This window comes from Ruminococcus sp. RTP21484sp1_RTP21277st1_D2_RTP21277_210401, from assembly GCF_040924225.1.
Lineage (GTDB): Bacteria > Bacillota > Clostridia > Lachnospirales > Lachnospiraceae > Blautia_A > Blautia_A faecis.
On the sequence record NZ_JBCOMJ010000008.1, the window covers coordinates 1 to 54,992 of the forward strand.

The 54,992-nt window shown below is 44.3% G+C and carries 69 protein-coding genes, 3 tRNA genes, 1 other RNA gene and 1 pseudogene (1 of these 74 running past the window's edge); 61 read left to right on the forward strand and 13 right to left on the reverse strand.

The window, feature by feature from the left end; genetic code table 11:
• Nucleotides 1-215: 215 nt before the first annotated feature.
• The 5 genes from AB5706_RS07175 to AB5706_RS07195 form a co-directional block, all read right to left on the reverse strand.
• A complete protein-coding gene (locus tag AB5706_RS07175; protein ID WP_173772626.1) occupies nt 216-1,325 on the reverse strand; it encodes a site-specific integrase in 1,110 nt (369 codons plus the stop codon).
• A gap of 258 nt (nt 1,326-1,583) precedes the next feature.
• Nucleotides 1,584-2,765, reverse strand: coding sequence for an NINE protein (locus AB5706_RS07180; RefSeq protein WP_243881979.1), 1,182 nt, complete (start codon nt 2,763-2,765; stop codon nt 1,584-1,586).
• 11 nt (nt 2,766-2,776) lie between these two features.
• Nucleotides 2,777-3,271, reverse strand: coding sequence for an ImmA/IrrE family metallo-endopeptidase (locus tag AB5706_RS07185; RefSeq protein WP_173772630.1), 495 nt, complete (start codon nt 3,269-3,271; stop codon nt 2,777-2,779).
• Between the two features lie 201 nt (nt 3,272-3,472).
• Nucleotides 3,473-3,556, reverse strand: coding sequence for a putative holin-like toxin (locus AB5706_RS07190; RefSeq protein WP_226815750.1), 84 nt, complete (start codon nt 3,554-3,556; stop codon nt 3,473-3,475).
• Nucleotides 3,557-3,663: 107 nt separating this feature from the next.
• Nucleotides 3,664-3,987, reverse strand: coding sequence for an XRE family transcriptional regulator (locus tag AB5706_RS07195; protein ID WP_173772632.1), 324 nt, complete (start codon nt 3,985-3,987; stop codon nt 3,664-3,666).
• A gap of 191 nt (nt 3,988-4,178) precedes the next feature.
• Here AB5706_RS07195 and AB5706_RS07200 point away from each other — a divergent pair, with 191 nt between their 5' ends.
• On the forward strand, nt 4,179-4,394 hold the full coding sequence (locus AB5706_RS07200; protein ID WP_173772634.1) for a helix-turn-helix domain-containing protein: 216 nt from the start codon (nt 4,179-4,181) through the stop codon (nt 4,392-4,394).
• 189 nt (nt 4,395-4,583) lie between these two features.
• Here AB5706_RS07200 and AB5706_RS07205 read toward each other — a convergent pair whose 3' ends face one another.
• Nucleotides 4,584-5,387 carry a DUF4393 domain-containing protein gene (locus AB5706_RS07205; RefSeq protein ID WP_173772636.1) on the reverse strand — a complete coding sequence of 268 codons (804 nt, stop codon included), beginning with the start codon at nt 5,385-5,387 and terminating at the stop codon, nt 4,584-4,586.
• A 78-nt stretch (nt 5,388-5,465) separates the two neighbouring features.
• Between AB5706_RS07205 and AB5706_RS07210 the strand changes: the two genes are divergently transcribed.
• The 48 genes and pseudogenes from AB5706_RS07210 (at nt 5,466) to AB5706_RS07445 (ending at nt 39,116) form a co-directional block, all read left to right on the forward strand.
• On the forward strand, nt 5,466-5,594 hold the full coding sequence (locus AB5706_RS07210; protein WP_270414050.1) for a hypothetical protein: 129 nt from the start codon (nt 5,466-5,468) through the stop codon (nt 5,592-5,594).
• A gap of 17 nt (nt 5,595-5,611) precedes the next feature.
• Entirely contained in the window at nt 5,612-5,947 is a 336-nt protein-coding gene (locus tag AB5706_RS07215; RefSeq protein WP_148463810.1) for a hypothetical protein, read from the forward strand.
• Entirely contained in the window at nt 5,937-6,095 is a 159-nt protein-coding gene (locus AB5706_RS07220) for a hypothetical protein (RefSeq protein ID WP_173772639.1), read from the forward strand. Before AB5706_RS07215 ends, AB5706_RS07220 begins: the two co-directional genes overlap by 11 nt.
• Nucleotides 6,096-6,213: 118 nt before the next feature.
• Entirely contained in the window at nt 6,214-6,462 is a 249-nt protein-coding gene (locus AB5706_RS07225) for a hypothetical protein (RefSeq protein WP_173772640.1), read from the forward strand.
• An 88-nt stretch (nt 6,463-6,550) separates the two neighbouring features.
• Nucleotides 6,551-6,913 carry a DUF3846 domain-containing protein gene (locus AB5706_RS07230; RefSeq protein ID WP_173772642.1) on the forward strand — a complete coding sequence of 121 codons (363 nt, stop codon included), beginning with the start codon at nt 6,551-6,553 and terminating at the stop codon, nt 6,911-6,913.
• A 3-nt stretch (nt 6,914-6,916) separates the two neighbouring features.
• Nucleotides 6,917-8,209, forward strand: a complete 1,293-nt coding sequence (locus AB5706_RS07235) for an AAA family ATPase (protein WP_173772644.1) — start codon at nt 6,917-6,919, stop codon at nt 8,207-8,209.
• Entirely contained in the window at nt 8,210-9,361 is a 1,152-nt protein-coding gene (locus tag AB5706_RS07240; protein ID WP_173772646.1) for an ATP-binding protein, read from the forward strand.
• 16 nt (nt 9,362-9,377) lie between these two features.
• The gene (locus AB5706_RS07245; RefSeq protein ID WP_173772648.1) at nt 9,378-9,824 is read left to right on the forward strand and encodes a hypothetical protein; all 447 of its coding nucleotides are present in this window, start codon (nt 9,378-9,380) and stop codon (nt 9,822-9,824) included.
• Between the two features lie 2 nt (nt 9,825-9,826).
• Entirely contained in the window at nt 9,827-11,416 is a 1,590-nt protein-coding gene (locus tag AB5706_RS07250) for a DEAD/DEAH box helicase (RefSeq protein WP_173772650.1), read from the forward strand.
• A 2-nt stretch (nt 11,417-11,418) separates the two neighbouring features.
• Nucleotides 11,419-13,698, forward strand: coding sequence for an AAA family ATPase (locus AB5706_RS07255; RefSeq protein WP_173772652.1), 2,280 nt, complete (start codon nt 11,419-11,421; stop codon nt 13,696-13,698).
• 241 nt (nt 13,699-13,939) lie between these two features.
• Nucleotides 13,940-14,341: a RusA family crossover junction endodeoxyribonuclease gene (locus tag AB5706_RS07260; RefSeq protein ID WP_226837535.1), complete on the forward strand. Its 402-nt coding sequence runs from the start codon at nt 13,940-13,942 to the stop codon at nt 14,339-14,341.
• On the forward strand, nt 14,338-14,565 hold the full coding sequence (locus tag AB5706_RS07265; RefSeq protein ID WP_173772654.1) for a hypothetical protein: 228 nt from the start codon (nt 14,338-14,340) through the stop codon (nt 14,563-14,565). The genes AB5706_RS07260 and AB5706_RS07265 overlap by 4 nt, the downstream gene beginning before the upstream one ends.
• Nucleotides 14,566-14,754: 189 nt before the next feature.
• Nucleotides 14,755-15,951, forward strand: coding sequence for a phosphoadenosine phosphosulfate reductase domain-containing protein (locus AB5706_RS07270; protein WP_243881980.1), 1,197 nt, complete (start codon nt 14,755-14,757; stop codon nt 15,949-15,951).
• Nucleotides 15,952-15,993: 42 nt separating this feature from the next.
• Nucleotides 15,994-16,152 carry a hypothetical protein gene (locus tag AB5706_RS07275; RefSeq protein WP_173772658.1) on the forward strand — a complete coding sequence of 53 codons (159 nt, stop codon included), beginning with the start codon at nt 15,994-15,996 and terminating at the stop codon, nt 16,150-16,152.
• On the forward strand, nt 16,153-16,401 hold the full coding sequence (locus AB5706_RS07280) for a hypothetical protein (protein WP_173772660.1): 249 nt from the start codon (nt 16,153-16,155) through the stop codon (nt 16,399-16,401).
• Nucleotides 16,395-16,544 (forward strand): hypothetical protein, encoded by a 150-nt coding sequence (locus AB5706_RS07285; RefSeq protein WP_173772663.1) that lies wholly within the window; start codon nt 16,395-16,397, stop codon nt 16,542-16,544. The genes AB5706_RS07280 and AB5706_RS07285 overlap by 7 nt, the downstream gene beginning before the upstream one ends.
• Nucleotides 16,498-16,692, forward strand: coding sequence for a hypothetical protein (locus tag AB5706_RS07290; protein ID WP_173772665.1), 195 nt, complete (start codon nt 16,498-16,500; stop codon nt 16,690-16,692). The genes AB5706_RS07285 and AB5706_RS07290 overlap by 47 nt, the downstream gene beginning before the upstream one ends.
• Complete coding sequence (locus tag AB5706_RS07295; RefSeq protein ID WP_173772667.1) at nt 16,685-16,894, forward strand: hypothetical protein; 210 nt, start codon at nt 16,685-16,687, stop codon at nt 16,892-16,894. Before AB5706_RS07290 ends, AB5706_RS07295 begins: the two co-directional genes overlap by 8 nt.
• The gene (locus AB5706_RS07300) at nt 16,833-17,291 is read left to right on the forward strand and encodes a hypothetical protein (protein ID WP_330602727.1); all 459 of its coding nucleotides are present in this window, start codon (nt 16,833-16,835) and stop codon (nt 17,289-17,291) included. The genes AB5706_RS07295 and AB5706_RS07300 overlap by 62 nt, the downstream gene beginning before the upstream one ends.
• Nucleotides 17,292-17,877: 586 nt before the next feature.
• The gene (locus tag AB5706_RS07305; protein WP_173772669.1) at nt 17,878-18,831 is read left to right on the forward strand and encodes a hypothetical protein; all 954 of its coding nucleotides are present in this window, start codon (nt 17,878-17,880) and stop codon (nt 18,829-18,831) included.
• Nucleotides 18,832-18,841: 10 nt separating this feature from the next.
• Nucleotides 18,842-19,435, forward strand: a complete 594-nt coding sequence (locus tag AB5706_RS07310; RefSeq protein ID WP_173772671.1) for a hypothetical protein — start codon at nt 18,842-18,844, stop codon at nt 19,433-19,435.
• Between the two features lie 91 nt (nt 19,436-19,526).
• Nucleotides 19,527-20,306, forward strand: a complete 780-nt coding sequence (gene terS / locus AB5706_RS07315; protein WP_173772673.1) for a phage terminase small subunit — start codon at nt 19,527-19,529, stop codon at nt 20,304-20,306.
• Between the two features lie 34 nt (nt 20,307-20,340).
• Complete coding sequence (locus AB5706_RS07320) at nt 20,341-21,714, forward strand: PBSX family phage terminase large subunit (protein WP_368357072.1); 1,374 nt, start codon at nt 20,341-20,343, stop codon at nt 21,712-21,714.
• Nucleotides 21,715-21,719: 5 nt separating this feature from the next.
• Complete coding sequence (locus AB5706_RS07325; protein ID WP_173772675.1) at nt 21,720-23,147, forward strand: phage portal protein; 1,428 nt, start codon at nt 21,720-21,722, stop codon at nt 23,145-23,147.
• Nucleotides 23,144-23,308, forward strand: a complete 165-nt coding sequence (locus AB5706_RS07330) for a hypothetical protein (RefSeq protein ID WP_368365967.1) — start codon at nt 23,144-23,146, stop codon at nt 23,306-23,308. The genes AB5706_RS07325 and AB5706_RS07330 overlap by 4 nt, the downstream gene beginning before the upstream one ends.
• Nucleotides 23,309-23,319: 11 nt before the next feature.
• Nucleotides 23,320-23,487, forward strand: a pseudogene (locus AB5706_RS07335) (minor capsid protein); the annotation flags it as partial.
• Nucleotides 23,488-23,580: 93 nt separating this feature from the next.
• The gene (locus tag AB5706_RS07340) at nt 23,581-24,165 is read left to right on the forward strand and encodes a DUF6883 domain-containing protein (protein ID WP_368365977.1); all 585 of its coding nucleotides are present in this window, start codon (nt 23,581-23,583) and stop codon (nt 24,163-24,165) included.
• Nucleotides 24,166-24,342 carry a hypothetical protein gene (locus AB5706_RS07345; RefSeq protein WP_173772679.1) on the forward strand — a complete coding sequence of 59 codons (177 nt, stop codon included), beginning with the start codon at nt 24,166-24,168 and terminating at the stop codon, nt 24,340-24,342. It abuts the gene before it with no gap.
• Nucleotides 24,343-24,513: a hypothetical protein gene (locus AB5706_RS07350; RefSeq protein ID WP_173772681.1), complete on the forward strand. Its 171-nt coding sequence runs from the start codon at nt 24,343-24,345 to the stop codon at nt 24,511-24,513.
• A 104-nt stretch (nt 24,514-24,617) separates the two neighbouring features.
• A complete protein-coding gene (locus tag AB5706_RS07355; protein ID WP_173772683.1) occupies nt 24,618-24,782 on the forward strand; it encodes a hypothetical protein in 165 nt (54 codons plus the stop codon).
• A gap of 133 nt (nt 24,783-24,915) precedes the next feature.
• A complete protein-coding gene (locus AB5706_RS07360; protein WP_243881981.1) occupies nt 24,916-25,566 on the forward strand; it encodes a DUF4355 domain-containing protein in 651 nt (216 codons plus the stop codon).
• 17 nt (nt 25,567-25,583) lie between these two features.
• A complete protein-coding gene (locus AB5706_RS07365) occupies nt 25,584-26,516 on the forward strand; it encodes a hypothetical protein (RefSeq protein ID WP_173772685.1) in 933 nt (310 codons plus the stop codon).
• Nucleotides 26,513-26,758: a Rho termination factor N-terminal domain-containing protein gene (locus AB5706_RS07370; protein ID WP_173772687.1), complete on the forward strand. Its 246-nt coding sequence runs from the start codon at nt 26,513-26,515 to the stop codon at nt 26,756-26,758. The genes AB5706_RS07365 and AB5706_RS07370 overlap by 4 nt, the downstream gene beginning before the upstream one ends.
• Nucleotides 26,759-26,763: 5 nt before the next feature.
• Nucleotides 26,764-27,102: a phage head-tail connector protein gene (locus AB5706_RS07375; RefSeq protein ID WP_202030789.1), complete on the forward strand. Its 339-nt coding sequence runs from the start codon at nt 26,764-26,766 to the stop codon at nt 27,100-27,102.
• Complete coding sequence (locus tag AB5706_RS07380; RefSeq protein ID WP_173772689.1) at nt 27,077-27,451, forward strand: hypothetical protein; 375 nt, start codon at nt 27,077-27,079, stop codon at nt 27,449-27,451. Before AB5706_RS07375 ends, AB5706_RS07380 begins: the two co-directional genes overlap by 26 nt.
• Nucleotides 27,448-27,963: an HK97-gp10 family putative phage morphogenesis protein gene (locus tag AB5706_RS07385; protein WP_368361403.1), complete on the forward strand. Its 516-nt coding sequence runs from the start codon at nt 27,448-27,450 to the stop codon at nt 27,961-27,963. Before AB5706_RS07380 ends, AB5706_RS07385 begins: the two co-directional genes overlap by 4 nt.
• Entirely contained in the window at nt 27,960-28,334 is a 375-nt protein-coding gene (locus AB5706_RS07390) for a hypothetical protein (RefSeq protein WP_173771862.1), read from the forward strand. The genes AB5706_RS07385 and AB5706_RS07390 overlap by 4 nt, the downstream gene beginning before the upstream one ends.
• A 16-nt stretch (nt 28,335-28,350) precedes the next feature.
• Nucleotides 28,351-28,767 carry a phage tail protein gene (locus AB5706_RS07395; protein ID WP_173771861.1) on the forward strand — a complete coding sequence of 139 codons (417 nt, stop codon included), beginning with the start codon at nt 28,351-28,353 and terminating at the stop codon, nt 28,765-28,767.
• Between the two features lie 11 nt (nt 28,768-28,778).
• Nucleotides 28,779-29,213, forward strand: a complete 435-nt coding sequence (locus AB5706_RS07400) for a hypothetical protein (RefSeq protein ID WP_173771860.1) — start codon at nt 28,779-28,781, stop codon at nt 29,211-29,213.
• 26 nt (nt 29,214-29,239) lie between these two features.
• Nucleotides 29,240-29,590, forward strand: a complete 351-nt coding sequence (locus tag AB5706_RS07405) for a hypothetical protein (protein ID WP_173771859.1) — start codon at nt 29,240-29,242, stop codon at nt 29,588-29,590.
• A gap of 39 nt (nt 29,591-29,629) precedes the next feature.
• Nucleotides 29,630-32,518 (forward strand): phage tail protein, encoded by a 2,889-nt coding sequence (locus tag AB5706_RS07410; protein WP_173771858.1) that lies wholly within the window; start codon nt 29,630-29,632, stop codon nt 32,516-32,518.
• An 11-nt stretch (nt 32,519-32,529) separates the two neighbouring features.
• Nucleotides 32,530-32,934, forward strand: coding sequence for a DUF6711 family protein (locus tag AB5706_RS07415; protein ID WP_173771857.1), 405 nt, complete (start codon nt 32,530-32,532; stop codon nt 32,932-32,934).
• Between the two features lie 12 nt (nt 32,935-32,946).
• Nucleotides 32,947-33,195, forward strand: coding sequence for a hypothetical protein (locus AB5706_RS07420; protein WP_173771856.1), 249 nt, complete (start codon nt 32,947-32,949; stop codon nt 33,193-33,195).
• Entirely contained in the window at nt 33,179-33,565 is a 387-nt protein-coding gene (locus AB5706_RS07425) for a hypothetical protein (protein ID WP_173771855.1), read from the forward strand. Before AB5706_RS07420 ends, AB5706_RS07425 begins: the two co-directional genes overlap by 17 nt.
• Before the next feature lie 11 nt (nt 33,566-33,576).
• Nucleotides 33,577-36,648: a hypothetical protein gene (locus tag AB5706_RS07430; RefSeq protein ID WP_173771854.1), complete on the forward strand. Its 3,072-nt coding sequence runs from the start codon at nt 33,577-33,579 to the stop codon at nt 36,646-36,648.
• A gap of 17 nt (nt 36,649-36,665) precedes the next feature.
• Complete coding sequence (locus AB5706_RS07435) at nt 36,666-37,187, forward strand: hypothetical protein (RefSeq protein WP_368361401.1); 522 nt, start codon at nt 36,666-36,668, stop codon at nt 37,185-37,187.
• A gap of 488 nt (nt 37,188-37,675) precedes the next feature.
• The gene (locus AB5706_RS07440; RefSeq protein WP_173771852.1) at nt 37,676-38,668 is read left to right on the forward strand and encodes a tyrosine-type recombinase/integrase; all 993 of its coding nucleotides are present in this window, start codon (nt 37,676-37,678) and stop codon (nt 38,666-38,668) included.
• 145 nt (nt 38,669-38,813) lie between these two features.
• Nucleotides 38,814-39,116 carry a hypothetical protein gene (locus AB5706_RS07445; RefSeq protein ID WP_368361400.1) on the forward strand — a complete coding sequence of 101 codons (303 nt, stop codon included), beginning with the start codon at nt 38,814-38,816 and terminating at the stop codon, nt 39,114-39,116.
• 5 nt (nt 39,117-39,121) lie between these two features.
• On the opposite strand, the gene AB5706_RS07450 is transcribed toward AB5706_RS07445, so the two are convergent.
• A complete protein-coding gene (locus AB5706_RS07450; RefSeq protein ID WP_368361399.1) occupies nt 39,122-39,430 on the reverse strand; it encodes a hypothetical protein in 309 nt (102 codons plus the stop codon).
• Between the two features lie 65 nt (nt 39,431-39,495).
• Between AB5706_RS07450 and AB5706_RS07455 the strand changes: the two genes are divergently transcribed.
• The 3 genes from AB5706_RS07455 (at nt 39,496) to AB5706_RS07465 (ending at nt 42,658) form a co-directional block, all read left to right on the forward strand.
• A complete protein-coding gene (locus AB5706_RS07455; RefSeq protein WP_368365968.1) occupies nt 39,496-41,286 on the forward strand; it encodes a tail fiber domain-containing protein in 1,791 nt (596 codons plus the stop codon).
• A 90-nt stretch (nt 41,287-41,376) separates the two neighbouring features.
• Complete coding sequence (locus tag AB5706_RS07460) at nt 41,377-41,835, forward strand: phage holin family protein (protein ID WP_204454769.1); 459 nt, start codon at nt 41,377-41,379, stop codon at nt 41,833-41,835.
• Between the two features lie 31 nt (nt 41,836-41,866).
• On the forward strand, nt 41,867-42,658 hold the full coding sequence (locus AB5706_RS07465; RefSeq protein WP_368357528.1) for an N-acetylmuramoyl-L-alanine amidase: 792 nt from the start codon (nt 41,867-41,869) through the stop codon (nt 42,656-42,658).
• 358 nt (nt 42,659-43,016) lie between these two features.
• On the opposite strand, the gene AB5706_RS07470 is transcribed toward AB5706_RS07465, so the two are convergent.
• From AB5706_RS07470 to AB5706_RS07480, 3 genes are all read right to left on the reverse strand, one after another.
• Nucleotides 43,017-43,101: transfer RNA gene (locus AB5706_RS07470), tRNA-Leu, on the reverse strand.
• Between the two features lie 70 nt (nt 43,102-43,171).
• Nucleotides 43,172-43,256: transfer RNA gene (locus tag AB5706_RS07475), tRNA-Leu, on the reverse strand.
• Between the two features lie 66 nt (nt 43,257-43,322).
• Nucleotides 43,323-43,407 (reverse strand) — tRNA-Leu (locus tag AB5706_RS07480).
• Between the two features lie 211 nt (nt 43,408-43,618).
• Between AB5706_RS07480 and AB5706_RS07485 the strand changes: the two genes are divergently transcribed.
• The 8 genes from AB5706_RS07485 to rnpB all read left to right on the forward strand — a co-directional run bounded on the left by AB5706_RS07485 (nt 43,619) and on the right by rnpB (nt 52,496).
• Complete coding sequence (locus AB5706_RS07485; RefSeq protein ID WP_148462392.1) at nt 43,619-44,629, forward strand: deoxyguanosinetriphosphate triphosphohydrolase; 1,011 nt, start codon at nt 43,619-43,621, stop codon at nt 44,627-44,629.
• A gap of 100 nt (nt 44,630-44,729) precedes the next feature.
• Nucleotides 44,730-46,523, forward strand: a complete 1,794-nt coding sequence (dnaG, locus tag AB5706_RS07490; protein WP_148462390.1) for a DNA primase — start codon at nt 44,730-44,732, stop codon at nt 46,521-46,523.
• A 38-nt stretch (nt 46,524-46,561) separates the two neighbouring features.
• Nucleotides 46,562-47,689 (forward strand): RNA polymerase sigma factor RpoD, encoded by a 1,128-nt coding sequence (rpoD, locus tag AB5706_RS07495; protein WP_118578714.1) that lies wholly within the window; start codon nt 46,562-46,564, stop codon nt 47,687-47,689.
• A 10-nt stretch (nt 47,690-47,699) separates the two neighbouring features.
• Entirely contained in the window at nt 47,700-48,509 is an 810-nt protein-coding gene (locus tag AB5706_RS07500; RefSeq protein WP_148462388.1) for a tRNA (adenine(22)-N(1))-methyltransferase, read from the forward strand.
• On the forward strand, nt 48,499-49,281 hold the full coding sequence (locus tag AB5706_RS07505; RefSeq protein WP_368365969.1) for a Nif3-like dinuclear metal center hexameric protein: 783 nt from the start codon (nt 48,499-48,501) through the stop codon (nt 49,279-49,281). Before AB5706_RS07500 ends, AB5706_RS07505 begins: the two co-directional genes overlap by 11 nt.
• 137 nt (nt 49,282-49,418) lie before the next feature.
• Nucleotides 49,419-51,083, forward strand: coding sequence for a nucleoside kinase (locus AB5706_RS07510; RefSeq protein WP_148462385.1), 1,665 nt, complete (start codon nt 49,419-49,421; stop codon nt 51,081-51,083).
• 38 nt (nt 51,084-51,121) lie between these two features.
• A complete protein-coding gene (locus AB5706_RS07515; protein WP_148462383.1) occupies nt 51,122-52,027 on the forward strand; it encodes a type IV pilin protein in 906 nt (301 codons plus the stop codon).
• Between the two features lie 117 nt (nt 52,028-52,144).
• Nucleotides 52,145-52,496: RNase P RNA component class A (gene rnpB / locus AB5706_RS07520), an RNA gene on the forward strand.
• Between the two features lie 260 nt (nt 52,497-52,756).
• On the opposite strand, the gene AB5706_RS07525 is transcribed toward rnpB, so the two are convergent.
• From AB5706_RS07525 to AB5706_RS07535, 3 genes are all read right to left on the reverse strand, one after another.
• Nucleotides 52,757-53,194, reverse strand: coding sequence for an aspartate carbamoyltransferase regulatory subunit (locus tag AB5706_RS07525; protein WP_118578704.1), 438 nt, complete (start codon nt 53,192-53,194; stop codon nt 52,757-52,759).
• Nucleotides 53,188-54,111: an aspartate carbamoyltransferase gene (gene pyrB / locus AB5706_RS07530; protein ID WP_148462381.1), complete on the reverse strand. Its 924-nt coding sequence runs from the start codon at nt 54,109-54,111 to the stop codon at nt 53,188-53,190. The genes AB5706_RS07525 and pyrB overlap by 7 nt, the downstream gene beginning before the upstream one ends.
• A 133-nt stretch (nt 54,112-54,244) precedes the next feature.
• Nucleotides 54,245-54,634: a putative ABC transporter permease gene (locus AB5706_RS07535; protein ID WP_148462379.1), complete on the reverse strand. Its 390-nt coding sequence runs from the start codon at nt 54,632-54,634 to the stop codon at nt 54,245-54,247.
• Nucleotides 54,635-54,748: 114 nt separating this feature from the next.
• Between AB5706_RS07535 and AB5706_RS07540 the strand changes: the two genes are divergently transcribed.
• A protein-coding gene (locus AB5706_RS07540; RefSeq protein WP_148462378.1) for a bifunctional folylpolyglutamate synthase/dihydrofolate synthase crosses the window boundary here: on the forward strand, nt 54,749-54,992 show its start. The gene runs 1,049 nt beyond the window's last position; 244 of the gene's 1,293 nt are visible here — the first part of the coding sequence; the start codon lies at nt 54,749-54,751; its stop codon lies off the right edge, out of view.

A 54,992-nucleotide genomic window follows, 5' to 3' on the forward strand; every position in this document is an offset into this window, starting at 1 on the left:
AAAAGTTGAAAAAAAGAAACCCCTATCCCCTCAAGATTGAGGGGCAGGGGAGTTGAAGTGTCGAAGACACTTTTTTACTTTTAAGCAATAAAAAATGCGGAAGATGGGACTTGAATTAATTCCATCTTGACAGCGGAAAAATATTGATTTTATGCGGTGTTTTCAATGTGGCACTAAATACCTGTTTCAATAAAAGGGGCAGAAAAGGGGCAACTTTAAAAAATAGATACTTTTGCAATCTGTTCGTTGTCTTTCTCCGTGAGCTTTTTTGTGACATGTAAGTATATTTCTTTGGTAACCTTGCTGTTTTCGTGTCCGAGTCTCCTAGAGATGGTATCAATGCTGATACCTTGCTCCAAGAGAAGAGAGGCATGGGTATGACGCAGGGCATGTGGGGTGATAGCACGCCCTAAGACACGCTTGGAGTTTTCCCTTAAATATTTATTGTAGGAATAATAGTGTATATAAGTTCCATTCCTGGAAAAGAGAAACAGGGCTGGCTTTCCAATATTAAACATTAAGCGTCGGCGGAGCATCAGCGCATTTAATTGTTTGCATACATTTTCCAGTTCCTCCTGCATATACACATCCCTGATCGAACAAAAGCTCTTTGGAGATGTGACGATCTGGTTTATATAATCATAGTTTTTTGTTACATGGATCACCTTGTTTTTAAAATCCACATCTATACGGTCCAAGGCAATCAGCTCACCAACTCTCAGACCAGACAGCGCCATGAATTCAGTACACAGTCTCCAAAGAGTGTGATCCATTCCATCCAATAAGGCTTTGAGCTGATCTGATTCCAGGTACTTATCCTGTATTTTTTGTTTATGAGGAAGATCCTTGAAAGGTTCTATTTTCTCCAGAAAAGTAATGTCACTGATCATATCGTTACTATATCCCCAGCGGATCAGAGCGCGGAAACGAGTAAGGTGTTCATTTAAAGTGCTGTTTTCCTTTCCAGAATCACGAAACCTGCTGCGGACATACTTGGCAGTCATGTGCTCCACAATTGTACTTTCACCAAGCATTTTCATAATGGCATTGCAGGCAAAATAATTTCGGGAGTATGTAGATTGTTTAACGGTCTTTTTCTGATCTTTTCTATATTCCTCAACCAATTCTTTTAAGGTGCACTGATGATCTGGACAGGCTCCCATAGCCTGCTGGATTTTTAATTCCAAAGTCTTCTGTGCTGTTTTTCTGGACTGAGGGGTATTCTTGTCCATTGTGACAGATACACGTTTTGTTTTTCCAGTCAAATAGTCCTCATACCGCTCGCAGAATTTGAATTTGCCATTTTTCGATTCTTCAACCCACATGATATCATCCTCCTTATACGGACCATTCCGGCAGAATCACCGAGATGGTTTCTTTTTTGGTTGAGCCGGCGCAAGTGCCGGGAAAAATAAGTACAAAAATAACAGCCTGCGCGAACAAAGGTTCCGCTTGCATGGCTGCACCGAAGATGATACAATATCTTTGCTGAAAGTAGCGTACATCTTCGGATGTGCTCGCCGGTTCCTGTTGGCGCAGGAGCCGGTTTTTCTTTTATTTAGTTATTTTTAGGACTTTATTATTTACTGGCGAAGCGGTGCACCTGTATTATCGCGGAAATTTCCGAGTGCTATTTTAAAGATATCAACAATCCATCCGATGCCGAACAGTCCAAAAGTACAGGTATATAAAATACCCTTTCCAATCTTTCCGACATAATACTGATGTGCCCCAAACATCCCTAAAAAGACACATAATAGAAGAGCCGTCTTCTTTCTTTTATCACTTGTAATCGTAACATAGTTTGCCATGGAATATTCCTCCTTGTTTTGATTGGCATAAATTGCCTTTTCCTCGGTTGTTGGATTAGAAAAAGCATATTTTTGTAGTAATATTTTGCATTCTTCATTAGAAAAAGCTTTTTCAGCGGTTACTAAATCGCTAATAAGAGCTGAAAAATTTTCTTCCGAACAATATTGTTTATTGAACAGACATTGCGAATAGATAATACTTGGCAGAACTTCCGAATAGTGTTTGCGTAGGTAAAATAAGCGATTAGCAATCCATGCAATAAGAGTCGGTTGGTTTAATCGGGAATATCCATTTATGTCAAAACAAATAGTCATGCAAAAATAGCTGAATGCTTTGACATACATTTTATCGTCTTCTAAAAGTAGTGCCATATTTAAATAAGTTTCTCTTAAATCAGTATATTTAGATTGGAAAGAATACTCTAATATACGATCGTTAAAAATATTCCATATTACATCATTATCAGAATAACAGGGCGGAAAAAGTTGTCTGTGTTTATTATAAATGGACATAGGAATATTATATTTATTCAATTTGGATTTAAGCCGTTCTTCTGGCGCGAGTGTAGGACGATTTTCGCGCGAATCCCAGAAGCTATAAAGCAGTTCTTTTCCTTTATCTGTTAAAATGTAGTGTTTTTTTCCAAAAAAAGAAGAATCGAAGTTGTTAATACGGTTGATTAATTCTTGCTTATTTCCAGAGACTTTAAGGTGATGTTCATGCAAATAAGTTTTATAAACAGCTATTGTTAATAGTTTTTGATCTTCAGTGCTAGTGGATAAGCGTATTAGCCCCTCTGATATACAAAAATCGCAAAACGAGGGTCTATGAATTGTGAGATTTAGTTCTCCCTGAAAATCTTCATCTATTTTAGCATTTTTTAATCGGTTTAATGCTCGGTATTCAATATCACTAAAAGAATTTAAGCTAAAATTCGATTTTACTGTGTTCATTTAATATCCTTTTATAAACCAATAAAATGGTTTGGTTCAGCAACTGTTTTCATTACCGTAAATGTAGGCTCAAAGAAAATTATGTAATTGTCTAAAGTAGCATAAACCCCATGTATGGAATGATAACAATCCAGTGCTTCTTTTAAATATTCTTCTGTAGCATCCAGATATTCTGCCATTTCATATAAAGTACGGCATCCGGCTTCATAGGCATGCACAATCCCAATTAATCCAATTTTAAGGTTGTAACCAAAGAGACGGGCTCTGTATTCCTGTTTTCGGTTGCTGACCTCAGACTGATCAATAATGTCACCAACAGTAGTGTAGTGGTGGCCAAGCTCTTCGGCCAGTACACATGATTTTTCAGCCTGGGTTGAAATGGATTTATTGATTGCTACAGTGCTGTTACAATATAAGCCTTTTATGTTTGGACTATTAAATTCATAGTCCATTACGTCTATACCGTCCGCGCAGGCCTGGTCTTGTAATTCCTCATATGTGCTCATTGTAAACACCTCCCGCTCTAGTATATCTCAATACGTGTACAAAAATCTGTACAGCTGCTTCCCAAAAAGAAAATTGACAAATATTTTGGAGTGACATATAATATATTTAACAAGGGAGCTGGAAGGTGACTGCACTTCACCCAATCCAGCGAATATAGTTAGCTAAAAAATAGCCGTTGATCTCGCCAAAGATTAGGACGGCTATTTTTTATGTGCATATGTAAGTATGGCTACGATTAAATTAGCAAAAGTCAACATAATCATAAATGTCTCGTAATCGCTCATAAACTTCACCTCCTCCGTAAGGTGTCCGGATTAGGCAAAGAGCACGTCCCCCAGTTCCCTGGGCAAATATATTATATTGTCAATGTACATTCTGGCAGATCTGCCAATTATTTCCTTTTGTTTTTTACAAATTCTGCAAACTGGCGAATTTCATTCAATTCGTCTTCGGTGTATTCTTCGCCATCAAAATGAGCTGCAAGAGTGGTAGGTTCTTCAGACGTAAATAATAATTCTCCATCGACAAGCTTTTCCGCGTCAAGTCCTAATTCGCGTGTTATTTTAAGGACATTTGTGATGTTAGAATTTGCGATTCCTCTTTTTAAGATACTGTCTAAAGTAGTCCAAGGCATATTTATTTTCTCTGAGAATTTTTTTAAGCTTCCATATCTGGATATTATTAATTCTTTTATCTTAGATTCTAATTCTTGCATATATAATGCCTACCTTTCTTTGTATCTTTAACGCTATATTAACACTAAAATCTCGAAAAATCAATATAAATATATATAAATCAAAAATAAAATCTCAAAAATTCGAGAAAAACATATTGACAATCACGAAAAATCGTATATACTGTAAATGTAATCACGAAAAATCGTAACAAAGAGACGGAGGTGAGGAAATGTTTCCTAACTTGGAAGCTGAAATGGCAAGATCCAAGATAACCCAATTGCAGATGGCCGAAATGTTACAGGTAACACCAACGACACTTTCTTTTAAGCTAAACGGAAAGAGTTCTCTTTCATTAAAAGAATGCGTGCTCATAAAACAATTAATGTTTCCAGACAAGACACTTGACTATCTGTTTGCAACAGACGAGCAGAAGGAGGTGAGCTGAAAATAAAAAAGATAAAAGACTACAAGCAAATACAGGAAAGGAGATGAAGCAAGATGGAAATTATTGGAGCAAGTATTTTAGTGTCAGTGATCACTACTAAAATATTAGCCACCTACTATTTCAAAAAGGTAGATGGCTATGTTAAAGACATGTGCGAAATGACAACTAAGAATAATGAGAACACATTATCTATTTTACGCAAACTTCAAAGAAATTCTTGCCTAGAGGAGTGAATTGCCCTAGATATTTATGAAGATCAGCTCTCTTAGATGCGTAAAATTGTCGTGCTTTACGCGAAAATTCTAGGTAATAGTCAGTTTGCTCATAAGGCGCATAAACACTAGAGTCTGTAATTGTAGACTGAGTTTCAATTGTAACTATCCCCAGTCTGCTTAAGGAAGAAATTGAACTGCTTGCTTGTTGTATATTTACTCCAGAAAGATTGGGAATATAGACATTTGAAAGATTAATTTCAAACGTCTCTCTAAATTTATTCGCAGTAGAGCTACTCAGAACATAGTCAACAAGTGGAAAACTGTAACGTGGATTCATGCTTTTTAAAATACGTGCATCTAAAGGGCTCATTTGTTTAATTATTTCGGCGAATGAAGGGTGAACTTTTTCAACATAAGCACAGTTTACGGACTTACTGATTAAATTGACGAACATTTTGCGAAGTTCTTCTGATTCGATACAGTATTTAGAATTTTCAAGTGCTTGAGCAGTTGTTTGAATATCCGGCTCAATAAGGTTTTCGGGAGGGACATTAGCAATTGCCTGAGACAATTCGTAATTGTATATCTCCAAATCATGGGCATATTTCATGCGGCGTTTATTAGCTTGGTGAGAAATTCCTCCAAAAACTAAAAACCATGCATCAGATAGAGTTTGACCAATTGATTTTGTTGGGGCATCGGAGAGATTTTTTAAAGCATTATCAACTGAATCTGGAAGTTCAGGAATATCAAAAGGAAAAGAATTTTTTTCTGACATTATTAGTACCTTCTTTCTTATGTATTTGGCATGACAGTACCGATATTTACAGAATAGGAGTGTAAGGAAGAAAAGTCAATGAAATTTGGAGAAGTAACAGAAAAGGAGATGAGGAAGATAGAGAATACAGCATTACTGATAAATTTATTTGCAACGCTGTTGAATTCGATAGCAATAATTTGCCTTGCACTTAGCATGAGAAGATAACGGGAGGTAAATAAAAGATGGTTTACACAGAATCCATACGGGGATATCCGTACATGAGAAAAGAGCAGCTTACAAAAGAGTTCCAGATTAGTGCCGGAACTGTGCGGACAAGATTGTTTGAAATTGAAGATGAAATCAAAACAGGGCGTTATAACGATTATGCCATTATCCGGGATGGAAACATTGTCCTGATCAACGTTCTGGTGTTCATTGATTATCTTACTTATCGGCGCCAGCTTCTGGATCGCAATGCCAGAAAGTATGCTCCGGCATTTCATCCGGAAAAGCTGGTACAAATGATTGGCTGGAGCAACCGGGCTGTTGTGGAAGGAGAGACTGGGAATGAAGCGTAACATAATCATATCTGTCATCATAGGCACCCTTGCTACATACCTGCCGTTCTGGCAGTGGGACGGACTGCAGGTTGCAGGAGCACTGGCATTATCAATGCTTGCGTGGATGCTGATACAGGGCACAGAGCCAGAAGGGAAGAGAACATGAGCGTTGGTGAATTAGTTGCGCTAGGAATTTTAGTTGTAATTTGGATTCACTCATTACTGAAAAATTAATGAGCAGCAATGCAGCCCAAAAGAAGAGCCAAGCCGGAAGGGAGGAGGCCATGATTTTAGAAAAAATGATAGATGAGTTGTATGAGCTTTCGAAGAAAACTATAGCAAGCGGAATCCATATAAGTTTCGAAATAGGATTAGCTGGATATCCATGCCGGGTTTGGGTGGAGGAACCAACAGAAAGTAAAATGACTACTTATGATATTTATCGTGACGAAGCGCTGATGAAAGAATCCGTTAAAAACTACGAAGCAGCCAGGGAGCATCTTACACGGTTGTTAAAAGAAAATGGATCCTGAGAGTTGGGAGCTCATCAGGATCCGGTGTCCAAATGGACAAAAACAGTTTATCACCCTCTTATTGTAGAGGAGAAAGAGAGAAAAATCAATGAAAACATTAAAAATTTCAGCAGATAACGAAATCTCAATCATTGATGTGAATTTTGACGATTTCAAGAGTATTCAAAAAGCTTTAGGAGGCCATTTTGAAACTGTCCATACTGTCAAAATGAATAATTACTTTCAGGGACCAGTGATTATGTTGGTAGATGAGGAAGGGCATTTTAAGAATTTGCCATTAAATCGTTTTGGAAGCTGGATGTACGACATGCCAAGACATGGTTCTCCAATCTTAGGGGATGCGCTCCTGGCGGAAGCGCGTTATGAAGATATTATGGCAGTGCAGGAACCAGAAAAACTGATGGAGAAACTGCTAAATGATTTTGAGTTTTTGAAAAAGGAGAAAAGATAAGATATGAGCATGAAGATTAACCGTCTCGAAATCGAGAATGTAAAACGTATCAAAGCAGTAAAGTTGGAACCTGCACAGAACGGCTTAACCATCATTGGCGGAGATAACCAGCAGGGCAAAACCTCAGTTCTGGATTCCATCGCCTGGGCACTTGGCGGGGAACGTTACAAACCTTCCCAGAGTACAAGAGAAGGCTCCATGGTGCCGCCGAACTTACATATTGTGATGAACAATGGTTTGGTAGTGGAGCGTAAGGGAAAGAATAGTGCCCTCAAGGTTACGGACCCGAATGGTCAGAAGACCGGACAGCAGTTGCTTAATGAATTTGTGGAACAGCTTGCCCTGGATCTTCCAAGATTTATGGAAGCCTCCGGAACAGAGAAGGCAAAAGTGCTTTTGCAGATCATTGGCGTGGGACCTCAGCTTGCAGAACTGGAAAAGGAAGAAAAAGAGCTTTACCAGGAGCGTCTGTATGTAGGACGTACCGCTGATCAGAAAGAGAAATTTGCAAAAGAGCAGCCTTATTACCCGGAGGCTCCAAGAGATCTGGTGTCACCCTCTGAGCTGATCAGACAGCAACAGGAGATTTTGGCAAAGAATGGAGAAAACCAGAGAAAACGCGATCAGGCTGCACAGCTCAGGGAATCTGTGAAGCGTGCCCATGAGGAAGTAATCAGATTGTCTGAGCTTCTGGAAGCAGCCAAGCAGAAACATCTGCAGCTGGTAAAAGATCTGGATATTGCAGAGACTTCTGCAAAGGATCTGACGGATCAGTCCACAGAAGAACTGGAAGCTAATATCTCCAATATCGAGGAAATCAACCGTAAAGTCAGAGCCAACCTGGATAAGGAAAAAGCGGAGGATGACGCCAAAGAGTACCGTACCAAGTACGACAATCTAACAAAGCAGCTGGAAGAGACAAGGGATAAGAAGAATGAGCTTCTGACTTCTGCAGAGCTTCCTCTTCCAGAGCTATCCGTAAAAGATGGAGAGCTGGTCTATAAAGGCCAGAAGTGGGACAACATGTCCGGTGCGGAACGTCTGAAGGTTTCTACCGCTATTGTCCGCAAACTGAACCCGCAGTGCGGTTTCGTTCTTCTGGACAAGCTGGAGCAGATGGACAGAAAGACACTGCAGGAGTTTGGAGAGTGGCTGGAAGCAGAAGGACTCCAGGCAATTGCTACCAGAGTTTCTACTGGTGATGAGTGCAGCATTATTATTGAAGACGGTTATGTGGTTGGACAGGAACATCCGGAAGAACCACAGCCAAAAGCATGGAAGGCAGGTGCATTTTAAATGGAAATTATCAGAGGCGTGATCCCCTGTGCAAAGAAGGTGGTCATTTACGGACCAGAGGGAATTGGCAAATCCACTTTTGCCAGCAAGTTCCCAGATCCGGTGTTTATTGACACGGAAGGAAGTACCAATTCAATGGATGTTGCGAGACTTCCCAAGGCGTCCAGCTGGCAGATGTTGCTGGACCAGGTGGATTATGTCCGCACACATCCGACTATGTGCAAGACACTGGTCATAGATACCATTGACTGGGCGGAATCTATGTGTATCCGGCATATCTGCGACAAGCACAGAAAGTCCGGTATTGAGGACTTTGGTTACGGAAATGGTTATGTTTATGTAAAAGAAGAATTGGGGAAATTCCTCAATCAGCTGACAGAAGTTGTAGAGGCTGATGTCAACGTGGTCCTTACTGCACATGCGCAGATCCGGAAGTTTGAACAGCCGGATGAACTGGGAGCTTATGACAGATGGGAGTTAAAGCTTGGAAAGAAAACAGCATCCCAGACCTCCCCACTGATCAAGGAATGGGCGGACATGCTACTGTTTGCCAATTATAAAACATTCTCTATTGCGGTGGATGATAAAGGGAAAAAGAGGAAAGCCCAGGGCGGTGAGCGTGTGATGTATACCACCCACAATGCCTGCTGGGATGCAAAGAACCGCTACGGTCTGCCAGATGAAGTCCCATTCAGTTATGATTCCATCCGGACAATCATTGAGGGAAATGCCGTGCCAGTAAAAGAAACACAGCCAAAATCCGTACCAGCGCAGCAGCCGGTACAGGCTCAGCCAACTGTACAGCCTCAGCCGACTACGGTACAGGAAGCTACAAAGACAGAACCTGCTGTTACTGTTGGGGAGCAGATGAACCTTCCGCTTAATGAACCACAAAAGACTCCGGAACCGACAGCAAGGAGCAGCACCATTGATCCCGGAATCCCTAAAGCTTTACGTGACCTGATGGAGAGTAACCAGGTAGATGAATGGGACATCCAGAACGTAGTGGCAGCAAGAGGGTATTATCCCTCTGATGTAAAGGTGAAAGATTATGACATGGACTTTATCAATGGCTGTCTGATCGGGGCATGGCCACAGGTCTATGGAATGATCAAAGAAATGAAAGCGACACAACAGGTGCCGTTCAATTAAAGGAGGATAAAAATTTATGGCAGCAGAAGGAAGAGAGTTAGGCTGGGAGGATTCCATCAAACAGGATGCCCAGGATTATGAGCCAATTCCAGAAGGGGATTATAACGTAACAATTGAGAAATTTGACCGTAGCAGATCTAAAGGTGAGGGTAAGCTCCCTCCATGCAATATGGCAGTTGTTTATTTTACGGTGCATGTTCCAGAACGTGAGGTTACCATCCGTGAAAATTATGTACTGCATACCAGTTTGGAGTGGAAGCTGTCTGAGCTGTTCCGTGGCGTTGGCCTTAAGAAGGAGGGAGAAGAACTCCGTATGGACTGGAGTGCACTTCCTGGCAAGACTGCGCGCGCTAAGATCGGACTGAAGCCTGGAATTAAGGATCCAAACAAGAAGTTCAATTACATTGAAAAGCTGTATCCAAAGGATACCAGTAAACCTGCATTTACACCGGGAGGCTTTTAAAAATGGAACTAAGGCCGTATCAAAAAGAAGCGAAGGAAGCTATTTTTGAACAGTGGGACAGCGGGGTGTTAAAAACCCTGCTGGTCCTTCCTACAGGCTGTGGAAAGACTGTGGTATTTGCCAAGGTAACAGAGGAATGTGTCCGTAAAGGTGACCGCGTACTGATCCTGGCACACAGAGGGGAACTGCTCGATCAGGCAGCAGATAAGCTGATGAAGACAACCGGGCTTGGATGTGCCTTGGAAAAGGCAGAAAGCTCCTGCCAGGGCAGCTGGTTCCGGGTAGTGGTTGGCTCTGTACAGACATTGATGAGAGAAAAGAGGCTGGGAAGTTTCCCGGCTGATTATTTTAATACCATCATTATTGACGAAGCCCATCACTGTATATCTGACAGCTATCAGAGAGTGCTGCAGCATTTTCCGGAAGCACAGGTGTTAGGCGTAACGGCAACGCCAGACCGTGGGGATATGCGGAACCTTGGCGTATATTTTGAATCCCTGGCTTATGAGTACACCCTTCCTAAGGCAATCAAGGAAGGATACCTGTCCCCGATCAAGGCGCTGACAATTCCACTCAAGATCGATATGAGCAACGTTTCTGTACAGGCAGGGGACTTCAAGGCAAGTGAGATTGGTACTGCGCTGGATCCATACCTGGAAGGAATTGCCCAGGAGATGCAGAAATACTGCATGGATAAAAAAACTGTGGTATTTCTGCCGCTGGTAAAGACCAGCCAGAAGTTCCGAGATCTCCTAAATGCTTATGGTTTCCAGGCGGCAGAAGTAAACGGAGACAGCCAGGACAGGGCTGAGGTATTAAAAGATTTTGATGCTGGTAAATACAACGTGTTATGTAATTCCATGCTCCTGACAGAAGGCTGGGACTGCCCGTCAGTTGATTGCATTGTGGTATTAAGACCTACAAAGGTAAGAAGCCTTTACTGCCAGATGGTGGGACGTGGCACAAGACTTTCACCAGAAACAGGAAAAGATCATCTGTTGCTGTTGGATTTCCTTTGGCATACAGAGCGGCATGAACTGTGCCACCCCGCAAGTCTGATCTGTGAGAATGAAGAAGTAGCCCAGAAGATGACGGAGAACCTGGAACGAGAAGCCGGCATAGCTATTGATATTGAAGAGGCGGAAAAGACTGCCTCAGAAGATGTAGTCGCACAGCGTGAGGAATCCCTGGCTAAACAGCTGGCAGAGATGAAAAAACGGAAAAAGAAGCTTGTAGATCCACTGCAGTTCGAGATGTCTATTCAGGCAGAAGACCTGTCCAGTTATGTTCCGTCTTTTGGATGGGAGATGGGACCGCCATCTGACAAACAGAAGCAGACATTGGAAAAGCTGGGAATCATGCCGGATCAGATTGAGAATGCAGGGAAGGCAGCTAAGATTCTTGACCGTTTGGACAAGCGTAGAAATGAGGGACTTACTACCCCGAAGCAGATCCGCTTCCTGGAGGGCAGGGGATTTAAACATGTGGGGACCTGGCAGTTTAACACAGCCAAGAATTTAATTGACAGGATTGCCGGGAACGGATGGAAGATCCCGAACGACATTGTACCACAGGAATATAAAGGAGCATAAACATGGAGCAGAGGACAAGCCTTACAGAGATAATTGAATACATCGATCCCGGTTCCCTGAGCTATCAGGACTGGGTGAATGTCGGAATGGCACTGAAACTGGAAGGCTATCCGGTAAGCGTCTGGGATCAGTGGAGCCAGAAGGACTTTGGACGGTACCATGCCGGAGAATGTGAGAAGAAGTGGAGAAGTTTTTCTGGTTCCTCCTCTCCGGTAACTGGTGGGACTATTGTACAGATGGCAATGGAGCGCGGATGGGTGCCGGAAAAAGGCCATGAACTGGACTGGAACGATAGTATACAGGTAGACAGTGACCGTGTAGTAGTGGATAAGAACTGGCTGGAAGGCAGGGAGATCCAGGAACCAAAGAACTGGAACCCGGCAGAGCAGCTGATCACATATCTGGAAACCCTGTTTGAAGCTGGGGAAAACGTAGGGTACGTAACTGGAAGTTGGGAAAAGACAGACGAGAAAGGTACCAGATGGCTTCCACAAAAGGGAAGCTGGGACCGTACTGCAGGACAGCTGATCGAGCAGCTGAACACCTGCAAAGGTGACATAGGGGCAGTGCTTGGCGATTACAATCCGGAAGCTGGCGCGTGGATCCGTTTCAACCCACTGGATGGAAACGGCTGTAAAAACGAAAATGTAACAGAATACCGGTATGCTCTTGTAGAATCTGATCACATGGAAATCGACCAGCAGAACGCCATCCTGCGTGAGCTGGAGCTTCCCATTGCCTGCCTGGTGTATTCCGGAAAGAAAAGCCTTCACGCAATCGTGAGGGTGGATGCAGCGGATTATGGCGAGTACAGGAAGCGCGTTGATTATCTGTATGAAGTCTGCCAGAAGAACGGGATTGATGTAGATACCCAGAACCGGAACCCTTCCAGATTGTCCAGGATGCCCGGTGTAGAACGTGGGGAAAAGAAGCAGTTCATTGTAGATACCAACATAGGAAAATCCTCCTGGAATGAATGGTATGAGTGGATTGAAGGTGTGAATGATGATCTTCCGGAGCCGGAAGGTCTGGAAAGTGTCTGGGACAATCTTCCGGAGCTGTCACCCTGTCTCATTGATGGGGTGCTTCGTAAAGGGCATAAGATGCTGATCTCTGGACCATCCAAGGCTGGTAAGTCTTTCCTTCAGATTGAACTGTGTATCGCCATAGCAGAGGGCAAGAAGTGGCTGCAGTGGCATTGTGCGCAGGGACGTGTGATGTACGTGAACCTGGAACTTGACCGGGCGAGCTGTCTTCACCGTTTTAAAGATGTATATGAGTCCCTTGGCTATGTCTCAGACAACCTGCAGAACATTGATATCTGGAACCTTCGAGGAAAGTCTGTGCCTATGGATAAGCTTGCACCAAAGCTGATCAGAAGGGCAGCAAAGAAGAATTATGTAGCGATCATTATAGACCCGATTTATAAGGTCATTACTGGTGATGAGAACAGTGCCGATCAGATGGCGAACTTCTGTAACCAGTTCGATAAAGTGTGTACAGAGCTTGGCTGTGCCGTGATCTACTGTCATCATCACAGCAAAGGAAATCAGGGCGGTAAGAAGTCCATGGACCGCGCTTCTGGATCCGGTGTATTTGCCCGTGATCCGGATGCACTTCTGGATTTGATCGAGCTAGAGCCGACAGAGGCATTGATGAAACAGGAAGAAAATAAGGCTGTCTGTGGAACTTGTAAAGCATATCTGGATGCACATTATAAGTGGCAGGATGACCTCTCACAGGACGATCTGTTGAGCAGTGCACAGATGTTGGGTTACTGTGAGGCACACCTGGATAAATGGCAGAAAATAGCCCTGGATAAGCAGATAACGGCTGCGAAAGCGGAAGTACAGGCGCGTACTGCATGGAGAATTGAGGGAACCTTAAGAGAGTTCCCGAAGTTTGATCCGGTCAATATGTGGTTCGATTATCCGGTACACAGGATTGATCAGGTAGGAAGCCTGAAAGACCTGCAGCTGGAAGATGATAAGCCTGCGTGGGAAAAAGCGTCCCAGAGGCGAAAAGAAAATGCTCAAAAGAACCGTGAGCGTAAGTTAAATGAGTTTGAGATTGCATTCCAGAATATTGAATTTGATGGCCGTGAAATTTCTGCTTCAGAGCTGGCAGAAGCACTTGAAACAAGTGCAAAAGAGTTACTTTCCTGGCTGGGAGAAGGCAAGCGTCAGAAGAAAGAATTGCGGAATAAATTTGAAAAATATTTTGGTGAAGATGGAAAAACATACATCAGGAGAAAGGGTGCGCAGGAGTGCTCACAACCATGATACAGAGTAGTGCGCAGAACCATATTTTTTATAATGATGTTCACGGTGCGCAAAACCATTATTTTTATGGTTGTGAGCAGTGCGCAAAAATGGGGGGTGCGCAACCATATACTACGTATATGTGTATGTGCGCACCCCACCTAGCGGGGGTAGGTAGTCGTGCGATAAGCTCACGCACGACGACCACCCACCCCCGCACTCAGGTGGGCACCATACCTTGATCACCTGAAAAAAGGAGTTGATGATTTTGGAATTTGAGTTTTTCATGGCAATGGTTCCGCCGACTGTAACCCATCAGGAAAAACAGGTCAGGGTTGCCGGAGGAAAGCCAGTGTTCTATGAGCCACCGGAATTAAAAGCAGCCAGACAGAAACTGGTGGCATATCTTGGACAGCATGTACCAGATGAACCATATCACTGTGGAGTCAGGCTGATCACAAAATGGTGCTTCCCCAGGGGAAAACATTTGGATGGTACCTACAGACTTTCCAAACCGGATACGGACAATCTGCAGAAACTATTAAAGGACTGCATGACGAAAGTTGGTTTCTGGGATGATGATGCACTGGTGGCTTCGGAGATCGTGGAAAAGTTCTGGGCGGAAGTCCCTGGGATTTATGTCCGGATCGACAGGCTGCCATGATCTGGCTGACACCCCAGGAACGAAAAGCTCTCTGGGAAGAATATCCAGAAGTACAGGAGCTGTATGAAGAGTACAACGGTATTCTTCCGGAAGATGCTGGAGCCTGGGAGAGAGTTGCAGAACGTTGTCACCAGATTAGAGAACAATGCCAGACGATGCAAGTAGAAGTTGCACTGCTGGATGTAGTGTGGCAGCTGGAATGTCTGGCAAAGAAAAAAAGATAGTCAAGCAAGAAAGGAGCCAGCCTCCGGCCGGGGCAATGGTATACCGGGCTTCTTGGAAAGATGAATTATATCAAAGACATTGAGTGTACAAAGGATACTCCTGTGATATATGGACACGAAGATACGCCTATATACGGGCAAGGTAAACGGATAAAGCCGAAAGTATCAGGTCGCAAGGATTCCGAACACATGAAAAAAATATACCTGGAAGAACTTCTCCCCCTGGAAGAATACGACATGATCGCGGTACTACTGTCCGGAGGAAAAGACAGTATAGCCTGTTATTATAAACTCATTGAGCTGGGCGTGCCGAAAGGAAAAATTGAACTATGGCACCATGACATAGACGGCGGGCACCCGTCCCGTAGAATGGACTGGCGTTGCACACAAAATTATGTAAAAGCATTTGCAGAAGCCGAGCAGGTACCGCTGAGATTATCCTGGCGGGTAAATGGATTTTTTGGAGAACTTTACAGGATCGGCGCAAGTGAGCCGGTTGAGTGGATGGACCCGGACACCGGGGAAATATGCCAGTGCAAGCTGTCTAGGAAATACATACAATGCCAGGAGCTGAAAGAGATCGCCACAGAGGAAATGGAGGAGAAACTCAAAGAGTACGGTTACAGAATGAAATTCCCAGCAAAAACAGGAGATTTGAGCCGTCGCTGGTGCAGTGCATACCTGAAAATTATGGTTGCAGACTCCGTTATGAACAACCTGAGCCAGCTGGGGGAACTTGAAGAAATAGGTGGGAAGCGCCAGAAGTTCCCGGCCAAGGGCGGAACTCATCAAGGTCGTTGGTGCAGTGGAAACTTGAAAGCTGCCGTGCAGGACAGCGTTACAGCGAACCTGGACAAGACCAGCAAGAACGTAAAAATACTGGTTGTTTCCGGAGAGCGACGCGGGGAATCAACAGGGCGGTCAAAGTACAACGAAATGGAAATACACAGAACCAACGCCACAGCCAAGGCACACAGATTAGTACACCAGTGGCGTCCGGTTATTGACTACTCAGAAAAAGATGTGTGGGAAGTATTGAAACGCCACAAGGTAAATCCACACCCTTGTTATAGAGCTGGTTGGAACCGGTGTAGTTGTGCTATGTGCATATTTTCGACACCGTCACTGTTTGCTGGAATTCGGGAGATAATGCCAGAAGAGTACGAACTTTTAAAGAAAGACGAAGAAATCCTCGGCTTTACTCTGGACAATAAAAAGGATCTGGATAACTTTGTGGGAGATGCAGAGTCTTGTGTATATCATGGAGATGCCAAGGCGCTGCATAGCCTGGTAAGTGGAGAGTTTGAAACAGCAGACATTTTTGTAAATGGTTCATGGAGGTATCCAGCCGGAGCATTTCATGGAGCAGAGGGAGGACCATGCTGATTACCCTAAGTGTCTACCAGAAACGAAAGAGAGAAAACGATTATGGCGGAAAAATATAAAACCTGTAAACACAGTACCGGCAGAGTGGGTGAGCTGATCGTATACGTCCACCCGACCTGCCCGAGGCTGTCAATGATAAAAGGCACCTTGTGCAGCAGTAAGATCCGCTGCAGGGAGTGTAAAAGCTGGGAGGTAAAATAGATGATACCAAAATGCAGTGAATGTGATTTTTGCAAGATGACAACCAGGGCGAATGCCAAATTTAACAAATCTGGGATATACGGAAGAAGCGAATTCTTCTGTGAAAATCCAGAAACAGAGAAATTGCCTAGAAAAGCATTTGGCAATAAGATGGAAGGCTTTATAGGCTTTGGAACTCCAGAAAGAGAATCAAAATTAACTTTAAAGACAAGTCCAAGATGGTGTCCAAGGAGGGAAAGTAAATGGTAGATGTAATTGTTGCAATGGGTGTTGGCGTGCTGATCGGAGCCTTTGGCGTGATCGCCTGGGCATTAAGTGCCGTAAACAAGGATAGAGGTGAAAAAGATGACAGAGACCAAGCAGGGAAAGGCAACGGACCGGAAAGCCACTGAGGCGGTGAACACGATTAGAATTTACTGTAAAAACAATGACATTCACGACTGCGTATTTAACTGTGCGATACGGCAGGTATGCAGAGGATATTTTCGCAATTTGAACGTACCGATGCTGTGGCCAGAAGTGGAGGTGCCAGATGATTGATGAGAAGAGAGTGCTGCAGGTTGCCAAGGAATTGAGCATGAACCCGGATAAGGCCAGGAAGCTCCTGGAGGATGCCAGATCAGAACCGGCAATCCTGGCACAGGTACATAGATACGAACTGCTTGTGGGAGGTGATAGAGGTGGACAAGACGGTGCTGGAGCAGTATGTGGAGCTAAAGGAAGAAATCAAAGACCTACATAACCGCATAGACCGGGACAGGCGCAGGCTGGTCAAGATCGAGAATGAGGGTGTGGTTTCTGATACCGTGAAGGGAACCAGAAAGGATGGAACCTTCGGTCCGATCAAGATAACCGGCTATCCTTTTCCAGAAGTTGATCAGGTGAAGGGTATGATCAAAAAGCGGGTAACAAAGCTTCACATACTGGAAGATGAACTGCAGGACGCACTGAATGCAGTAGATGATTTTATCCGGGAAATCCCACAAAGCGATCTGAGAATGATGTTTCGTTTTTATTACCTGGATGACATGACATGGGTGGCGGTAGCAGCAAATATGAACAGCCGGTTTCCAAAACGGAAATATACAGAAGACAGCTGCAGAAAGCGTCATGACCGATATCTTGAAAAAATATTATAAAATTTTCAAAATGTCCGGTCATGTCCGCTTCGGCTATGGTAGTATGTATACTGGGATTGACGAAAAGATTTCATTAAGCTCCTTATTAAGTGATTGCCAGGTGTCACAGCCTGGCAGTTGATTCTGGCAGATATCAACCAGGGAATTGCTGAGGCCACAGCAGAGCCGAAATGATATTACAGTGCAGGCTGACACATTGGTACGCGGTTCGACTCCGTGTTGTATGAGTCCGGGGCAGTCATGTGTGAGGGAGCTCACTGCACTACCGGAACACCTCCCCGATCGGGAGGGAGCATGAGCCGTTAAGCCGAGCCGCAGGTTCGAGTCCTGGTGTTCCGATTGGCTTCGAGAGGAGCTATAAATACAATTCTTCCCCGAAAGAATATAATTTGCAGAGAGAACTTCGTAGAAATTACGAGGTTCTTTTTGTTTAGTTTTCCGATATAGACATTGACGAACAAATGTTCTATAATGCAGATATTCACTTTACAAATATAGTTGTCAAATATTCTCGCAATTCGTTGCAAAATGTTGAATTGTGGAGTATGATTTAGGCAAATTATATTTTATGGGGGGGGAACTGCATATGGCAAAGAAGGTTAAAGTATCTGTTTATGGTATGAATATATCTAGAAATGGTGTTGACAGAGTGAATTTGAATAATATTTTTCAAGGAAGAAGTCTTATTCAAATTGTCAACGAATATATAGAGCAAAATCTTAATAGATATGATAATGATCACCATAAAGAAAACTTGTTTGCTTTTTCACAGTGTCAATTAGATGTGATGCTAGATGCTGAAGGCAGGTTAGAAGGGAATGTTCTTTCGGGAGTTGTAAAAACAGGAGAATATGGAATTAGTTCAGAACTGATCGACGTAAATACAGGAGATGTTTATAACAGATCTATCGATCAAGCTGATATTATGCCATTTGGTTTTTGCATTATTGTTCCAGTAGGAAATGTGAATAGCTGTATTGTAGTGATGCAGAATTTGGGACAATATAGTATAAAATTGTCTTTGCAGAAAAAATTAGAATCAATTATACATATGGCAGATAATGATTTGTTTGTATCTTTAGGTCCAGTAATGCCTAGACAGTATATCCAGAAATATTTTCGAGAAGGTATTTTACAAAAAATATCCATGATTAGGTACGAAATTCCTCGAGATGAAACTGAAAGATTGGGTGTGAATTATGGTGTAAATGAAACATATGAGGAAAGAATAATTCATAAACCAACTGGCTTTTTGGAAAGAAAAGCAAATGTTATTGCAGAATGGATGAATGGTCAGAGAGCGGCATCAGATATTGTACAGATTGATGATTATGATTATGATAATCTTAAATTTGTTTTCAAATTAGGAAATACGGAAAAAACAATTAACTTGGATAATGTAGACAGAATAGTTATAACTGAAGATATATCCGATAGAGTTACAATGTTAGATGGATTGCCGACGTTTGATACATTAAAACCTGTTATGATTGAAATTGGCAGAGGGTATTTACAGGGAATTGGAATGGCATATTTATAGGGGTGAAAGCATGAAAGAACTTACAAGTTTTTTGCAAAAGCCAGATGTGATTGTGTGCAGTGTGGTTCTTGTTTTGCTATTAATAGGATATCGTTTTGGCGGGATGAGATATACTTCTGTCAAAGAGATTATTAAGAATTATTTATCCTGTTTTAGTGATGATAATGGAAGAATATTGTTCCTGCCAGTGGTGTATTATTTTGGAGTTCCGCTACTGGTAAGCATTGTGGCTGCTTTAAAACATGAAATGGACGGAAATATAATAAATACAGTCACTGTGGTAGTATCCATTTTGACTACATTGCTTTTTAATCTTTTGATGTTAGTGATTGATATGAAATCTAAAATTCAAAAAGATCCAGAATATTATAGTATGGATGCGCGTACATCAAAAAAAGCATTGATTGGAGCATATTATGCGATTATGTTTGCAATACTAGTCAGTGTTGGTATTTTAATTATTTGTCTTTTTAATGTTTTTGTAAAAACCTACGGTTTAATTCAAAGCATATGCCTTTATTATCTTCTCTTTTTATTACTTATAAATTTATTTATGATTTTGAAGAAGATATATAAAGTTATTGATACAGATATGAATAAGTAGTAGTGATATGTATAAGACATACACAGCACAAAGGCAGCTCCCCGGGGCTGCTTTTGTTGTACCCAAAAACGACGAATAGAGGTGATGAGACATGGCCAGAGCGCCGGATCCAAGAATTGAACAGGCGAAGGCTATGTGTCTGAAAGGCATGAAATTAGTTGAGATTGCAAGTCAGCTGAATCTGCCGGAAGGTACTGTTCGAAGTTGGAAAAATAGATATAAATGGGATTGCAACGTTGCAAAAGAAAAACGCAACGTTGCAAAAAGGAAAAAGGGCGGTCAGCCAGGCAATCAAAATGCAACCGGTCCGCCGGAGAATAAGAATGCAGTTAAGACAGGAGAGTTTGAGACTCTCTTTTTTGATTGCTTAGAACCAGATGAACAGAAGCTGATCCAGACAGTACAGCCAGATAAAGAGCAGCTGCTTCTGCAGGAGATTCAGCTGCTGACTGTCCGGGAACGGCGTATGTTAAAGCGGATTGAATCCCTGAAGTTCCTGGAGCAGACTTCGGATCCGGAAGATGACCAAGGGGAGGATGAGCTTGAAAAAGCACCTCCCGGAATGTCTGTTACAAAGTACAAATATGGAATGGAGAAAGGAAAGCCAACACTCCTGAGGGAATACGAAGGAATCCTTGGTCAGATCCAGTCCATTGAGGATGCGTTGACCAGAGTCCAGGCCAGACGCCAGAGGGCAATTGAAGCCCTGCATAAATTTGGTTATGATGATGCTCATCTGGAGCTTGAAACTATGAAGTTCGAGCTGGAGCTTCTGAAACAGGATGGACAGAACGAGGATGATACAGATGACGGCTTCCTGGAAGCCATGAATGCTTCTGCCGAAAATGTCTGGGGTGATGAGGATGTATGAGAAACTGAGCAGCCTTAAGAAGCGCCTGCAGCAGATGAAGCAGAACCGGACAACCAGACAGAACGGCCAGACATTTCACTTCTCTCCATTCTCAAAGAAGCAGAAACAGGTACTGACCTGGTGGTGCAAAGAATCCCCAGTCCATGACAAAGATGGAATCATAGCAGACGGAGCTATCCGATCAGGAAAGACTGTCAGCATGTCGCTGTCTTTTGTTATGTGGGCAATGAGCGGCTTTGCAGGTCAGAACTTTGCCATGTGCGGAAAGACAATCGGCTCCTTCCGGCGAAATGTTTTGTTCTGGCTGAAGCTCATGCTTCGATCAAGAGGTTACTCTATCACGGATCACAGAGCAGACAACCTGGTAGTTGTGCGGAAGAATAGTATTGAAAACTATTTCTACATCTTTGGCGGTAAAGATGAACGTTCTCAGGATCTTATTCAGGGTATTACACTGGCTGGTGTGTTCTTTGATGAGGTTGCACTGATGCCGGAATCCTTTGTCAACCAGGCAACAGGACGTTGCTCTGTGAAAGGCTCCAAGTTTTGGTTTAACTGTAACCCGGACGGGCCGTATCACTGGTTTAAGGTCAACTGGATTGACAAGTCTACCGGATATCTGGGAAAAGAACAGGTCGAGAAGATTCGCCAGAAGGCAAAAGCAGAAGGCAAGGATCCAGGACTGAAAGCGCTTCTGTATCTGCATTTTACCATGGATGACAACCTGTCCCTGGATGAAGAGGTAAAAACCAGATACCGCAGCATGTACATTGGCGTATTCTTCAAGCGTTACATCCTGGGATTATGGGCAGCAGCCGAGGGCGTTATTTATGATATGTTTGATGAAGCCAGGCATGTCCGCGATATCAAGGATTTCTTTCAGCTTCTGATCAACGGCAACCGCTATGTTTCCTGTGACTATGGTACTCAGAATGCAACCGTCTTCCTGCTCTGGAACAAAGGCAGGGATGGAGTCTGGTACTGTATCCGGGAATATTACTATTCAGGACGTGATAAAGGCAGACAGAAAACAGATTCTGAATATGCAGATGATTTAAAAAAATGGCTGGATGGTACGAAGATAAAAGCAATCATCGTGGATCCATCTGCAGCTTCCTTCATTGCAGAGCTCCGCAAGCGCGGGTACAAAGTGCTGAAAGCCAACAATGATGTGTTGGATGGAATCCGCCTAGTGGGAATGCTGCTGAATTTGGAACTGCTGAAATTCGCCAGTTCCTGTACAGAAACCATAAAAGAATTTGCTTCCTACATCTGGGATGAAAAAGCCCTGGAACGTGGGGAGGATAAGCCAGTTAAGCAGCACGATCACAGCTGTGACGCTGTACGTTACTTTGTGAGCACAGTGCTTGGCAGCAGGGTAGCGAGACTTCGAGAAATAAGTAGGTGAGAACAATGTATATATTTACAATTCCAAGAGAAAAATTTGACGAGCTGGCACCGGACAAAAGGATCATCCGTCAGCTAATCAGTAAGCACATCAGCCAGGTTGAAGATCTGAAAAAGAACATGGCTTATTACCAGGGCAAACATAAGATCCTGGAAGATGCCAAGCGGGAAAACAGGCTGGTATGCAACCATGCAAAGGACATTTCAGACACAGCCAGCAGTTATTTTATCGGAAATCCGGTTACTTATAAGTCAGATGCTGATATAAAGGATTTGACAGATTCGCTGGAGACAGCAGGGGCAGATGAGACTGACGGTGATAATGGTCTGGATCTTTCCATCTATGGCTTGGCTTATGAATATGTGTATGTGAAGGAAAATGAGAATAATCTACTGACCAAGAACCTGTCCCCGGAAAATACGTTCATGGTAAAAGATGACAGCATAGAGGAAAACGAGCTCTTTGCTGTCTATTATTATGTCCGGAAAGATGATTCGGAGACGGGACCGGAGCATTACATAGCAACCGTGCTGACGCCGAATTACAAGTATGAGCTGGACATCCAGAACAATGAAGTACCACAGCTGACAACAGAACTGCCAGTTCCCCATTACCTGGGAGAAATCCCGATTATTGAGTATTTGAACAATAAGCTTGCCATTGGGGACTTTGAGCTTCAGATTCCTCTGATCGACGCTTACAACGCACTGATGAGCGACCGTATTACAGACAAGGAGCAGTTTATTGATGCCATTCTTGCCATTTATGGCACGTTGCTCTCAGATGAGGATGAATCTGGTACGGAAGAGGAAGATCAGAATATCAAAAAGGCAAAAGAAAGGCTGAAAAAGTACAAGGTGCTTGAAATGCCTGATACAGCTAAGGCAGAGTACCTGACCAGGACGTTTGATGAATCCGGAGTGGAAATCCTAAAAAAAGCTATTGAACAGGATATTCATAAATTTTCCCATATTCCCTGTATGTCAGATGAATCCTTTGGTGGAAATGTGTCTGGCGTGGCTATGGAGTTTAAGCTTCTGGGAATGGAGAACATCACCAAGATAAAGACCAGATATTACAGAAAAGGTTTAAGAAAGCGCATTCGGATTTTTTGCAATTATCTGGAGCTCCATGGCAAGAGTGTGGATCCGGCCGGAATCACAATGACTTTTACCAGGGCACTGCCGAAGAATCTGTTGGAGATCTCCCAGATTGTGGCAAACCTGTGGGGAAAAGTAAGTAGAAAAACACTACTGTCCCAGGTACCATTTGTGGATGATGTGGACGAAGAACTGAAAGCTTTGGATGAAGAGACAGAAGAGAACCTGAAACGGCAGCAGGAGGTCTTTGGCATGCAGGAGAACACACCACCACAAGATGGTAATCCGGATCAGAAGGAACCAGATAAATCTGAAAAGGATGATGCTGAATGAGTAACTACTGGGAAAGACGCGCCGTGTGGGACTTATACAAGAACCTGGATAACGCAGAAGCCACAGCTGATCTGATCGCAAAAGTGTACAGAAGTGCTTCCATGAATCTGACTTACGCTGCGAAAGATATATTTGAAAAGTATATGACAAAGCATAAGTAGCCGGTGAGTTTACTGCCAGGGCTTATGAGAAATGCGGCGTAGAGAAGTATCGGTATCTTGCGACTTTGGATCTGCGAACAAGCAAGATCTGCCGGAGTCTGGATGGGAAGGTTTTCCTTTTGGCAGAAAGAATGGTTGGAAAGAATTATCCTCCTATGCACCCCTGGTGCCGTTCTACAACCATTAGCATTATTGATGAAGAAACTCTTGCCCGAATGCAAAAAAACGCCTATAACCCGGATACAGGATGTATCGAGTTGATACCAGCAAATATGACCTATGACCAGTGGTATGAGAAATATGTGAAAGGGAATGCCAAAGCTGAGGCACAGGAGAAAGCGATTAAAAACAGTTCTTCTGACCGGGAGCAGTATGAACGCTATCAGAAAGTTTTAGGCAAAACCGTCCCAAAATCTTTTGCAGACTTCCAGGATATGAAGTATAATAAACCTGAGATGTGGAGGTTCATGAAAATGGATTATCAGAGAAGAAATGAACTTCTGGAACATCCGGAGCTGAAGCTGCCGAATGCGGAAAATGCTATTCTGCCGGAGCCTAAGTTTACAAAATATCTTTTCGATGAAAATAGCGAGAAGGGATATCCTAAGGGCAGAGCCTTCACAGACCGCCTGGGCTATGGAAAGGATAATTGGCAGAAGCTGCAAAAAGCATTAAAAGATGGTGCGCCAAGGTATCCAGCTCAGTATGTTGACAATAACGGATACGGCGACAGATATGTTCAGAAGATGGTCCTTTATGGTGAAAAGGGAACACCGGCAAATGTAATTGTAGCATGGCTCAAAAATGCAGATGGCACAACAAAGTTGACCAGCGCGTACATTAAGGAGGCGAAGTAAATGCAGATAAAAGAATTTGATACAGTGCTTTTAAAAGATGGGCGCGAAGCAGCGATTGTCGAAATATTAGATGATACACATTTTCTTGTAGATGTAGGGGATTCGCCTGCTGATTGGGACACTATTGATGCAACTATTGATGATATAGTGAAAGTAATCCATAGGATGGAGGATTAGATGGAAATCAAAGAGTTTGATACAGTCCTCCTGAAGGACGGAAGAACTGGAAGCGTTATGGAAGTATTTCCAGATGGTTCTCTGATCGTAGATGTGGGAAGCTCATCTGAAGACTGGGAAACTTTATATGACAAGACTGTGGATGATGTTGAAAAGGTAATTTCAGATTAACAAATATCAATACAGTTATAAAAACAGTGATAGCACGCCATAAGACGTGTTATTTTTGTGCTTATTTTTAAAAAAATGCGCCGGCGCAAGAGGAGGTGAGGACCATGAAAATAAAAGCAATCAAGCGTTACAGCGACATCCGTCTGCACAAGGTAATCGAACCTGGTACCGTCCTGGAGGTGGACGAGGCAAGGGCAGATCACCTGGTGAAGGAAGGCATGGCTGAAATCGTGAAGGAACCAGCTAAGACCGCACAGAGAAAGGAATAGGTGATCCAATTATCTCCCTTTGGGACGCAGGGTGACGCGTCTTATTTTTATGCTCCGAAATGAGGGTAAACTAAAAAATCTGAAACGAATGGCCCGGGCCCTGTAGGGAATAGGCTGGGCGGAAAGGATAGACATGAGAAATAAAGTTATAAAAGCATTTTGTAAAGTACCAATGAACTTGCAGCTTTTTGCAGAAGGAGGAGACGGCGCTGGGGCTGATGGCGGCAATGGCGGTGGATCCGGTGATGGAGAAGGCGCAGGCGGTGAAGGTGGAGCTGGTTCAGACACACCTCCATCTTTTGATGACTTCCTGAAAACAGGCGGCAATCAGGCAGAGTTTGACAGACGTGTCCAGAAGGCGGTCAATACGGCAGTGACAAAAGCCCAGGAGAAGTGGCAGGCACTGGCGGATGATAAGCTTTCCGAAGCCGAGAAGCTGGCAAAGATGACAAAGGAAGAAAAAGCGCAGTACATGCAGCAGAAAAGAGAAAAGGAACTTGCCGACAGAGAGGCAGCAATCACACGCAAGGAGCTGATGGCAGAAGCCAAGAACACCCTTGCCAGTGACGGGCTTCCCCAGGAACTTGCAGAGGTACTGGATTATTCGGACGCTGATACCTGCAAGAAATCCATGGAGAAAGTCAAGGAAGTGTTCCAGAGAGCTGTAGAGACTGCAGTGGAGGAAAAGCTGAAAGGCGGCAAGCCTCCGAAAAAAGCACCTGGCGGTGACGCACAGAAAGCCCTGGAAGAGCAGGTGTATAACATCATGATGGGCAATAATTAAAGGAGAGTGAATAAATTATGGCAATTAACACATTAGCAGCTGCAACCTTATTTATGACTATGCTGGATAAGGTCGCAGTACAGGAAGCAACAACCGGATGGATGGACGCCAATGCGGGACGTGTGATCTATAACGGTGGAAATGAAGTAAAGATCCCGAAAATGTCCCTTCAGGGAATGGGAGATTATGACAGGGATAACGGATATACACAGGGCTCCGTTACTCTGAATTATCAGACAAAAACAATGACTCAGGATCGTGGACGTCTGTTCAATCTTGATCCAATGGATATCAACGAGGCGAACTTCATTCCAACAGCGTCTGCTGTTATGGGTGAGTTCCAGAGAATGCACGTAGTTCCAGAAATTGATGCTTACCGTATCTCTAAAGTGGCTACAGAGGCAATCACAGCTGAAAAGGCAGGAATGGTGGATTATGGCTACACTCCGGGAGCCACTGGAACTTCTGCGCTCAGAGCTTTTAAAGAAGGTATCAAGGCGGTACAGGATAACTATACCGGACCTCTTGTATGCCAGGCAACTACTGATTTTATCATGGAGTTGGAACTGGAACTTGCTGGAAAAATCACTGCGACAACCTTTTCCAAAGGCGGCATTGATACACAGGTTCCTTCTGTGGACCGCGTGCCGATTATTCCAACATCCTCTAACCGTATGTACACTTCTATCAAGATCAATGATGGAAAGACAGAGGGACAGAAACAGGGCGGTTATGAAAAGGGAACTACAGCAAAGAATATCAATTTCTTTATCTGCCCGGTAACCACACCGATCGCGATCACAAAACAGGATGTCATGAGAATTTTTGATCCGTTAGTAAACCAGAAATTAAACGCATGGCAGCTGGATTACCGTAGATTCCATGATATCTGGATCCTGGAGAACAAACTGGATTCCGTTTATGTGAATATCAAGGAGGCAAAAGCATGAGAGTGATCAGAGAAAATGTGGAACGCGAAGTGGATGCTTCCAAATGCGAGCAGCTGCTTAAAGATGGCTATAAGCTGGTAGAGACTTCCGGGGATTCCAAAAAGGAATCCTCAGAGGCAAAAGCTCCTGGAGACCTTGACAGCATGGGCCTGGCAGAGCTTCGAGCTGTTGCCAAAGAAAAAGGTCTTTCCGGCTATTCCAGTCTGAGCAAAGAAGAACTGCTTGGCGTCCTGAAAGGGTGATTGGATTGACGGATGAAGAGAAAACAAAAGCCATAGAGCGTTTGAAAATCCTTACCGGCAACAATGATGAGAAACTGATTGGAGTGTTGATTGACGAGGCGGAAGCGTTTGTTCTGGGGTATACCAACCGGACCCGGCTTGTTACCGGGCTTGAAAAAGCAGTGCGCGATCTTGCAGTGATTGCCTTGAACCGTCTGGGAACAGAGGGCGAGACAGGCAGAAGTGAAGGTGGTGAGTCCTATTCTTTCGACAATGCTCCCAGGCAGATTTATGATGTACTGAACCGTTTCCGGCTAGCCAGAGTAGGAGGCAGAACCTATGAGACTAAGACAAAGCAGACTTGAGACTTATTATCATAGAAAACGGGTAGTAAAAAAGGACAATGAGGGCAGCACTTATGAAGAGTACGGTGCTGCCCGCTCCTTTTCTGGAGAGTCCTGGCCAGCTTCCGGGAAAGTTCAGGCGCAGCAGTATGGACAGCGGCTTGGGTACATCCGTAATGTGAAAATTAACGGAGAATATGCCATCAAGCCGGATGAAAATGGACGGTTGCATTACATTCTGGATAATGGTACTGATCTGATGGAACTGGATGGAATCTGCCTGTTCGTTGGTGAGAATACTGAGCCGGATTACAGGATTGTTGCAATTAAACCATACCGTTTTCTGACGCTGGAGGTGGAACGGACATGAGCGCGGAAGGTCTGGATGAACTGGAAATAAAGCTGGATCAGCTGGCAGATGTAGATCTGAATAAGGCAGTTGGAAATGCTATCCAAACTGTACGAAGCGCAGCCGTTATGAATGTACATGTGGATACAGGGGAACTCAGGCAGAGCATTTATGCAGAGGTGGAGGATAACGGTGATACGGCAATTGGCGTCTGTTGGACAAATAAACCTTATGCGACCTATCTGGAATTTGGTACCGGACCGAAAGGCCAGGAGAACCATGCAGGCATTTCACCAGAGATTACACCAGCCTATACGCAGAATCCCTGGTGGATCCATGAAAGCCAGGTGGATAGGCGTGTGGCTGAGAAATACCACTGGTTTTACATGGATACTCCAGACGGACGCTTTTATCTGTGCACTGGACAGCCCGCTTATCCATTCATGTATCCAGCATTAAAAGACAGCCAGGATCAGATCCTGGAAGGAATGAAAGCTGATTTTTCAGCTGCCATAAAGGAGAGCATTAAATGAAAAATGTAAAAGATGAAGTATTCGCGGCGCTGCTCACTGTTTCAGAACATGTGTCTGATGCATACCCGAAAGAGTGGGCTGGGAATGAACCAACCATTCAGTTTACCGAAGAAGACAACAGCGTCTTTGAAGGCAGTGGAAGTGCAGAAGGAATGAGAGAAGATAAATCCAAGGTACGGTACCGCATTGATATCTGGGATCTTAAAAATACCTCACCAACCGCAGTTGCTGTAGATAAGGTTGTGTCCGCTCTCGGGTTAAAGCGTATCGGCTGTGCAGATGTTCCGGATTCATCCGGCATGAAGCATAAGCAGATGAGGTACGAAGGAATTATTGATATGGATTCAGACCAGGTATACTGGCTGAATTAGGAAAGGAGAACGAAGCATGTTAGCAAATGGTGCAAAGTTAGGATATAAAAAGAAATCTGAAGCAAGCTCTGCGTATAAAGACCTTCCGGGATTGAAAGAGATTCCGGAACTTGGTTCTGAGCCAGAGAAAGTTGAAAATACAACTCTTACAGATCCTCATAAAATGTATGAACTTGGAATCGGCGATTTGCCGGATATGGTGTACAAATTCAAATATGATAATACCAAGGCTGACAGTCCATACCGTGTTATGAGACAGGCAGCAGAGGATAAAGAGGTATTAGGTTTTGAGGAAACAGATGCGGACGGTACCAAGATTCAGTTTGATGCCCAGGTTTCTGTGAAACGTACTGGAGGTGGTGTCAACGGCGTGATCGAGTTCGAGCTGACCATGATTGTTCAGTCTGACATTGATTATGTAGATCCGGCATAAGGAGGTAGCTGATGGAGAGTTTAGGCGGATTAAATGATGTATCTGAAAAGGACGAAATGAAAGACGAAAAGGTTGTAAACCTGGATGAAGAGAAAAAGAAACGCAAGCCCTTCTGGTACTGGACAGTAAAAGGCAGGGATTACAGACTGAAACTGAAAGCTTCTACAATCGGAAAACTGGAAAACAAATACCGCCAGAACATTATGAACCTGGTGGAAGACATGCCCTCCTTGTCGGTCATGCTGACTATTATTCAGGCGGCTATGGAGCCCTGGGAGCATGGGATTGATTACCCAGATATCCAGAAGATTTACGATTACTGGACAGAGGAAGGTGGAAACCAGGTTGATCTGTTCGAAAAGGTGGTAATCCCTACCCTGGTGGTTTCGGGTTTTTTCCCGGAGAAACAGGCTCAGAGCATCATGGAGGAGCTGGAGAACCAGTAAAGACAACCTCAGAGTTTCTGGGCGAGTTGTACCCATATGCCCTTGATGCAGGTATTTCCATTGACCTGTTTTGGAATTCTTCTGTAAATGAGATCATAGACATGCTGGAAAGCTACGGCAGACGGAAAGAGCAGGAACGTAAGCTGAAAATTCAGGACGATTTCATTATAGCAGAAGTGATTGCACTTAATATCCTGGCACCTGTTGCTGGTGATATAGAAGCAATGCCCCATCCCTGGGATTATTATCCCAGTTTCTTTGAAGCAGAGAAAAAGTCCTGGGAAGAGAATCAGCTGAAACAGCAGATGGAAGACTATAGGGAGCGAAGAAAAGCATATATTGCAGAAGTAAACAGACGAAGGCAGTTAGGTTTATAACCCGACTGCCGGTTTTTATGCCCTGAGGAGGTGAAATGAATGGCAGACGATAAGAATCTTGCAACCTTAAAGGTTACCGTGACAGCGGATAAGAGCCCATTGAAAAAAGCGCTGGACAGTGCCAAACAGGACACTGCGAAAAGTACTTCACAGATCCAGGGGATGTTGCAGAAGATCAGGAAAACAATGTCCTCTGTTTCTTTAAAGGGAATGGTAAAAGACTTTCAGGTAAAATCCGGGATAAAGGTTCCAACGCAGGAGTTTCAGGAGCTTCGGGAGGAAGCAGGCCAGGCAAGAGATGCTTTGGCTGATTTACTTGAAAAGCAGAAGAAACTGGAGGCACTTGGTGTAAAAGAACAGAGCCGAGAATGGAAATCATTGCAATATGATATCGAAAAGGCAAAGAATGCCGTTGAAGGATATAAGGCTGAGATGTCAGAGATGAAAGCAAATGGTGCGGATGTAGAGAGACCGGTATCTCTTCCAAAGCAGGCAATGGGATTGGGAAAATCAGTTGTCGGTGGCATTGGTAAGGTAGCAGGTCTCGGTGCATCAGCAGTTTCGAAAGGCTGGGGAGGACTGGTAAGAATCCTTGGCGGAGTCACCTCTGCATTTTCTAAAGTAGGCGGTGTGATCAGACGTACATCTGGTTTATTCGGTGCATTGATCCAGAAGTTCACAAGCGGAATTCCTATCCTAAACCGGTTCACTGGTGGAGTGAAAGACAATGGCAGTTCCTTTGGCGGCGGACTGAAAAATCTGCTGAAGTATTCCTTGGGAATCCGAAGTCTGTTTGCCTTGGTGAACAAGCTACGGAGTGCACTGGTGGATGGATTCAAAAATCTGTCTCAATACAGCGGGGATACCAATAACAGCCTTTCCATGCTGATGTCTTCCTTGACTCAGCTGAAAAATGCTTTTGCAACAGCATTTGCACCGGTACTGAATATTGTGGCACCAATCCTGAATGCAGTAATCCAGAAAATCATTTCTGTGGTAAATGCAATTGGACAGTTTACCAGTGCTTTGACCGGCGCCAGTACCTTTATCAAAGCCAAACAGCTGAACCAGAATTATGCTGCAAGTCTTGACAAGAACACAAAGAGCGCCAACAAGGCAAATGATGCAAATAAAAAGCTGCAGCGTACACTTCTTGGGTTCGACCAGATCAATAAACTGGACGATACGTCCGGTTCCAGTTCTTCTGACAGTGCCGGTACTGGTGGCCTTACTGGAAAGGACATGTTTGAGACACTGAATGTTTCAAACGAAATGAAAGCACTTGCAGCGCAGATCAAGGAAGCCTGGAGAAATGCTGATTTTACCGGAATTGGCAGAATTGTTGGACACAAGCTGAATTCAGCCTTGCAGAACATTCCATGGGATTCTATTCAGAATACCTGCAACCGGATTGCAAAGAGCACAGCTACATTCCTGAATGGTTTCATAGAGGCTACGGACTGGAATTTAGTTGGGAATACGCTATCCCAGGGAATCAACACGGTATTCGGAACTGCTAATACCTTTGCTGAGAATTTCAACTGGGAGAGCCTTGGAAATGCCGTAGGAAACGGTATCAATGGGGCTCTTGGCGGTCTTGACTGGAATCTGATCAATGAGACGGTCTTTAATATTGCAAAAGGTATTACGGATGGACTGAACGGATTTATCCAGACAACAGACTGGGGACTGGTAGGGCATTCGCTTGGAAGCGGGATTAATACAGTTATAGGTTTTATTCATACTGCAATAGAGAATTTTGACTGGATCGGAACCGGTAATGCATTGTCTGAATTTGTAAACAGCGCGATCCAGACGGTTGACTTTGCTGGCATTGGAGATACATTCTCCGATGGCTTGAAAGGTCTGCTGGATTTTGGAATAACTGCTCTTGAAGGGATTGACTGGTACCAGCTGGGAGAAAAAGTCTGGGAAGGTCTTGCGGCAATTGACTGGAATGGAATCGCAGACCGTACTTTTGAACTGATCGGTGCGGCCTTTGGAGGTCTTGCGGCTTTCTTGGGAGGCGTAATCAGCGAAAAAGTGCAGGAGGCAAAGCAGTATTTCCAGAAGAAGATTGAAGAGTGCGGTGGAAATGTAGTCGAAGGTATTTTTAAAGGTATTGTTGATGGTGTGAAGGAAATCGGTACTTGGATTAAGCAGCATATCTTTGATCCATTTATCGATGGTTTCAAAAATGCATTCGGAATTCACAGTCCATCGACAGTTATGGCTGAACAGGGTGGCTTTATTATTTCAGGACTCCTGAAAGGTCTGAAGGATAATATCGGTTCTGTCTTAACCTGGATTGGGAAAATTCCAGGAAGGGTGAAGGACAAGCTGTCAGATGCCAAAGACTGGCTGGTTGAGACTGGCGGAAATGTTTTATCTGGTTTAAAAGATGGATTGAGTGAAAAATGGGACAGCATAGGGGACTGGTTTCAGGATCTTCCAAATAAGATCAGCAATGCAATCCCAGATTTGTTCAATACCGGAAAAAATGCAATTCAGAATTTTGCCAGTGGATTTGGTTCCGTACATATTCCGCTACCGCATGTTTCCGTATCCTGGAATAAACACAATGTAGGTCCTGTGAGTTTCTCTACACCAAGCTTTGGATTGAGTTGGTATGCCAAAGGCGGTTTCCCAGAGAACGGCGAAATGTTCATGGCACGCGAGAGCGGCCCTGAGTTGGTCGGCCGGATGGGAAGTAAAAATGCCGTTGCCAACAATAACCAGATTATCGAAGGCATTCGTGCCGGTGTATATGATGCTGTGGTCAATGCGCTGGAGAGCAGATCGCAGTCCAAAGACAGAGAGGCAGAGATCCATATTTACCTGGAAGGTGATGCAGACAAGCTGTTTAAGATTGTCCGAAAAAAGGGACAGCAGTATCAGAAATCTACTGGGAAACCGGTATTTAGTTAGGAGGTGGTCGGTTGAGTGACTTTGTAAGTAGCGGAACAACTACTACAAAAACATCTTCAGATATTGAAATTGATGGAGTGCCAATGCCAGGTCTTAAGCTGAATGGCCTTACCGTAACCAAAGAAAAAATATGGTCAAAAAATACCGGACGTGCAGCCAATGGCGAGATGGTGGGAGACCTGATTGCGATTAAATATACTTTGAAATGCAGCTGGCCGCCGCTGACAAGAGAGCAGGTAGCGGTGATTGATAAAGCCGTTTCCCCTGCTTTTTTCAATGTGACTTTCCTGGATCCAGGGACAAATACCAAAGTAACAAAAAGATTTTATGCAAGCGCTCCAGCCTACCCTGTATATACCTACCGTAAAGGTGTGAAGACGTACCAGGGTGTGGCTGTGGACCTGATTCAAAAATAGGAGGAAACCAAAATGTTAAAAGGAACAAAATCAACATCCATGAATTTCAACAGCATGATCAATGACAGACCTGTTGTGTACATGTCTGCGCAGATCCCGGAAGCTGGGAACGCAAGCACCAGTATTACCGTCCAGGATCGTGACTTGTATGAGACAAACAAGACAGAGTGCAGAAAAGATATTGAAGCATTTAACCAGTTAGTCTATGCAGCTGAGGACGAGCGTGTAACAGGAGGTACCGCAGATGAAACTGAAAAATAAAGACATATTAAATTTTGTCAATGGCTGTGCTTCCTTAAGGGAGAAGCGGCTGCCGGTAAAGCTTGGCTATGCGATCAAGAAGAACCTGGCAGCAGTCAGTGATGCAGCCAATGCCTATGATGCAGAGCGCCAGGAACTGCTTGAGAAATACGCAGCAAAAGGTGAGGATGGAAAGTTCCTGGTTGAGAATGGGCAGTATTCCATCGAGGACAAAGAGGGCTTTGCAAAAGACCTGGATGAGCTCCTGGCGATTGAGACAGAGGTTGGTATCCATACTGTTTCTGAGGAAGAGATTGAGAAATGTGATGATCCACGTTATGATGCCCTGACAGTGGCTGACCTGGAAACACTTGAGATCATGACTGAGTAGGAGGTGGTCCTGTGTATCAGTCTTCAGAAGCTTTTGGAAACCTGGTACTACAGGATTCCCGAACTTTTAAAGCACTCATCACATATGATGATGTATCCATAACAAATGCGAAAAGCATTAAGTTTACTGGCGGAGCAGAAGGGGAGGATGACTTTTCCCTTGGCTCCACAGTGAGCCAGTACGTTACCATCATAATTCCGGATCCGGGAAAAGCCATTGAGGGGCATGAGCTCCTGGTCCAGATCGGAATGGAAGTGAACGGTCTGGTGGAATACATCCCCATGGGATATTTCACGCCTGGAAAACCATCCAGAAATGAAGAGCAGATTGAGTTTACAGCCTATGACCGGATGATGAAAACAGAGCGTGCATTCTCTATGGACGGAGACAGTACGGATACGGCGGCTGTTCTGAAAAGGATCCAGGAAATCACAGGTGTGATGGTTGTAACAGATGGTCTTTCCGGCATTTCCATGGAGGTTCCGAAAGGTTACAGCTGCAGGGAGGTCCTTTCTTACGCAGCACAGCTTCATGGCTGTTTTGCGGTATGTAACAGAAACGGACAGATTGAACTGCACAGCTACGAGGACAGCGGGTATACGGTCAGCACCGGCAGATACTGGGATTCTTTTGAACACAACGATTACCTGTTCCAGGTGGAAAAGCTTACCTGTTACACTGGCCAGGACGAAGAGGGGAAAGATGTTTCTGTTTCATCCGGAGACGGGCCAAGGGCAGTGATCTTTTCCAATCCGTTTATGACACAGGATACCCTGGACAAAGTGATGGATTCCCTGAAAGGTTTTTCCTATATGCCTGGCTCCCTCCGGATGATGGGAGACCCACGGCTGGATCCTTGGGACGTCCTCACCGTGGAAGACAGAAAAGGGGGTTCCTACAAGGTCCCGCTGATGAAACTGGAAAGGGAGTATGATGGCGGTTTTACGGATTCTGTGGAGTCTGTGGGTTTATCAGAAGATGAAACAAATGCGAACTGGAAAGGTCCGACCACAAAAGAAATGGAGCGGTATTATGCACAGCTGGTGATGATCGACCACGCAATGATCAATAAGCTGGATGTGGATACTGCCAATTTGAAATTTGCAACAATCCAGAATCTGAATGCGGTCAATGCTACGGTACAGAATCTGGATGCAGAGTTTGGAAGCTTCAGGGATCTGACTGCTACAAATTTTACTGCCGCCAATGCAAAGATCAATATCCTGGATAACGATTATGCCAATATCAAAACGCTGCTTGCAGGTGGTGCCGGTGTGGGGGATTTGCAGAACATCCACCTTACTTCCCAGAATGCAGTGATTGACTCGGCACTGATCAGAACTGCAGTTATGCAGACGGTCTCAGTTGGGGATCTTTTAAGTGGCACCATTTCCACCAATAAATTTATGATCACATCTGACGATGGCGGGATTAAGATCCAGGGGGCAACCCAGCAGTGGAGGGACGCAGACGGAACTGTCCGGATGCAGGCTGGCAGGGATGCAAACGGTGATTTTACCTTTTCCCTGTTCGATAAGACCGGAAAAGGGATTCTTTTGGATTCCACAGGCGTGAAGCCTGGAGCTATCGCGGATGGTCTGATCGTGAATAAGATGGTGGCGGATAACGCAGCCATTGCCGGAACTAAGCTGGATATCCCTTCGGTGGTATCAGCTATCAATGGCAGCTCCCAGAGTATCAAGAGCAGCCGGATCTGGTTTGACGATCAGAACCAGAGCCTGAACCAGTTATACAGCCAGATGAATACCAACATTGTCAGTGCTTCTACGACTGCATCCAATGCCGTCAGTACCGCAAATGCCGCCAGCAACACGGCAAATGCAGCTTCTGACGCAGCGAAGAAAGCTCTGGACACTTTGTCCGGGATTTCTACCCTGGATGCAATCGGGGCTTCCCTGGACAATGATGCGCATGTGGTCCATACCTATACGGATGGTTCCGGTGGGGATTACAGCAGCTGTCATACCACTTTTTTCGTGTATCTGGGCGATACGGATGTTTCCGATCACATTGACCAGATTACGGTGAAAGCTTCTGAAGGTGTAAGCGGTACCTGGAACCCGAAAACCAGAACGTATCAGGTCACAGCAATGACTTCTGACAACGGCTACGTGGATATTTCGGGGCTTTACGGACTGGAAGGGAAAGTTCTTCTGGTCGGTGGAAAAGGGCTTGTTGTAGGCGGTAAAACGCTTGTTGTAAAGTCAATGGGCTCCTGGATCACCAAGAGATTTTCCATCAGCAAGGCAAAGGACGGAAAGATTGGTCTCAGCTATGATCTCCGAGTCAGCAGCCAGGTGATCCGGAAACAAAAGGACGGAAAGACTCTGGTTCCGGAAAGCGTGACTTTCTCAGCATTTAAGAATGACAATGGAATCATCAGCAGTTATTCCGGAATTTTTCAGATCGAGGAATCAAAAGACAATGGAAAGACCTATGTTTTGAAGTATGGTTCTTCATCTGCTGAGATCATGAAGATATACGCTCCCTCCGGAGCTGACGTGAACATGATCCGCTGTACTTTATATGATACATCCGGAGCCCAGAACCTAGATACCCAGACCGTCATGCTCCTTGCGGATGCGGAAGGCCTGGCTGATGATATCAAAGCCGCTCAGAAGACCGCAGACCAGGCAAAAGCTGCCATTGTCACGACAAACCAGAAAGTAGCCAACATTGAGACAAGCGTGGATGGTTTAAAGATGAATCTGTCCGAGACGACTACAGACCTCCACGGTCTGGTGGGAAATTCACTTCTGTACAATGTCCGCTATCATGACAACGAAGACGGCACTACAACCGTGACTGCAGTTGTGTACCAGAATGGAAGCGAGGTCACAAAGAATTATCCGGCAGCATGGTTTTCCTGGCGTAAAAAGACCGAAAGCGGTGAGAGCTTCCTGGGATACGGCTACAGTATCAAAGTAAAGAATGAAGATTACATGTTTGGCGGTGTGGTGATCGGACGATTTACCACATACAAGACTGCAGCGCTCATAGTAGGCGGCAAACTCCTTGTGATCGGAGGGAAAGCTGTCAATCTGAATGTAGATGCGGTATGAAGAAAGGAGATTAAGCTATGGCATTACCACAAGACGGCCAGGACGCAAACGGCCTCACAAAAGTAACACAGATTCCCGCAGGGAAAGAATTGATGTTCATCGATCCCACCACGAATGAGGGTGGGATTATTACGTTGGAGGATTTGACGAAGCAGATTTTGAATGGATTGACCTCACAAACCTTCGGTTTAGACAGTGGAACCCAGACGCTACCGGCAGCCATTAACTATTTATATGGCAAGTTGTTCATGGAGATACCAGTCGCAATCACTATTGAAAATAAAACATTAAATGCAAAACTTTCAATCAGTGATACAGACTATGGTCTTATCTGCTTAACTTATCAAATTTCTGCCTTTGTGTACGCTATTGCATTGATTGTTTATGGCTCTAAATACAGTTCGAAAATACTGTCATTTGTCTCAAGCAATGCAAAAACTAACGAGGCTAAATGGGATAGCAATTCCAAAACTTTCACATGTACTATCGATACGAATAATACAAACGTAGTAAATGCCAGAGCAATTCTAATTAAATGAAATTGTCAAAATAGCCCAGCACCAGGGGAACATGGTATTTTAAGAACCATGTATATTGATGGTTCCAAATATGCGATGTAAGAATTTTTGACGCTTGTTAATAAAAAAATATTTCTTAGGTCAAAAGAAAGTGATGTATGGGGCAATTGGATAGAGAAATAATCATTTACATAATTTTTGTCCAAGCACCATTACTGTATTGTGCAACGGCAAGCTTTTTGCTTACTGTAGCGACTCCAATAAAATTTGCAATATTTTTAGACGTTAGAACTATACCCCAAGCCCAAGAAGGGTATAAACCTCCAATATTTCCCCATGCTGGAATAATTTCGCAATAGTTGCCAGATACCAATATATCGTTGATATTATCATTTAAAGCGTATGTAGCTTTTTGAGCTTTATTGCCATATTATATAGTCAGCACTTTGTAGGGTAGACCTTCCTGATACCAGAAAATATAATGGAATCAGGAAGGGAGGTATTCATTTATGACCGAAAAATTGATTCAAAATGTAATTGTAGCAATGCAGGATAGCCTTACTGACGAACAGCTTCAGAAACTGGAAAACGTTCTTGCAATCAATCTTCACGGGATGGAAGTGAGAGAGGAGTGTACACAGCTGGTTACTTCGGAACGACACTGGGAGCGAATCCTAAAGCTGTACATAGCTAGTAAGCGTTTGGAAAACTGCGCAGAATCTACACTACTGGCGTACAATCGGTGCATTACACTACTATTTCAGGGAATTAATAAGAAAATTCACGAAATAACTACCAATGATCTTAGGTACTATTTGGCTGTATACCAGGAACAGAGGAAAATTTCGTTGGCTTACCTTGAAACTTTGCGGCACAATATCAGCGGATTCTTCAGTTGGGCTACGGATGAAGGCTACGTAAACAGGAATCCAGCTAGAAGATTAAAACGTGTAAAAGTGCCGCAGAAAATCAAGAAGCCGTATACAGCTGAAGAGAGGGAGCACCTCAAAGATGTGGCGAAAACAGAAAGAGATGTAGCAATCATGGAGATCTTATACAGTACTGCTGGTCGTATTGGAGAAGTAGTAGCTCTTAATCGTGATGATGTAGATTTTGTAAACAGAGAAATAATCATTTACGGTCAAAAGGGTAAGAAGGAGCGTAAAGTGTATCTTACAGAAGGTTGTGTTTATCATCTTAAGAAATATCTGGAGAGTAGAGACGATAACAATCCGGCATTGTTTGTGAGAGGAAGGAAGCCGTATAATCGCCTGGGAAGGCAGGCAATACAAGACATGCTCCGGAAACTTGGAGCGGAAGCAGGAGTACATGCGCATCCGCATAAATTTAGAAGAACATTACTTACGGATGCAGGTGCCAGAGGTGTGCCATTACAAGAAATCCAAGCTTATGCTGGGCACGCAAAGTCGGACACAACAATGCTGTACGTAAGTGTTAAACAGGAATCAGTAAAAGCATCCTTTATGCGTCTAATCGCATAGGAAAAGGAAAAAATAAATGTTGGAAAAGCCAGCTGAAAAGGTGGCTCGGGGAAGTGCGGCCTTTGAGAAAACGATTGTATTTTTGAGGGAAAAAGGAGCTTGCATATAATATGGCAAGTCATCTTTTATATCGAAAGAAAAAGGTGTGGATATTCAAGTAGCTAATGAATACGTATATACAGGATTGTCGTTTACAGTCCCGAAAAACACTTTATTTATCTTTACAGCAAGAGCCGATTATAATACTTCAGAGTCAGTAGGAATTTCAATTGCAGGTTCGGATTTAAACCATAATATAAGTACAATTGTTGTTAATAGTGAAAAATACCCAACAGTACTAACACACGTACTTGATAGAGTATCTGAGGATATTACTTACTATATTTGGGCAAAATACAAGTCTAAAGGTAACAACAGAATCGTCATATATGGGCTTCAAATGAAATAATTATTTTACACCCCAGCAAACTCCTTCCAGCCTTTCCAGCCACCGGCACGAGTGCAGATATTTGTTTGTATATTGCCATTTGTAAAATTAACAAGCAAGATTGCACAAGTATCATAGTTATGCAATATTAGCCCTGGAGAATAACCATAGGCTTTGCCATCTGTGACATTTGCAGTGCCAATTATTTCAACACCCACCTCGTTAGTTTGCACGATATTATATGCGTATTCTAAAATATCCGTCTCACTTGAGGGTGATGGGAAACGTTTACATTTTAAGCTTTTGCCATATTGTTTAGTAAAACAAGAATTCATGCTAAAGGGCATCTCCCAAGGTGTCTTTTATTATGGATTTTTATCCGGAAAGGAGGAAAAACCCAATGCTATTCGAACAACCAGTCAATATATACTCGCAGGATTATGTACTGAAGCGTTTCCAGTCAAATGAAACAGCTGTCCAAGTAGTCAGAGGAAAGCTCTCTGCACTGATCAGCGAGTCAGAATTGATTGAACTGCAGAACAGCAAGGCAACCATGTACAGTAAACTTGCATCAGCCGTACTGGATATAAACAGCCTTCAGCTGCAGTTTTCCGATATCAGCAGTAAATATGATACCGTAACTGGTAAATACAGCTCCCTGGATGCAAAAGTAGCAGATTACAAAGCAGGATTGGATGGACTTTCGATGAACCTGTCCAGTCTTAGCACCAAGATAAACAATGACTATTCCACGACTACTGCAATGAATGCAGCCATTAAAGCAAGTGTGGATGGGCTGTCCAGTACTGTCTCACAGACTTATGCGACAACGCAAAACGTTAAATCTTCACTGGCAGAAGCTGACACCAATGCAAAGAAATATGCAGACACTGCACAAAGTACCGCAATAAGCCAGGCACAGCAAGACGCAACGTCCAAGGCAGATGCAGCGGAATCCAATGCAAAAGCTGATACCGATAATAAACTGAAGAATTATTCCACTACCATAGCCATGAATTCTGCAATCAAGCAAATGGCCGACAGTATAACACTTAGCGTTTCCAAGACCTATGCGACAGGAGCAGATCTCTCAGCTGGTCTATCCGGCGCAGACCAGAAGGCTAAAAACTATGCGGACAGTGCCTTACAATCAGCGGATAAATCCGCAAAGGGATATGCGGATGCGGCACAAAGTGCAGCCGTAAAAGCTGCGAATGCAAATACAGAAGAACTTCTGAAATCGTATCCGACTGTAACCGCTATGGAATCAGCCATTAAGCAGAATGCAGATTCCATCACAGCATCTGTTTCAAAGACTTATGCAACTAAGGAGGGGCTGAGCGACGCCAGTACAAAGATATCAAATCTAGAGACCTGGAAGTCCCAGGCCGCACTGAAGATCACAGATTCCGCAATCGTCAGCACTGTAACCAGTTCCACTTCCTGGAGCAAAAAGGCAGACAAGGCCAGCCTGATCTCCCAGATCAACCAGTCCGCAGAAAGTATTTCCATTAACGCGAGTAAGATCAATTTAAACGGTGTGGTAACCGCCAATAGCTATTTTTGCATTTTAACCGATGGAAGCATAAAAAGTGTCAAAGGTACACTGGGAGGATGGACGATATCATCCGATAAAATTCAGTCACGTTTTGCCGGAATAGATGCGATGACTATACACTCGGATGGATATTTAAAATTTGGAACATGTAAAATAAGTTCAACTGGAGGAGCGCTCACAGTAAAAAACGGCTTACACCTTTACACAAATGTAAATACAGATAGCAGTGGTTTTGACGATGGCACGGAGAGATTCAAGATATTCGGATTAGGTCATGTATCGTCTGGAGGACATCTGGTATTTGATAGTGATGGGGCTACGGTTTCTTATTTATCCAGTTCATCCAGAAGATACAAGAACCATATCCGGGACATGACAGATAATGATATACAAAATCTGTATAAGCTTCCAACCGTATTCTTTGTTTATAAGCCTGGCTATCTGGAAAAAGACAGCGCCATTCCCATTCCCGGGCTTTACGCAGAGGATGTGGAACAGTACCTTCCATTAGCAGCCAGATACCAGAACGGACTGATTGAAGACTGGAATGAAAGAGCTGTGATCCCATATCTGATCAAGGCAATCCAGCTGCAGCACGAAGAAATTGAAGCATTGAAAAGAAAGGTAGCGTGAAAATTATATGAACGAACCAAGGGCGAGACCGTGTAACCGGTCTTATTTTTATACCATAAAATAATATAATAAGAAGGAGAACACATAATTATGAAGGTGATTGATACGTATAATGCTATTGTTGGCGCAGCTGTTGCTGTATTGAGCTATATCTTTGGAGAACACTGGATCCTGTTTGCATTGTTCCTGGCATTTAATGTTGCCGACTGGATCACAGGCTGGATGAAAGCCAGACTGACACACAAGGAAAATTCCAAAGCGGGATGGAAAGGGGTCCTGAAAAAACTGGCTTACTGGATCATGATTGCGGTAGCCTTTGGAGCGTCTGCAGTGTTTGTGGAGATCGGAAAGACGCTTGGCGTTGATCTGGGAATTACCACATTACTTGGCTTCTTTGTCCTGGCATCCCTGCTGGTAAATGAGATCAGATCTATTTGTGAGAATCTGGTGGAAATGGGAGTGGACGTCCCGAAGATCCTGATCAAGGGACTGGAAGTGGCAGACAAGGCAATCAATAAAGATGGAGAAGATTTTGACGAGGGCGAGTGATCGCCCTCCTTTTTGAAAGGAGAATTTCAACATGAAATATTTTATCTGTGTAGGTCACGCGAACTATGGCGGTGGCGTCATCTCATCGGCAGATGGCACCAGCAAAGGTGGCGTAAACGAATACAAATACAACAAGGAACTGGCACCTTATGTGTGCAAATGGCTTAAGGCAGCAGGACATGAGGCAACCTTGTGTATTGCTCCGGAAGGTCAGCTGCATTCCCTGAATGATGAAATCAAGTATTTCATTGAAGAAGAACATAAACAGAACTATGATCTGTCCGTCCAGCTTCATCTGAATGCCTTTAATGGAGAGGCATATGGCTGCGAAGCATACTGTTACAATGCAAATGGTCTTCCGGAAGCTCAGCGGATCAGTGCGAAGCTCGGTACTGTCTGGCATGACAGAGGAGCTGAAGAACGTCCAGGTTTGTACTGGACCAGAAAGACCAAGGCAAAAGCAGTTCTGGTAGAATCTTTCTTCTGTGATAACAAGGACGATTATGCCAAAGCGAAAAAACTTGGTATGGACGCTCATGGCAAGCTGATTGCAGAGGGCATCCTGGGAAAAACAATCACAATTGCGCCGGCGCAACCAAAAGCAAAGTATTACATCCAGGCAGGAGCCTATGGGACAAAAGAAAATGCAGACGTGATGGTTAAAGTACTTAAGAAAAAGGGATTTTCAGCAAGTATCCGCAAAGTAACCGGCTCCGTCCCATACCGCGTCCAGGTCGGCACCTACAGAACAAAGAAGGCTGCCAATAAGGTGGTAAAGAAGCTGAAGACAGCAGGCTTCACAGTCCTGGTGAAGAGTTTGTGATGTCGAATGCTGTCGTACTATCTCGCACGATAAAGCTCGACAGATGAGGTAGAATCTGGTACAGTAAAACTGAACATGAGATTTCCCTTAGATAAGAAAAGCCCTCACAATCCCGCGAGTTGCCCCTCAGGAGAGTAAAGGCTTTTCTTCTTATATTATAAATCTTGCTTTATTTTTTCTGGAAAATGTGAGGGGCAAGAATCCTGCCCCTTAAGGGGCAAAATCTCTGCCCCTCGAGGGGCAAAAAAGGGGCAGAGTTTTGACACACTTTATCTACCTCCTGAACATTCGGAGTCCCAAAAAGCCCGCAAAACAGGCGCTTTGCAGGCTTTTGACACTTCTTGATAAAATAAAAAAATGCGGAAGATGGGACTTGAACCCACACAAGCGCAATGCTTACAAGATCCTTAGTCTTGCTCGTCTGCCAGTTCCGACACTTCCGCATATCGCATTTCACAGAGATAAAAATCTCTACGCGATCAGATATTAAATTGTAACTACTTACGTAGTACATGCGGAAGATGGGACTTGAACCCACACAAGCGCAATGCTTACAAGATCCTTAGTCTTGCTCGTCTGCCAGTTCCGACACTTCCGCATATCGCATTCATAGAGGAAAAACCTCTGCGCGATAAAATATGAAATTGTGACTATTAAATAGTCATGCGGAAGATGGGACTTGAACCCACACGAGCGCAATGCTCACAAGATCCTTAGTCTTGCTCGTCTGCCAGTTCCGACACTTCCGCATATCGCGTTTTTCGGAGAAAGTTTTCTTTCTCGCTGCGACGGATATTAGTATAACAAAGGGGTATATGATTGTCAACACATTTTTTGAAAAAAATTAAAAATTTTCAAGTTTTTTTTGAAAAAAAGAGGAATTTGAAATTTTGTGTAGAATATAATTAATAGGAGGAAGATTATCGGCTTACCTGTCAGTCTTTGGAGGATAGAAGATATATGAATATCAGAGAGAGCATGGAAGAAAGAGAACTGGAACTGCTGAGTCCTTATGCCGCATACAGTGGACGTTCCAGAGGAAGAGACCGGGAGGAAGAAGAGTGTGACGTCCGGACGGTTTACCAGAGAGACCGGGACAGGATCCTGCATAGCAAAGCTTTTCGCAGGATGAAGGATAAGACTCAGGTTTTTCTGGCTCCGGAAGGAGATCATTACAGGAACCGGCTGACGCACACTCTGGAGGTATCCCAGATCGCACGTACTATAGCCAAGGCACTTCGCCTGAATGAGGATCTTGTGGAGGCGATTGCACTGGGACACGACCTTGGTCATACGCCTTTCGGACATTCAGGAGAGACCGCACTTAATACCGTTCATCCTGAGGGCTTTGCCCACTACCGTCAGAGCGTCCGCGTGGTGGAAGTACTGGAGAAGAACGGTGACGGACTGAATCTTACCTGGGAGACAAGAGACGGAATCCTGAATCACCGTACCAGCGGTCATCCGTCCACTTTGGAGGGACAGGTAGTCCGCTTTTCGGATAAGATTGCCTATGTTCATCATGATATGGACGATGCCCAGAGAGCTGGGATCATTACAGAGAATGATATTTCTGCCAGTCTCAGGGAGTTTCTTGGACAGACCACAAGAGAAAGGCTGAATACCTTTGTACATGATGTGATTGAGCACAGCATTGACCAGCCTTCCATTCAGATGTCTGCTCCTGTAGAGCAGGCACTCATGGATCTTCGATCAGAGATGTTCCAGAAAGTATATCTGAATCCCATTGCGAAGCGTGAGGAATCCAAGGCAATCAAAATGCTGACAGAATTATACGCCTATTACATAGATCACCCGGAAGCAATGTCCAGGGAGTACGTTGCTCTTATTGAGAAAAAGGGAGTTCCCAAAGACCGGGCGGTATGTGACTGGCTGTCAGGAATGACGGATCAGTATTCCATGAAGAAATTCAAGGAGATTTTCATACCAAGAGCCTGGGAGGTTTATTAGAACGTGGACAAAACTCTTGCAATGAGATATAATATTTATTTACGCGAAAGATGTCGCATTTTCTTGGATATGCGGCATATCAAATCAAAGGAGGATAAGCATGCGCTATTCCGACGATATCATTGAAGAAGTGCGAATGAAAAATGATATTGTAGACGTGATATCCCAGTATGTAAGACTGACCAGAAGAGGAAGCTCCTATTTTGGTCTGTGTCCTTTTCATAATGAGAAGACCCCTTCCTTTTCCGTAACGCCGTCCAAGCAGATGTATTACTGCTTCGGCTGCGGAGCTGGAGGAAATGTATACAATTTTGTAATGCAATATGAGAATTATTCATTTGGAGAAGCACTTTCCCATCTGGCAGAGCGTGCCGGTGTGGAACTTCCCAAGATCGAATATTCCAAGGAGGCAAGGGCGAAAGCGGAGAAGCGTGCAGCCTTGCTTGAGATCAATAAGAAAGCGGCTCAGTATTTTTATTACCAGCTGCGCCGTGAAGGTGGAAAAAATGCCCACGATTATCTTACAGGCAGAGGTCTCAGCGAAGAGACGATCAGGAAATTTGGTCTGGGGTATTCAGACAAGTACAGTGATGACCTGTATAAATATCTGAAATCCCAGAATTACAGTGATGAACTTCTTCGGGAATCCGGCCTTTTCAATGTGGATGAACGCCAGGGCATGTATGACAAATTCTGGAATCGTGTTATTTTTCCAATCATGGATGTCAATAACAGGGTGATTGGATTTGGCGGGCGAGTGATGGGAGACGGCAAGCCCAAGTACCTGAATTCGCCAGAGACCCGTATTTTTGACAAGAGCCGTAATCTGTACGGATTGAATATAGCCAGAACCACCAGGAAAAATTACCTGATCCTGTGCGAGGGCTACATGGATGTAATCTCCATGCACCAGGCAGGATTTACCAATGCAGTGGCTTCTCTGGGAACGGCGCTTACATCCGGACATGCCAGTCTGGTGAAGAGGTATACACAGGAAGTGCTTCTTCTTTACGATAGTGATGAAGCTGGTGTAAAAGCCGCCTTGCGAGCCATTCCCATTCTACGGGAAGCCGGCGTGAATTCCAGAGTGGTGAATTTACGGCCTCACAAGGATCCTGATGAATTTATCAAAGCAGAAGGCGCAGAGGCTTTTGAGAAAAGGCTGGAGGCAGCTACGGACAGCTTTATGTTCCGGATAAGTATTGCTTCCGGTGATTTTCCTATGGATGAGCCACAGGGACAAAACCGGTTTTTTGAGCGGTGTGCCCAGTATCTTCTGGAACTTTCTGATGAACTGGAACGGAATCTGTATATTGAAGCAATTGTAAAAGAATACCGCAGATATGGAATCAGTGTGGAAGACCTTCGGAAGCGTGTAAACACCCTTGCTCTGAAGGGTACGCCTGCAGAGAAGCGTATCCAGCCAAAATCCGGCGGCTCTCCAATGAGAAAAAAGGAGAGCGCGGCAGATAAATCCCAGAAGCTGATGCTTACCTGGCTGGTTACCTATCCGGCAATTTTTGATACTGTGGAGAAATATCTTTCCCCTTCAGATTTTGTAGTTCCTCTTTATAAAGAGGTGGCAGAAATGCTCTGGAAGCAGCACGAAGAGGGAGATGTGAATCCGGCCAGACTTCTGAATGCTTTTACAGACAGTGAAGAGCAGAAAGAGGTGGCCTCTCTCTTTAATGCCACGATCCACCTTGAGACAAAGGAGGAACAGCAGAGAGCATTTTCCGATGCTTTGATCCGCATTAAGCAGGAGAGTCTGGCGGAGAAAAATAAAAACTGGGATCCTGCAGATATGGGGGCTTTACAGGAGCTTGTAAAGGCCAAGAAGGATCTGGAGGAGCTTGGAAGAAAAAGGCAGCAATTGCATATTTCTTTTGAATAAGGATAAAATATTAACACTATATGGAGGTTAGAGTACCTATGGAAATGAATATGGGCAAATTCAGTGAGAAACTGGTGGGACTTCTGGAGCTTGCAAAAAAGAAGAAAAACGTACTGGAATATCAGGAAATCAGTGATTATTTCAAAGACCAGCCACTGGATGCGGAACAGATGGACAAGATCTTCGATTTCCTTGAGGCAAGTGGGGTAGATGTGCTGCGTATCACAGAGAACAGTGCAGATGACCTTATGCTGGACGATGACATGGATATTGATGGTCTGGACGATGAGGAAGAAGTAGAGCTGGACAAGATTGATCTTTCTGTTCCGGAAGGTGTGAGCATTGAGGATCCGGTTCGTATGTATCTGAAAGAAATCGGTAAAGTTCCGCTTCTTTCAGCAGAAGAAGAAATCGAGCTTGCAAAGAAAATGGAACAGGGCGACGAAAATGCCAAGAAGCGTCTGGCAGAAGCCAACCTTCGTCTTGTTGTCAGCATTGCAAAGCGTTATGTAGGACGTGGAATGCTTTTTCTGGATCTGATTCAGGAAGGTAACCTTGGTCTTATCAAGGCTGTCGAAAAATTTGATTACCGAAAGGGTTACAAGTTCAGTACCTATGCTACCTGGTGGATCCGTCAGGCTATCACAAGAGCCATTGCAGACCAGGCGCGTACCATTCGTATTCCGGTTCATATGGTTGAGACGATCAACAAGCTGATCCGCGTTTCCAGACAGTTACTCCAGGAGCTTGGACGTGAACCTACTCCGGAGGAAATCGCGGAAGAGATGGACATGCCGGTTGACCGCGTGCGTGAGATCCTGAAGATTTCCCAGGAGCCGGTTTCTCTGGAGACCCCTATTGGTGAAGAGGAGGACAGCCATCTTGGAGATTTCATCCAGGATGACAATGTTCCGGTTCCGGCTGATGCTGCAGCATTTACTCTTTTGAAGGAACAGCTGGTAGAAGTTCTTGGCACTCTTACTGAGAGAGAACAGAAGGTTCTTCGCCTTCGTTTCGGGCTTGATGATGGACGTGCAAGAACACTTGAGGAAGTTGGCAAGGAGTTTAATGTTACCAGAGAGCGTATCCGTCAGATTGAGGCAAAGGCTCTTCGTAAGCTCCGTCACCCAAGCCGCAGCCGCAAGCTGAAGGATTATCTGGATTAAGGAGAGGACTATGCAGTTATCCTTACGACTGTCTGCAATCGCAGACCTGGTGACAGAAGGAAACCGGCTGGTAGATGTGGGATGCGATCATGGATATCTGCCGGTATACCTGATACAGCAGAAAAAAATTCCATCCGCCATTGCAATGGATGTGCGAAAAGGGCCACTTTCCAGGGCACAGGAACATATCCGGCAGTATGGACTGGAGGAATACATACAGACCCGGCTCTCAGACGGACTTGAAGGCTTGAAAGCCGGAGAGGGTGACACCCTTGTGATCGCAGGTATGGGCGGTCCCCTTATGGAAAGGATTCTCACAGATGGCAGGTCTGTGAGAAATTCTTTCTCTGAGCTGATTTTACAGCCACAGTCCGACATTCCCCATTTTCGCAGATTTATCCAGTCCGAAGGCTGGGAGATCACAGAAGAGAAAATGGTGGAAGAGGATGGAAAATTTTATCCCATGATGCGGGTGGTGCCTGGGGAAAATGTTCACAGCAGTTTGAAACTTAACGTGGATTCTTTCACAAAAAATACGTCTGTGAAAGCCGCTTTTTCTGAGAACCTGCATGCTGATGAAGGGGCAGAAATGCCGGAAAATCCAGCTGCTTACACCTTGGAGGAAGCCTTTGGCAAATATCTTCTTCAGGAAAAGAACCAGGTGCTTTACCGTTATCTTCAGCGGGAATCCCGGATCCGCTCCCAGATTCTGGAACAATTGGAAGCGGCACCGAAGGCAGAGGCAGTTACTGCCCGCATTTTGGAAGTAAAGGAGGAGGCGCAGCTGATCGCTGCTGCGCTGGAAGAATATGAAGGTTAAAGAACTGACAGACTGGCTGGGAGGAAAATTTCCTGCAGCAGTTGCAGAAGACTGGGATAATGTGGGACTTCTTACAGGAGATGACGAGAGTGAGGTAAAACATGTCTTTCTTGCCCTTGATCTTACCGAAACAGTGTTAGACGAGGCTATCCGGGCTGGCGCTGACATGATCGTTACCCATCATCCTATGATCTTTTCCGGTATTAAGAAGATCAATAATTACAGCTTTACAGGACGGAAGATTATCAGTCTGGTGCGCCATGGAATATCTTATTATGCAATGCACACCAACTATGATATTCTGGGAATGGCAGATTTAAGTGCCGGATATCTGGAACTGTCAGATACGAAGGTACTTTGTGCCACCGGGGAAAAAGACGGAGAGCCCATTGGCTTTGGACGCGTGGGAAATCTGCCTTGTGAGATGACTTTAAAGGAGTACGCCCTTCTTGTGAAAAAGAACCTGAAGCTTTCAGATGTGAAAGTGTACGGAAATCTGGAACAGACTGTGAAAACGGCTGCCGTATGTACCGGCTCTGGTAAAAGCATGATCCAGGATGTGCTTGCAGCCGGGGCGGATGTATATGTGACAGGTGATATTGACCACCATACCGGAATTGACACCGTAGCCCAGGGGCTTGCAATCATTGACGCAGGTCATTACGGTACGGAATATATTTTTATGGAAGATATGAAGGAAAGACTGGCAAAAGCGTTTCCGGAGCTTACAGTCAGCTGCGCAAAGGTGAGAAGCCCGTATACTATATTATAAAGGGGAGACTTGTTGTGGATGGGCGAGATGATGTCCGCCCGGAGATAAAATGAGTTGTCAGAATAATGTTGTTTGGTTTTGGTAAATGTGATTTATGTTTAGCCTAATTGGTCTTTCGGATCAGAAAAGGAGATTTTATGGATCATGCAGTGAAACTTACAATCAATGGGGAAACCAGAGAGTTTCCCATGGGAATTACCTATAAAGAAGTTGTAAAAGCGTACGAAAAGACCAGCCCGGCCCCTGTTATTCTTGTAATTGCAGGAGGCAAGATCTGTGAGCTTCATAAAAAAGCAGAACGGGACGGTGAAGTCCGGCTGGTCACCACAAAAGACAGCATTGGAAATAAAACCTATAAGCGAACTGCATGTCTGGTGCTTTTAAAGGCAATTTACGATCTTGCAGGCAAAGAAAAAGTAGATAAAGTGGTGCTTCATTATTCTGTAGGAAGCGGTTTTTACTTTACCATGGAAGGAGAACAGAAGCTGGATCAGGCATTTCTTGACCAGGTAAAGAAGCGGATGACAGAGCTGGTGGAGCAGAAAATCCCGGTGAAGAAACGAAGTGTAGGAACGGATGAAGCGATTGCACTTTTTCATCATCACAGAATGTATGATAAAGAGAAGCTGTTCCGCTATCGCAGGGTTTCCAGGGTGAATATTTACAGCATAGAGAATTTTGAGGACTATTATTATGGGGCAATGGCTTACGATACCGGCTATGTGCCATATTTTGACCTGAAGCTGTATGATGAAGGCTTTGTGCTGATTCTGCCGGAGGCTAAGACTCCGGATGTGCTTCCGGAATTCCAGCCCCAGGAGAAAATCTTCCAGGTGCAGAAGGATTCTGAAGAGTGGGGCAGAAAGCTGGAAATCTCCACAGTAGGTGAGCTGAATGACCAGATCGTTTCCCAGGGGATACAGAAGATCCTTCTTATGCAGGAGGCCATCCAGGAGTCTGGAATTGCCAGAATTGCAGAGCAGATCGTGGAGGCTGGAAACAAGAAGTTCGTCATGATCGCTGGTCCGTCCTCCTCCGGCAAGACTACCTTTTCCCACAGGCTGTCTATTCAGCTGGCGGCACATGGAATGAAGCCACATCCCATTGCTGTTGACAATTATTTTGTAAACAGAGAGCATACCCCGCTGGATGAATTCGGGGAAAAGGATTATGAGTGTCTGGAAGCCATTGATGTGGAGCAGTTCAACAAAGATATGCTGGCACTTCTTAATGGAGAGAGAGTAGAACTTCCGGTGTTTAACTTCAAGACCGGGCAGAGAGAATATAAAGGCGATTTTCTCCAGCTGGGGAAGGAAGACATCCTTGTTATTGAGGGAATTCATGGTCTGAACGACAAATTAAGCTATGCGCTTCCGAAGGAGAGCAAGTTCAAAATCTATATCAGTGCCCTCACCCAGCTGAACATTGATGAACACAACCGGATTCCTACCACAGACGGAAGGCTGATCCGCAGAATCGTCCGGGATGCAAGAACCAGAGGAACCTCTGCCAAGGATACCATTGCAAGGTGGCCATCTGTAAGAAGAGGGGAAGAGAAGAATATTTTTCCATACCAGGAAGAAGCGGATGTTATGTTTAACTCGGCACTGATCTATGAACTGGCATGTCTGAAGGTATACGCAGAGCCTCTTCTCTTCGGAATTTCCAAAGAGGAGCCGGAATATCTGGAGGCAAACAGGCTGCTGAAATTTTTTGATTATTTTGTAGCTGTGCCAAGCGAGGAAGTGCCTAATAATTCCCTGTTAAGAGAATTTATAGGGGGAAGCTGTTTTAACACCTGATGAAGCAGATGTGCTTGTAAGAAGTTGAGGAGTATTTTATGAAAATAAATCGCAAAGGCTTTACATTGGCAGAGCTTTTGATCGTGGTTGCAATTATTGCGGTACTGGTGGCTGTTGCAATACCTATTTTCGGAAGTCAGTTGGAAAAAAGCAGGGAAGCAGCAGACCTTGCAAATGTACGCGCTGCTTATGCAGAAGTGCTGACTGAGGCAAACATGGGAATCTATAATAAAGAGGTTATTGTCAATCTGAAACAGAAACAGTATGACTGGCAGTCAGCGGATGTAATTACAATTGGGGGGATCAGCCATTCGGTAAAAGAAGGCGATACGGATAACTGGATTGGAAAACCAGGAGCAGGTGGAACCTGTAAGGTTTCGTTTGACCAGAAAACGGGAACCAAATTTGTGTGGAGCGGGGATGGGACTTCTGCGTCAAATAGCTATGACATGAGTGAGGATTTCTTTGATGTATTAGAGAAGAGTGGCTGTCTGAAGGATGAGAAAATAAGCTCAAACAATGATTTTGAAATTGATTCGAAAGCAGCGGAGTTTTCAACTTTTGTCCCGAAAATTGAAAAAGTATTGGGCGAACAAAGCCTATTGAAGAATGGTACATGGGCGTTTCTGGGAAATGGAAATTCAGACAAAGCATCTGAAAGATATTTGTTCTGGACTTCATTTGATACCAATAAGGTGGGAGTTGGTAAGAAAATACCAATATTGATTCAAAGAGGAGATGGAAAATATTACGTCTCGAAATCTCTAACGGCAGAGAGAAAAAAAGGAAATGTAACATATGTGGCAATCTCCGATCACCTTTTTAATAAATGGGGGTATGAACGCGTTATTAAAGCAGGGGATGGTAAAGTGTATAACTCTCTGTCAGAAGCCTATGCTGCATATGAGAAGGTACTTGAAGGGTATAAAGACTTACCCCAGTAATTATTTACCGGGTTACTGCTTACTCCGTTTACCGTAATCTTAACAGGTTATACGACAGGGAGAAATGAGAAATAGTGCTTTACATCTTACCACAATAATGTTAAAATAGCACTTGCGCAAGCAGGCCAGGTGATCGCGGCTGGACAGACGAAAGGGTTCAGACGAGGAAAGTCCGGGCTTCACAGGGCAGGATGCCGGATAACGTCCGGTGGAGGCGACTCCCAGACCAGTGCAACAGAAATAAACCGCCATGGCTTGCCATGGTAAGGGTGGAAAGGCAGTGTAAGAGACTACCGCCGTCCTGGTAACAGGCCGGGCACATGTAAACTCCATTCGAAGCAAGACCGAGCAGAAAGCGATACGGCGGCCCGTCGTGCTTTCAGGTAGGTCGCTTGAGCCTTTCGGCAACGGAAGGCCTAGACAGATGATCACTCAACGACATAACCCGGCTTATCGGTCTGCTTGCGTATTTAAGAATCAAATTGTATGATACATATAATATGATATTTAACCTGAGAAGGTTCAGTTCTGCTGGATTTTCCCAGGTTTTTGCTTTATTGGAAATTACTCCGTAATGTTCCGATAAAGCAAAAAACGCTCCGCGAGGATGCGACCAGATGGACAGGAAATTTTACCGGAAATTTCTGTTACAAAAAAAGTGGAAGCTGTATTCAGCTTCCACAATAAAATATCAATATTGTTATAAAAACAATGATTTGCAGAGACGAATTATTTATTTCTGTGACCGGAGTATTTCTCCTCACAATATTTACATCTGTAAACCTCATTCTCCTCATCTGCCAGAACAAACACCTGATCCAGTCCCTGCTCGATGGAAGTGATACAGCGGGGATTCTTACATCTGATCACGTTTACAACCTGCTTCGGAAGACGAAGGTCTTTTTTCTCAACGATCTTCTCATCCTTAATAATATTTACGGTGATATTGTGATCAATGAAACCAAGGATATCCAGATCCAGATCTTCAATCGGGCACTCAACCTTGATGATGTCCTTTTTGCCCATCTTATTGCTCTTTGCGTTCTTGATGATCGCAACAGTACAGTCAAGCTTGTCAAGCTTCAGGTCATGATAAATAGTCATAGCCTTGCCGGCCTTGATATGGTCTAATACGAAACCTTCACGAAGTGCTCCAACATTTAACATGGCAGTTCCACCTCCAATAATGTAAGAATCAGGGCCATACGAACATATACACCGTACTGGGCCTGTTTAAAGTATGCAGCTCTCGGATCGCTGTCCACTTCAACAGAAATTTCGTTAACACGTGGAAGCGGATGAAGAATGTACATGTCATCCTTTGCAAGGGAAAGTTTCTGCTTGTCCAGTATGTAGAAATCTTTCATACGAACATAGTCTTCCTCGTTGAAGAAACGCTCCTTCTGAACACGTGTCATGTAAAGAATATCAAGCTCCGGAATAGCATCCTCCAGACGTTCTACTTCTAGGAACTCGATGTTGTTCTTTTTCAGTACGTCTTCACGGATATAGCTGGGAATACGAAGCTCTTCCGGAGAGATCAGTACAAATTTAACATTGTTGTAACGAACCAGCGCCTCGATCAGAGAGTGAACGGTACGTCCGAATTTCAGATCTCCGCACAGACCGATGGTAATGTTGTCAAGACGCCCCTTTAAGGAACGGATGGTAAGTAAGTCTGTAAGAGTCTGGGTTGGATGCTGATGACCACCGTCACCGGCATTGATAACAGGAATATTAGAAACCATAGAAGCTACCAGCGGAGCACCTTCTTTGGGATGACGCATAGCACAGATATCTGCATAGCAGGAAACAACACGAATGGTATCGGCAACAGTTTCCCCCTTCGCTGCGGAACTGGAATCTGCAGATGAGAAACCAAGAACCTTACCGCCAAGGTTCATCATAGCAGCTTCAAAACTGAGACGGGTGCGGGTACTTGGCTCATAGAAAAGTGTGGCAAGTCGTTTATCGTCACAGGTATGTGCGTATTTTTTGGGGTTTTTCTCAATATCGCTGGCAAGATCCAGAAGCTTCTCAAGCTCCGGAACACTAAGGTCCAGCGGACTCATTAAGTGTCTCATGATATACCTCCGTTATGAGTGTGTGGTTTTGGGGTAGAGTGTTACGGTTCACGAAAACTCTTTCAAAAAGGTTCTTCTGTGAGTGGTAACGCAAAATCTCTTCGACCTATCATATACTACTTGGAATGATTTTTCAAGAAGATTTTGTAAGTATTTTTTCGAAAAACAATCCAGTGAGAAACCAGACCGGGAGATAGTCCAGACGGATGACTCCTTTGTACTGATGGGGCACTCCGGAATAGTCCCAGGGGCACATGTGAAAAGCCTGCAGGATAGAACCGCTGGTAAATTCTGCCAGGTAAAATCCGGCAGTATAAAGGGAGCCTCGCAGAAGTGCCGGAAGGCTTTTCAGCTTTTTGTATACAGGCAGAATCAGGGATGCACAGCCATAAATGGGAAACATAAGAAGAGAGGTAGTCCCTTTCATGGACGCATCTCCCCGGAGCAGGGAATGGAGCCCGGTCCAGAGAATCTCCAGACACAAGCCGGTAAAACCACAGAAGAGAAAAGGGTATTTTTTCATATGCTTGGTCTCCTTGGGTAAAATGATAAAAATAACATTCCCATTCTTGCTAAATTTATGCTGCAAGGTTATAATGGAGAGAAAAAGATATTTGATAAACGAGGAGCTTTTATTATGAACTATCAGGAATGCCGTGCATATATCGATGATTCGGCGAAATACGGTTCCGTGCTGGGACTTGATAATATGCGTGAAATGCTGGACAGGCTTGGAAATCCTCAGGATGCAGTTCCTTATGTCCACGTAGCCGGAACCAATGGAAAGGGTTCCGTGATTGCTTATTTATACACCACCCTTACCCGGGTAGGCTATAAAGTGGGCAGATACATATCCCCAACTCTTTATTCTTACAGAGAAC

What these genes read in the sequence shown, in the direction of transcription:
- AB5706_RS07355 (WP_173772683.1), top strand. Translation starts at nt 24,618, where the DNA reads ATGAAAATAAAAGCAATCAAGCGTTACAGCGACATCCGTCTGCACAAG.
- AB5706_RS07320 (WP_368357072.1), top strand. Translation starts at nt 20,341, where the DNA reads ATGAAGCAGAACCGGACAACCAGACAGAACGGCCAGACATTTCACTTC.
- dnaG (WP_148462390.1), top strand. Translation starts at nt 44,730, where the DNA reads ATGCGCTATTCCGACGATATCATTGAAGAAGTGCGAATGAAAAATGAT.
- AB5706_RS07295 (WP_173772667.1), top strand. Translation starts at nt 16,685, where the DNA reads ATGATTGATGAGAAGAGAGTGCTGCAGGTTGCCAAGGAATTGAGCATG.
- AB5706_RS07275 (WP_173772658.1), top strand. Translation starts at nt 15,994, where the DNA reads ATGGCGGAAAAATATAAAACCTGTAAACACAGTACCGGCAGAGTGGGT.
- AB5706_RS07175 (WP_173772626.1), bottom strand. Translation starts at nt 1,325, where the DNA reads ATGTGGGTTGAAGAATCGAAAAATGGCAAATTCAAATTCTGCGAGCGG.
- AB5706_RS07385 (WP_368361403.1), top strand. Translation starts at nt 27,448, where the DNA reads ATGAGCGCGGAAGGTCTGGATGAACTGGAAATAAAGCTGGATCAGCTG.
- AB5706_RS07500 (WP_148462388.1), top strand. Translation starts at nt 47,700, where the DNA reads ATGCAGTTATCCTTACGACTGTCTGCAATCGCAGACCTGGTGACAGAA.
- AB5706_RS07360 (WP_243881981.1), top strand. Translation starts at nt 24,916, where the DNA reads ATGAGAAATAAAGTTATAAAAGCATTTTGTAAAGTACCAATGAACTTG.
- AB5706_RS07235 (WP_173772644.1), top strand. Translation starts at nt 6,917, where the DNA reads ATGAGCATGAAGATTAACCGTCTCGAAATCGAGAATGTAAAACGTATC.
- AB5706_RS07250 (WP_173772650.1), top strand. Translation starts at nt 9,827, where the DNA reads ATGGAACTAAGGCCGTATCAAAAAGAAGCGAAGGAAGCTATTTTTGAA.
- AB5706_RS07210 (WP_270414050.1), top strand. Translation starts at nt 5,466, where the DNA reads ATGAAATTTGGAGAAGTAACAGAAAAGGAGATGAGGAAGATAGAGAAT.
- AB5706_RS07245 (WP_173772648.1), top strand. Translation starts at nt 9,378, where the DNA reads ATGGCAGCAGAAGGAAGAGAGTTAGGCTGGGAGGATTCCATCAAACAG.
- AB5706_RS07325 (WP_173772675.1), top strand. Translation starts at nt 21,720, where the DNA reads ATGTATATATTTACAATTCCAAGAGAAAAATTTGACGAGCTGGCACCG.
- AB5706_RS07510 (WP_148462385.1), top strand. Translation starts at nt 49,419, where the DNA reads ATGGATCATGCAGTGAAACTTACAATCAATGGGGAAACCAGAGAGTTT.
- AB5706_RS07485 (WP_148462392.1), top strand. Translation starts at nt 43,619, where the DNA reads ATGAATATCAGAGAGAGCATGGAAGAAAGAGAACTGGAACTGCTGAGT.
- AB5706_RS07345 (WP_173772679.1), top strand. Translation starts at nt 24,166, where the DNA reads ATGCAGATAAAAGAATTTGATACAGTGCTTTTAAAAGATGGGCGCGAA.
- AB5706_RS07205 (WP_173772636.1), bottom strand. Translation starts at nt 5,387, where the DNA reads ATGTCAGAAAAAAATTCTTTTCCTTTTGATATTCCTGAACTTCCAGAT.
- AB5706_RS07340 (WP_368365977.1), top strand. Translation starts at nt 23,581, where the DNA reads ATGACCTATGACCAGTGGTATGAGAAATATGTGAAAGGGAATGCCAAA.
- AB5706_RS07535 (WP_148462379.1), bottom strand. Translation starts at nt 54,634, where the DNA reads ATGAAAAAATACCCTTTTCTCTTCTGTGGTTTTACCGGCTTGTGTCTG.
- AB5706_RS07435 (WP_368361401.1), top strand. Translation starts at nt 36,666, where the DNA reads ATGGCATTACCACAAGACGGCCAGGACGCAAACGGCCTCACAAAAGTA.
- AB5706_RS07460 (WP_204454769.1), top strand. Translation starts at nt 41,377, where the DNA reads ATGAAGGTGATTGATACGTATAATGCTATTGTTGGCGCAGCTGTTGCT.
- AB5706_RS07225 (WP_173772640.1), top strand. Translation starts at nt 6,214, where the DNA reads ATGATTTTAGAAAAAATGATAGATGAGTTGTATGAGCTTTCGAAGAAA.
- AB5706_RS07215 (WP_148463810.1), top strand. Translation starts at nt 5,612, where the DNA reads ATGGTTTACACAGAATCCATACGGGGATATCCGTACATGAGAAAAGAG.
- AB5706_RS07505 (WP_368365969.1), top strand. Translation starts at nt 48,499, where the DNA reads ATGAAGGTTAAAGAACTGACAGACTGGCTGGGAGGAAAATTTCCTGCA.
- AB5706_RS07420 (WP_173771856.1), top strand. Translation starts at nt 32,947, where the DNA reads ATGTTAAAAGGAACAAAATCAACATCCATGAATTTCAACAGCATGATC.
- AB5706_RS07240 (WP_173772646.1), top strand. Translation starts at nt 8,210, where the DNA reads ATGGAAATTATCAGAGGCGTGATCCCCTGTGCAAAGAAGGTGGTCATT.
- pyrB (WP_148462381.1), bottom strand. Translation starts at nt 54,111, where the DNA reads ATGAGACACTTAATGAGTCCGCTGGACCTTAGTGTTCCGGAGCTTGAG.
- AB5706_RS07465 (WP_368357528.1), top strand. Translation starts at nt 41,867, where the DNA reads ATGAAATATTTTATCTGTGTAGGTCACGCGAACTATGGCGGTGGCGTC.
- AB5706_RS07285 (WP_173772663.1), top strand. Translation starts at nt 16,395, where the DNA reads ATGGTAGATGTAATTGTTGCAATGGGTGTTGGCGTGCTGATCGGAGCC.
- AB5706_RS07270 (WP_243881980.1), top strand. Translation starts at nt 14,755, where the DNA reads ATGAAAAAAATATACCTGGAAGAACTTCTCCCCCTGGAAGAATACGAC.
- AB5706_RS07310 (WP_173772671.1), top strand. Translation starts at nt 18,842, where the DNA reads ATGAAAGAACTTACAAGTTTTTTGCAAAAGCCAGATGTGATTGTGTGC.
- AB5706_RS07380 (WP_173772689.1), top strand. Translation starts at nt 27,077, where the DNA reads ATGAGACTAAGACAAAGCAGACTTGAGACTTATTATCATAGAAAACGG.
- AB5706_RS07255 (WP_173772652.1), top strand. Translation starts at nt 11,419, where the DNA reads ATGGAGCAGAGGACAAGCCTTACAGAGATAATTGAATACATCGATCCC.
- AB5706_RS07200 (WP_173772634.1), top strand. Translation starts at nt 4,179, where the DNA reads ATGTTTCCTAACTTGGAAGCTGAAATGGCAAGATCCAAGATAACCCAA.
- AB5706_RS07265 (WP_173772654.1), top strand. Translation starts at nt 14,338, where the DNA reads ATGATCTGGCTGACACCCCAGGAACGAAAAGCTCTCTGGGAAGAATAT.
- AB5706_RS07410 (WP_173771858.1), top strand. Translation starts at nt 29,630, where the DNA reads ATGGCAGACGATAAGAATCTTGCAACCTTAAAGGTTACCGTGACAGCG.
- AB5706_RS07390 (WP_173771862.1), top strand. Translation starts at nt 27,960, where the DNA reads ATGAAAAATGTAAAAGATGAAGTATTCGCGGCGCTGCTCACTGTTTCA.
- AB5706_RS07350 (WP_173772681.1), top strand. Translation starts at nt 24,343, where the DNA reads ATGGAAATCAAAGAGTTTGATACAGTCCTCCTGAAGGACGGAAGAACT.
- AB5706_RS07525 (WP_118578704.1), bottom strand. Translation starts at nt 53,194, where the DNA reads ATGTTAAATGTTGGAGCACTTCGTGAAGGTTTCGTATTAGACCATATC.
- AB5706_RS07220 (WP_173772639.1), top strand. Translation starts at nt 5,937, where the DNA reads ATGAAGCGTAACATAATCATATCTGTCATCATAGGCACCCTTGCTACA.
- AB5706_RS07230 (WP_173772642.1), top strand. Translation starts at nt 6,551, where the DNA reads ATGAAAACATTAAAAATTTCAGCAGATAACGAAATCTCAATCATTGAT.
- AB5706_RS07365 (WP_173772685.1), top strand. Translation starts at nt 25,584, where the DNA reads ATGGCAATTAACACATTAGCAGCTGCAACCTTATTTATGACTATGCTG.
- AB5706_RS07280 (WP_173772660.1), top strand. Translation starts at nt 16,153, where the DNA reads ATGATACCAAAATGCAGTGAATGTGATTTTTGCAAGATGACAACCAGG.
- AB5706_RS07185 (WP_173772630.1), bottom strand. Translation starts at nt 3,271, where the DNA reads ATGAGCACATATGAGGAATTACAAGACCAGGCCTGCGCGGACGGTATA.
- AB5706_RS07180 (WP_243881979.1), bottom strand. Translation starts at nt 2,765, where the DNA reads ATGAACACAGTAAAATCGAATTTTAGCTTAAATTCTTTTAGTGATATT.
- terS (WP_173772673.1), top strand. Translation starts at nt 19,527, where the DNA reads ATGGCCAGAGCGCCGGATCCAAGAATTGAACAGGCGAAGGCTATGTGT.
- AB5706_RS07370 (WP_173772687.1), top strand. Translation starts at nt 26,513, where the DNA reads ATGAGAGTGATCAGAGAAAATGTGGAACGCGAAGTGGATGCTTCCAAA.
- AB5706_RS07395 (WP_173771861.1), top strand. Translation starts at nt 28,351, where the DNA reads ATGTTAGCAAATGGTGCAAAGTTAGGATATAAAAAGAAATCTGAAGCA.
- AB5706_RS07440 (WP_173771852.1), top strand. Translation starts at nt 37,676, where the DNA reads ATGACCGAAAAATTGATTCAAAATGTAATTGTAGCAATGCAGGATAGC.
- AB5706_RS07305 (WP_173772669.1), top strand. Translation starts at nt 17,878, where the DNA reads ATGGCAAAGAAGGTTAAAGTATCTGTTTATGGTATGAATATATCTAGA.
- AB5706_RS07515 (WP_148462383.1), top strand. Translation starts at nt 51,122, where the DNA reads ATGAAAATAAATCGCAAAGGCTTTACATTGGCAGAGCTTTTGATCGTG.
- AB5706_RS07450 (WP_368361399.1), bottom strand. Translation starts at nt 39,430, where the DNA reads ATGAATTCTTGTTTTACTAAACAATATGGCAAAAGCTTAAAATGTAAA.
- AB5706_RS07400 (WP_173771860.1), top strand. Translation starts at nt 28,779, where the DNA reads ATGGAGAGTTTAGGCGGATTAAATGATGTATCTGAAAAGGACGAAATG.
- AB5706_RS07290 (WP_173772665.1), top strand. Translation starts at nt 16,498, where the DNA reads ATGACAGAGACCAAGCAGGGAAAGGCAACGGACCGGAAAGCCACTGAG.
- AB5706_RS07195 (WP_173772632.1), bottom strand. Translation starts at nt 3,987, where the DNA reads ATGCAAGAATTAGAATCTAAGATAAAAGAATTAATAATATCCAGATAT.
- AB5706_RS07190 (WP_226815750.1), bottom strand. Translation starts at nt 3,556, where the DNA reads ATGAGCGATTACGAGACATTTATGATTATGTTGACTTTTGCTAATTTA.
- AB5706_RS07260 (WP_226837535.1), top strand. Translation starts at nt 13,940, where the DNA reads ATGATTTTGGAATTTGAGTTTTTCATGGCAATGGTTCCGCCGACTGTA.
- AB5706_RS07455 (WP_368365968.1), top strand. Translation starts at nt 39,496, where the DNA reads ATGCTATTCGAACAACCAGTCAATATATACTCGCAGGATTATGTACTG.
- AB5706_RS07425 (WP_173771855.1), top strand. Translation starts at nt 33,179, where the DNA reads ATGAAACTGAAAAATAAAGACATATTAAATTTTGTCAATGGCTGTGCT.
- rpoD (WP_118578714.1), top strand. Translation starts at nt 46,562, where the DNA reads ATGGAAATGAATATGGGCAAATTCAGTGAGAAACTGGTGGGACTTCTG.
- AB5706_RS07330 (WP_368365967.1), top strand. Translation starts at nt 23,144, where the DNA reads ATGAGTAACTACTGGGAAAGACGCGCCGTGTGGGACTTATACAAGAAC.